Below are 56818 nucleotides of genomic sequence, written 5' to 3' on the forward strand. Positions count from 1 at the left end.
CAGACGGAGGCGAGCGGCGGCTCGGCGTGCGCGTTCTCCGCCGCGAGGAGCGCGAGGGCGCGGGCGACGCCGCGGGTCACGTCGGCGGGCTGGACGTCGTAGTCGTTGGTACCGGGCCGGGGCACGGCCACCGCCACGTGGTAGATCCGCCGGATGCCCTGCTCGGCGAGCGCCCCCGCCGAGGTGGCGGCGACCGTGCCGGGCAGGGCCTCCCGCCCCGGCGCCGCGTGCCGGGCGGCCCACCGCGCCAGTTCGTCGTGGACGCGGTCCTCGACGAGTCCGCCCGACGCGTCCCTGCGTGCCCCGGCCCGCCGCAGGGTCGCCGCCACGGACGACTTGTAGGCGGCGGGCAGCGAGAAGTAGGTGTTGGACGGCGAGAGGACGACGTCGACGTCCCGCAGGAGGTCCACCGAGTGGACGTGCACGGTGACGGGGACGGTGCGGTGGGCGAGGCGGACGGGGACGGTGCGGTGGGCGGGCGGGAGGGCGAGGGGGGTCGGTCGCTGCCCCGGGGAGGGGATGGCGGTGGCCGTCGACGCGTGCCCGGGGGCCGGGCCGCCGCCCTCCAGAGGTGCCTCGCCGAAGGGCCGCCGTGGCTGCCCCTCCGCCACCGGGGGCGCGGGCTGCGGGCCGCGCGCCGCGATGTCGACGATCCGCTCGGCTATCTGCCCGAGCACCATCAGCTCGTGGTGTTTGCGGAAGCGTTCGACGCTGACCCCGTACACCTGCGCGGCGCGCCTGCGGCGGGAGGACGCGGGCCAGTCCCGGGTGCCCTGGGCGAGCCCGAGGGTGAACTCGGCGGCCTCCTGGAGCGTGCCTCCGCCGACCGCGGCGACGGCGGTCCGCAACAGCCGTTCCACGGCCCCGCTGTCCGTCGGCTGCGCCGCCGCCGAGGGTAACTCGCGGCCGACGCGGACCAGTTCGGGTACGTCGAGTTCGCGCAGCCTGAGGAGTCCGGCACGCCGCACTCTCCTCACCTCCGCGAGAACCGATCCGTGATCGGGTGGACGGGGAGTGACCGGCATGGCGGCAAGGATCGCACCGCCCCACACCCACCACAAGCCCCGCCCACCCGGCTCCCCCCTGCTTCTCCATTGCACATGAGGGGCCGGTCGGGGACGGGGCGCGGCGGGGCGGTTCGGGGGCGGATCCGGGGCGAAGGCGGGGCGGTTCGCCCGCGACCGCCCTTGCTACGTCGCCGGGTACTTGCGGGCCGAGGTCACCTGGCACGAGTAGACGAGGCGGTCGTTGGTGCTGTAGGGCGCGTGCATCTTGACGGTCCGGTCGCCGCCCGAGGAAACGGTCGCCGTGTCGCTCCGGTAGGCGATGGTCCTGGTCGCGACCGCGGAGCTGGCGGACTGGCCGACCTTGAACACCACCGAGAAGGAGTACCGGAAGGCCTGGTCGGTGGAGGAGTTCTGGATGTCGACGTCGTAGTTGATCCGCCCGGTGCTGCGCTCGTAGCTGCAGTTCTGGCCGATCACCTCGCCGATGGCGTTCGGGTCGTACGTCGGCTGGCCGCTGCTGCCGCCGGAGCTGAGCCCGCCCGAGCCGCTGCTGCCGCCGGAAGTGAGCCCGCCCGAGCCGCTGGACCCGCCGGAGCTGAGCCCGCCGGACTCGCTGGAGCCGCCCGACGACGTGCCCGGGGTGTCGGGCAGTCCGCTGGGCCTCGGCGACAGCGAGGGATTCGGCATGGTCGGCATGGTCGGTGGCGCGGGCGCGTCGCCGCCGCCGAAGGCCTTGTCCTCCGGGTCGTCGGTGCAACCGGAGAGCACGGCGACGGCGGTGAGAGCGAGAGCGGCGGCGCCGACGGTGCGTCGAACACGCATGTACTGATCCCCCGAGTACTGAATTTCCGACAGTTCGCACAGAGCGGACGGTGCGAACAAGTGATTGAAAGGCGAAGAGCCCCGGGCAGGTTACCCGGTCGCTCCCGGAAATCCGTGGGAGGCCGCACCCGTAGCACTCCCGTTGCGCTCCCGTGCCCATCCTGTAGCTCACCCCGGCGGACTCGCCGGCCGTACGGCACCGCCCCGCGTCTCGGGCTCCATGGCCACGCGGACCCCTTGGTACCTTGACCGCTCCCGCACCCATGTGCAGCGAACACATCCACCATCGGGGGACTCATGAGCCAGTCCTGGCAGCCACAGCCGCCGCAGTACGGCCAGCCACCGCAGTACGGCCAGCCACCACAGCAACCGGGATACGGCTATCCGGGCCCGGGCCAGAACATGGCCCCCTACCCTCCCCAGCAGCCGATGCCGCACGGCTACCCCTACGCCCCCGGCTTCCCGCCCCCCGGCGGCGCGCAGCCGGGCAGGGCCTTCTTCCTCGGCCTGCTCATCTCGACAGGCCTCGGCCTTGCCTACGCGGGCATTCTGTTCGCCGGCCACGAGGACCTCTCCAGGGTGGGGCTCCAGGCCAGCTACCTGGCCTGTGCCGCGGTGCTCGCGGTGGTCGTGGGCGTGGTGACCGGCCGCACGGGCGGCCGCGGCGCCGGACCGCACGTCTGGGCCGCCGTCCTGGCCGCGCTGGGCGCGTACCTCGGCGTCGCCAACGGCTATGTGTTCACCCTGCTGGACATCGGCGGCACCGACCTGCTGGAGACGATGCTGGACAACGAGCCCATGGCTCCGCACAAGTTCTGGTGGAAGCGCCTCGACGCCGGCATCGCCCTCGCGGGCCTGGCCGTGGCCATGGTCGGTGCCTACACCGTGGCCCACGCGGTCAGCAAGAAGCAGCCGCACTGAGCATGCGAAGGGGGATGCGCGACCGGGTCGCCGCGCATCCCCCTTCAGGTACCGCCGGACAGCCGGTCACGTACCGCCGGACACCGGAGTCACGGCTACACGAACAGGCTCACCACCGCCGCCACCACGAATCCCGCGACCGAGAGCACCGACTCCAGGACCGTCCAGGTCTTCAGGGTGTCGCGCTCGGAGATGCCGAAGTACTTCGCCACGATCCAGAAGCCGCCGTCGTTGACGTGCGAGGCGAAGATCGAGCCCGCGGAGATGGCCATGATGACCAGGGCGGTGAAGGCGTTGGAGTAGTCGCCCTCGGCGAGCAGCGGCGCGACGATGCCCGCCGTGGTGACGATCGCGACCGTCGCCGAACCCTGGGCCACCCGCAGGACCAGGGAGATGAGGTACGCGAGGACGATGACCGGCAGGCCCACGTCGTTGAAGGTGTCGGCGAGGGCGCCCGCGACGCCGCTGCCCTTGAGCACGGCGCCGAAGACCCCGCCCGCACCGACGACGAGAAGGATGTTGCCGACCGGCTTCAGGGACGCCGTGGACACCGTCTCCAGGGACTTGCGCGACCAGCCGCGGCGGATGCCGAGCAGGTAGTACGCCATCAGGAGCGCGATCGTCAGGGCGACGAAGGGGTGGCCGAAGAACTCGATCACGCTGCGGAGGGTGGAGGGGTCGAAGGCAATGGAGGAGAACGTCGCCAGGAGGATGAGCAGCAGCGGCGTGCCGATGATCAGGAAGACGGTGCTCAGCGCGACCGGCTCCTCCGTCGGGGTCAGGCCCTGCGCGCGCTGCTCCTCGGCGACGGCCGCCTTCGCCTCCTCGGAGGCCTCCAGCATGTCCTGCGGTACGGGGACGAAGATCCGCTTGCCGATCCAGGCGGCGAAGACCCAGGCCGCGAGCACGGCCGGGACGCCGCAGACGACGCCCATGAGGATGACCCAGCCGAGGTCCACGTTCAGCAGTCCCGCGGCGGCCACGGGCCCGGGGTGCGGGGGCAGGAAGGCGTGGGTCATGGACAGGCCCGCGAGCAGCGGCAGGCAGTAGAGCAGGATCGACTTGCCGCTGCGCTTGGCGGCGGCGTAGACGATCGGCGCGAGGACGAAGATGCCGACGTCGAAGAAGACCGGGATGCCGAAGATGAGGCCGGTCAGGCCCATGGCCACGGGGGCGCGCTTCTCGCCGAAGAGGTCGAGGAGGCGCCTGGACAACACCTCGGCGCCGCCGGAGACCTCCAGGATCGCGCCGAGCATCGTGCCCAGGCCGATGATGATCGCGACATGGCCGAGGATGCCGCCCATGCCGGTCTCGATGAGGGAGACCGCGTCCGACTTCTGGACCGTGCCGAAGAGTTCGGTGACCGAGAGGCCCGCTGCCAGGCCGACGGCTATGGAGACGGCCAGGAGGGCCACGAACGGCTGGAGCCGGACTTTGATGATCAGGAAGAGGAGCAGCAGGATGCCGAGGGCCGCGACGGTCAGCAGGCCTGCCGTGCCGTCGATCAGGACCATCAGGCCACCGGTGTGCGGTGGGGTCTCTTGTGCGGGGGCGGTGGCCGCGAGCGTCGCGGACAGGGGGGAGGACGGGGACATCGTGGACCTCGTAAGTGCATGGGGCTTTCTTGGGCAGGGGGGATCGCGGCGCGGCGCCCCGGATGGGGGTCCCCCCTGCTCGAGCGAAGCCGAGAGCTTGGGGGAGTGGGGCGCGGCGCCGTGACGACGTGCGGCTTGCGTGGGGTGGGGGGTGCGGCGGGAGACGGGGAGGCCGGGTGCGGCCTCCCCCTCTCAGGCGCCGAAGGCGACTGCGGTCAGCCGAGTACGGCCAGCGCGTCGATCTCGATGAGCAGGCCCTTGGGCAGGCCGACGTAGACCGTGGTGCGGGCGGACGCCGGGGCCTTGAGGCCCTGCTCCTCGAAGTACTGGTTGTAGATCGCGTTCATCTCCGCGAAGTGGTCGACGTCCGTGAGGTAGACGCGCATCATCATCACGTCGTCCCAGGTGGCGCCGCCCTCTTCGAGGATCGCCTTGACGTTGGCGAACGTCTGGAGGGTCTGCTCGCGCAGGGTCGGGCCCGCGGGGGTGGGGGCCTTGCCCTCCTCGGCGGGCAGGAAGCCGACCTGCCCTGCGACCTGGAGGATGTTGCCCTTCTTGACGCCGTGCGAGAACTTCGCGGGCGGGGCGGTGTGGGTGGCGGGGGTGATGGCGGTCTTCTCGCTCATGGACTTGCTCTCTTCGTAGGGGTGTTACGGGGGTGCTTGACGCCGCCAGCCGACGGGTGCCGACGGTGCTGCCGAGTACTACTTCTCCGGGGCGTGGCCCGAGTACTCCCTGCTGATCGCCTCCGCCGTACGCCGTACCAGCGGCAGCAGCCGCAGGAGTTCCTCGGCGGTGACGACGACGTTCGGCGCGGACACCGACATGGCGGCGACGACCCGGCCGTCGGCGCCGCGGATGGGGGCGCCGACGCAGTTGATGGACTCCTCGTGGCCGCCGAGGTCGGTGGCCCAGCCCTGTTCGCGGACCTGCGCCAGCTCCTTGAGGAAGGCGGCGGCGTTGGGGGTGGAACGGGACGTGTACGCGGGATAGTCGAGCTTCTCCGCGAGGGCACGGCGCTCGGCCTCGGGGAAGTCGGACAGGAGCAGCTTGGCGACGGCGGCGACGGTGAGCGCGACGGGCTTGCCGATGCGCGAGTACATCCGGACCGGGTAGCGGCTCTCCACCTTGTCGATGTAGAGGACCTCCTGCTCCTCGTACACGGCGAGGTGGACGGTATGGCCGCACTTCTCGTTCAGGGCGAGGAGGTGGGGGTGCGCGATCTCGCGGACGTCGAGGTTCTCCACGGCCTCCTGGGCGAGGGCGAAGAGCCGGGCGCCGAGGCGGTAGCGCTGGTCGGACTGGCGGAAGACCAGGCCGTGTTCGTGCAGGGTGCGCAGCAGGCGCAGGGCCGTGGACTTGTGCACGCCGAGGCGGTCGGCGACCTGGCCGAGGTCGGCGGGGCCCTCGGCGAGCAGCGGCAGGATGGACAGGGCGCGGTCGACGGTCTGGCTCATGACGTACGTACCTCCTCGTCGGCCACGGCGGTGGCCCGGGTCGGGTCGGCCGCCGTCCAGCCGGGGCGAAGACGCAGTGTCTCCCAGGCGGCGGGGTCGAGGGCGGCGAGCGCGTCGGCGCGGTCGCGGGACGGCGGGGTCGCGAGGTCGCCGGGGACGGTGAGGGCGGCGGCGGCCATCAGGTGGCCGTGGCGCAGGCGGCGCTCGGCGGGCAGGCCGCGCAGGGTCGCGGAGAGGAATCCGGCGGCGAAGGCGTCCCCGGCGCCGACGGGTGCGACGACGTCGACGCGCAGGGCGGGGACGAAGGTGATGGTGTCGCAGCCCGTGGCGTGGTCGGTGGCGAAGACGGTCGCGCCGCGTGCGCCCTGCTTGACGACGAGCACGGCGGGTTCGGGCAGCGCGGCGCGGATCGCGGCCGGGCCGCCGGTGACGTCCCAGGCCGCGGCGGCCTCGTCCTCGCCGACGAAGACGAGGTCGGCGCCGCGGGCGAGGTCGAGCAGCACGTCCGCGCCGTCGTGCGCGCGCCACAGGCCGGGGCGGTGGTTGACGTCGAAGGAGACCAGGGAGCGGCGGCCGGGCTTGCGGTCGCACAGGTCGCGGACGAGGGCGAGGCAGTCGGCGGAGAGGGCGGCGGTGATGCCGGACAGATGGAGCACGCGGCCCGACCAGAGGGCGTCGTACGGCATGGTCGCGGGCGACATCGCGGAGGCGGCGGAGCCCGCGCGGTAGTAGACGACCTCGTGGGCGTCGGTGCCTCGGTCGTCGGCGGTGCGGAAGTAGATGCCGGTGGGGCGGTGCGGGTCGCGGCCGACGGCGGAGGTGTCGACGCCGTACCGGCCGATGGCCTCCACCAGGTGGTCGCCGAAGCCGTCGGCGCCGACCCGGCCGACCCAGCGGGTGCGGTGGCCGGCGGCGGCCAGGGCGCAGGCGACGTTCGACTCGGCGCCGCCGATGCCGCGCTCGAACGACGGTACGTCGGCGAGGCGGCCCGGGCGCGACGGCAGGAACGTCACCATGGACTCGCCCACCGCCACCACGTCGGTGTCCAGGGAGTTCGTGTCTCCGGCGGCGCCTGCTCGGGTCACGTCGGTGTCAGCCTCTCGCTCGCTTCACTCGCCCGCCGGATCCGTTGACCCGGCGTTGGCTCGGATGTTAGACAGCAGTAAGCGACATACGCAATGAACGTTGCATATTGTGCAACGCCCTCGCGGGAGGGTGTTGCGGAGCCACACTGAAGAGCCCGAAGAGCCGAGGAGGCGCCCCATGGCCGCCGACAAGCCCGCCCCCGCCGACCGCCGCGCGCACGCCCTCGCGCGCCTCGCCGAGGAGCGCGTCGACCACCGCTTCAAGGCGTTGCCGCCGGACGCCGACGGGCTGACCGTCGGCGAGCTGGCCGCCGAGCGCCGCAACCTCTTCACCGGCGGCTTCACCACCCCCGTCCTCGCCCTCTCCGCCGAGCGCCTCGAACACAACCTCGCGCTCATGGAGGAGTACGCCACCCGCCACTCCCTCGCCTTCGCACCGCACGGCAAGACGTCCATGGCCCCCCAGCTCTTCCAGCGCCAACTCGACCACGGCGCCTGGGGCATCACCCTCGCCGTCCCCCACCAGGTGCGGGTGGCCCGCGAGTTCGGCATCGGCCGGATCTTCCTCGCCAACGAACTCGTCGACGCGGCCGCGCTGCGCTGGCTCGCCGGAGAGCTCGACTCCGACCCCGGCTTCCGCTTCATCTGCTACGTCGACTCGGTGCCCGGCGTCGCGCTCATGGACGCCGCCCTGCGCGCCGCGGGCGCCCGCCGCCCCGTCGACGTCGTCGTCGAACTCGCCGCCGGCGACGGGGCCCGCACCGGCGCCCGCACCGAGGCCGACTGCGCGGACGTCGCCGACGCCGTCGCCGCCACCCGGACGCTGCGGCTCGTCGGGGTCGCCGGGTACGAGGGCGAGGTGCCGGACGCCACGCCCGAGCGGGTGCACGCGTGGCTGCGGCGGTTGGTGGCGCTGGCCGAGGAGTTCGATGTGGCGGGGCGGTTCAAGGGTCCGGACGGCGCCGGTGGGCACGGTCTGGACGAGATCGTCGTCAGCGCCGGGGGGTCGGCGTGGTTCGACGCGGTGGCCGACGAGTTCGCCTCCCTCCCCGCGCTCTCCCTGCCCGTCCTCAAGCTCCTTCGCTCCGGGGCGTACGTCTCCCACGACGACGGTCACTACAAGCACCTCACCCCCTTCAACCGCGTGCCCGAGGAAGGCGCCCTCCACCCCGCCTTCCGGCTGTGGGCGCAGGTCGTGTCCCGGCCGACGCCGGAGCAGGCCTTCGTCAACGCCGGCAAGCGGGACGCGGCGTACGACCTCGATCTGCCCGCCGCGCAGGTCGTCCGGCGTGCCGACGGGACGGAGGAGGACGCCGCGGGGGTCACGCTGACCGGGCTCTCCGACCAGCACGGGTGGCTGCGGACCGCCGCGGGCGCCGTGCAGGTCGGGGACTGGGTCGGGCTCGGGCTCTCCCACCCCTGCACGTCCTTCGACAAGTGGCAGCTGATCCCCCTCGTCGAGGCGGACGGAACGGTCACGGACTACATCCGCACCTACTTCTGACCGCGGCGGCATCCCGTGCGGGCGGGCCGGGGCACCCCCGAATCGGCGCTCCGCGCCTCGTCCTCAATCGCCGGACAGGCTCTCTCCCACCCACCCGCCCAACCTTGCACCTGCTGACCAACAGCCCGGCACATTGAGCCTGTCCGGCGATTGAGGACGAGGCCGCAGGCCGATCGGGGGCGGACCGTCCCACCCGCACCAGAAAGGCACCCCACCATGGACCTGGTCATCCGCGGAGCCCGCCTCATCGACGGCACCGGCGACGCCTCGTACACAGCCGACGTAGGCATAGCGGCCGGCCGCATCGCCGAGATCCGCAGAGAGGGCGAGGGCCCCCGCCCGACGGGCGCGCGGACCGTCGAGGCCGACGGCCTCGCCCTGAGCCCCGGCTTCATCGACATGCACGCCCACAGCGACCTCGCCCTGCTCCGCGACCCCGACCACAGCGCGAAGGCGGCCCAGGGCGTCACCCTGGAGGTCATCGGCCAGGACGGCCTGTCCTACGCCCCGGTGGACGACCGCACCCTCGCCCAGGTCCGCCAGGCCATCACGGGCTGGAACGGCGGTGCGCCCGGGGACACGTCCGTCGACTTCGACTGGCGCACGGTCGGCGAGTACCTGGACCGCCTGGACCGGGCGCACGGCGGCGCGGGCATCGCGGTGAACGCGGCGTACCTGATCCCGCAGGGCACGGTCCGGATGTACGCGGTGGGCTGGGACGACCGCGAGGCGACAGCGGCGGAGCTGGACCGGATGAAGGACCTGGTGGCGCAGGGCCTGCGGGAGGGCGCGGTCGGCATGTCGTCGGGCCTTACGTACACGCCGGGCATGTACGCGAAGGACGCCGAGCTGACGGAGCTGTGCCGGGTGGTGGCGGCGCACGGCGGCTACTACTGCCCGCACCACCGCAGTTACGGCGCGGGCGCCCTGGAGGCATACGCGGAGATGGTGGAGCTGACGCGGTCCGCGGACTGCCCGCTGCACCTGGCGCACGCCACGATGAACTTCGGCGTGAACAAGGGCCGGGCGCCGGACCTGCTCGCGCTCCTGGACGACGCGCTGGCCGCCGGGGCCGACATCACCCTGGACACGTACCCCTACACCCCCGGCTGCACGACCCTCGTGGCGATGCTGCCGAGCTGGGCCGGCGAGGGCGGCCCCGACGCGATCCTCGCCCGGCTGCGGGACGACGGGACGGCCGCGCGGATCCGGCACCACATGGAGGTCATCGGCGCGGACGGCTGTCACGGCGTGCCCATCGAGTGGGACACCATCGAGATCTCCGGCGTCTCCGACCCGGGCCTCGCCTCCTGCGTGGGCAAGACGATCAAGCAGTCGGCCGACATGCGCGGCGAGGAGCCGTGGGTCACGGCCCGGCGGCTGCTGATCAACGACCGCCTGGGCTCGACGATCCTCCAGCACGTGGGCCACGAGGAGAACGTCCGGGCGATCATGCGCCACCCGGTGCACACTGGCGGCAGCGACGGCATCCTGCAGGGCTTCAAGCCGCACCCGCGGGCGTACGGCACGTTCCCGCAGTATCTGGGCAAGTACGTACGGGAGTTGGGGGTGCTGCCCCTGGAGGAGTGCGTCGCGCACCTCACGTCACGCCCGGCGGCGCGGCTCCGGCTGCCCGACCGGGGCCTGGTGCGCAAGGGCTACCGCGCCGACCTCGTCCTCTTCGACCCGGACACGGTCGCGGCGGGCTCGACGTTCGAGGCGCCGCGCACACTGCCCGTGGGCATCCCGCACGTCCTCATCGACGGGAAGTTCGTGATCGAGGACGGCCGGCGCACGGACGTCCTCGCGGGACGTGCCGTGCGCCGGACCGAAACCTGATCCCCGAGAGGGTCAGGGCTTGGGCAGCGTGCAGCCCGGGCGGTTCAGGTCGATCTTGTTACCGGCCCCGACGCAGGGGACGATGGTGTAGCTCTGCTGGCCGTAGTTGATGCCCTGGCGGACGGTGACCTTGCCGTTCTCGTCGACCTCGCACGGGTTGTTGTCCGTGCAGCGCTCGCCGTTCTCATTGCCGGTGTTGTTGACGGCGACGACCTTGCCGGTCGCGTCGTCGACCACCGGCGAGCCCGACGTACCGCCGATCGTCTGGCACGCGGAGGTGTAGCGGACCGAGTCCTTCCAGGTCCACTGGCCCTCCTTGAGCCGGTACGCGAAGCCGTCGACGTTGCACTTGTACATCCGCTTCCAGTAGCCGGACACGACCGTGATGGCCTTGCCCTGCGTCGGACGCGCGGAGTCCAGTTCCAGCGCCTTGATGCCGTACCGGCTCTCGATGTCCTTGTACGTGCTGGTGAGCTGGTACAGCGAGACGTCCGTGTCGGTCATGGTGCCGTACGCGATCTTGCTGGCCCGCACGGTCCCCGCGTTCCCGCCACTGGCGTTCAGGAGCGTGAAGCTGCGGGACGACGCGCGGTCGACGATGACCTGGCCGGGGCCCGGGAATCCGGTCTCCAGGCAGTGGCCGTTGGACATCACGAGCGCGGGGTCGGTGGGCTGCGAGGACGGTACGCGGACGACGGAGCCGGAACAGTTGCTGAGCGCCACGGTGCCGGCGAAGCTCACGGCCTTCGCCTTGGCCTTGGCGGCCGCGGGCTGCGCCGTGGCGACGGGCACCGTCGCCGTCCGCTTGTCGGGCGACGGCGCGTCATTGCTGACGGCCGCCGCGGGCACGCTCGCCACGCCGAGGAGTACGGCGGTGAGTGCGGCTCCGACGAGAGGCTTGTTCATGTGGGGGTCCCCTCTGATGACTGTGTGACCGAAGGTCCTTCGGTTTTGTCATGCGCATTGTTGGGGTGTCCCGGCGCCGGGACAAGACCGCGTACGGCCAAGAAACAAGCCCCGCAGGGGCGGACGGCACAGGTGACCGAGCTCTCCCGCACAAGGCGCCCCCGCCCGAGTACGCTCGGCGACATGCAGGTGATCCAGTCGACCAAGCTCGCCAACGTCTGTTACGAGATCCGCGGCCCGGTGCTCGAGGAGGCGATGCGGCTGGAGGCCGCGGGCCACCGCATCCTCAAGCTCAACACCGGCAACCCCGCGGCCTTCGGCTTCGAGTGCCCGCCGGAGATCCTGGAGGACATCCTCCGCAACGTCGGCGACGCGCACGGGTACGGCGACGCGAAGGGCCTGCTCGCGGCGCGGCGCGCCGTCGTGATGCACAACCAGACCCTCGGCATCGAGACCGACGTCGAGCACGTCTTCATCGGCAACGGCGTCTCCGAGCTGATCGTGATGGCCATGCAGGGCCTGCTCGACGACGGCGACGAGGTCCTCGTCCCGGCGCCCGACTACCCCCTGTGGACCGCCGCGGTCTGCCTCTCCGGCGGCACCGCCGTGCACTACCGCTGCGACGAGCAGGCGGACTGGATGCCGGACCTCGCCGACATCGAGCGCAAGATCACCGACCGCACCAAGGCGATCGTGATCATCAACCCGAACAACCCGACCGGCGCGGTCTACGACGAGGCGATGGTGCGCGCCCTCACCGACATCGCGCGCCGCCACAACCTCCTGGTCTGCTCGGACGAGATCTACGACAAGATCCTGTACGACGGCGCGACGCACACGCCGACCGCCGCGGTCGCCCCGGATCTGCTGACGCTGACCTTCAACGGCATGTCGAAGGCGTACCGCGTGGCCGGGTACCGCGTCGGGTGGATGTCGGTCTCCGGGCCGAAGGCCCACGCCGCCTCGTACATCGAGGGCCTGACGATCCTGGCGAACATGCGCCTGTGCGCGAACATGCCGGGCCAGCACGGCGTGGTCGCCGCGCTCGGCGGGCGGCAGACCATCGACGATCTCGTGCTGCCGGGCGGGCGGCTGCTCGAACAGCGCGACACCGCGTACGAGCTGCTGACCCAGATCCCCGGCGTGACCTGCGTGAAGCCGAAGGGGTCCCTCTACCTCTTCCCGCGGCTCGACCCGAAGGTCTTCAAGGTCAAGGACGACCGGCAGCTCGTCCTCGACCTGCTCCGCGCCGAGAAGATCATGGTCGTCCACGGCACCGGCTTCAACTGGCCCGAGCCCGACCACTTCCGCGTGGTGACGCTGCCGACGGCGCCGGACCTGGCCGACGCGGTGACCCGGATCGGGACCTTCCTGGACGGCTACGGCCAGCCGTAGCCCCGCTTTCCAGGATCCAGTCAACTTTAGACAGAATCTAAGCTAGGATGGCTTTCAAGTAACCCGCTTGGAGGCCATCTCATGTACGAGCCGATCCGCACCAAGTCGGTCCATGCCATGGCCGACCCGGGCGACTTCCCGCACCGCACCCGCGAGGAGGAGCTGGACATCCAGCTCGCCGGACACCTCGCCGCGCTGCTCGCGGTCACGGACGAACTGCGCGGGCTCACCCCGTCGGCGGGGCTCGATGCCGCCGCGGAGCAGCTCGCGTCCCAGGTGACGCGGCTGCGGGGCGGGCTGCCGCCCGTCCGCGCGGGGGTGGTCGCCGCCATCCACGAGCCGCATGTGTCCGGCCTGCACCAGCGCGCCCACGCCCTCGCGGGCCGGGCCCTGGTCGTGGCCGCGTCCCGCGCCGACACGGCCGCGGCGATCCTGGCCGCCGAGCGCATGGACGCGCACGCGGCCGCCGCCCACCTCGTGGGCGCCGCCTGAACGACCCCGGGCCGCGCGCCTCAGCGGCGCGCGGCCCGGGTGTCATGAGGCTCGGCCTCGCTCCCGCTCAGCCGAGGCGGGCGACCAGCTCGCGGTACTCGTCCCACAGCTCCTTGGGGGTGTGGTCCCCGAAGGTGTTGAGGTGCTCGGGCACCAGCGCGGCCTCCTCGCGCCAGACCTCCTTGTCGACCGTGAGCAGGAACTCCAGGTCGGCGGCGGGGAGTTCGAGGCCGTTCGTGTCCAGCGAGTCGGCCGTCGGCAGGATGCCGATGGGGGTCTCGACGCCCTCGGCCCTGCCGTCGAGGCGGTCCACGATCCACTTCAGGACACGGGAGTTCTCGCCGAAGCCGGGCCAGACGAACTTGCCGTCCGCGTTCTTCCGGAACCAGTTGACGTAGTAGATCTTGGGCAGCTTCGCCTGGTCCCCCTTAGCTGTCGCAGTGGCACCGACCTTGACCCAGTGGGCCATGTAGTCGCCCATGTTGTAGCCGCAGAACGGCAGCATGGCGAACGGGTCGCGGCGCAGCTCGCCGACCTTGCCCTCGGCGGCGGCGGTCTTCTCGGAGGCGACGTTCGCACCGAGGAAGACACCGTGGTTCCAGTCGAAGGACTCGGTCACCAGCGGTACGGCGCTCGCGCGGCGGCCGCCGAAGAGGATCGCCGAGATCGGCACGCCCTTGGGGTCCTCCCACTCGGGCGCGATGATCGGGCACTGCGCGGCCGGGGTGGTGAAGCGGGCATTGGGGTGCGCGGCCGGGACGCCTGAGTCCGGCGTCCAGTCGTTGCCCTTCCAGTCGGTGAGGTGCTTCGGAGTCTCCTCCGTCATGCCCTCCCACCAGACGTCACCGTCGTCCGTCAGCGCGACGTTGGTGAAGACGGAGTTGCCCCACAGCGTCTTCATGGCGTTGGCGTTGGTGTGCTCGCCGGTGCCGGGCGCGACGCCGAAGAAACCGGCCTCGGGGTTGATCGCGTACAGGCGGCCGTCCGCGCCGAACCGCATCCAGGCGATGTCGTCGCCGATGGTCTCGACGGTCCAGCCGGAGATCGTGGGCTCCAGCATGGCGAGGTTGGTCTTGCCGCAGGCCGACGGGAACGCGGCGGCGACGTACTTGGACTCACCGGTGGGCGGCGTGAGCTTCAGGATCAGCATGTGCTCGGCGAGCCAACCCTCGTCGCGCGCCATGACGGACGCGATGCGCAGGGCGTAGCACTTCTTGCCGAGCAGCGCGTTGCCGCCGTAGCCGGAGCCGTACGACCAGATCTCGCGGGACTCCGGGAAGTGCGAGATGTACTTCGTGGAGTTGCAGGGCCACGGCACGTCCGCCTGGCCGGACTCCAGCGGGGCGCCGAGGGTGTGCACGGCCTTCACGAAGAAGCCGTCGGAGCCCAGCTCGTCCAGGACCGGCTGCCCCATGCGGGTCATGGTGCGCATGGAGACGGCGACGTACGCGGAGTCGGTGATCTCGACGCCGATCGCGGACAGCGGCGAGCCGAGCGGGCCCATGCAGAACGGCACGACGTACATCGTGCGACCGCGCATGGAGCCCCGGAAGACGCCGCCCTCGCCGCCCGCGCCGGAGAAGATCTCCCGCATCTCCGCGGGGGCCTTCCAGTGGTTGGTGGGCCCGGCGTCCGCCTCTTTCTCGGAGCAGATGAAGGTGCGGTCCTCGACGCGCGCGACGTCGGTCGGGTCGGAGGCCGCGTAGTAGGAGTTGGGCCGCTTGATCGGGTCCAGCTTCTTGAAGGTGCCCTTGGCCACGAGCTCCTCGCACAGGCGCTCGTACTCGGCCTCGGAGCCGTCACACCAGACCACGCTGTCCGGCTGGGTCAGTTCGGCGATCTCGTTCACCCAGGACACGAGTGCCTGGTGGTCGGTGGGGACGGTGCCCACGGACGTCACTGACAGGGGAGCCGCGATATCGCGCGCCACGATTGCTCCTATACGAGGGTTTTGTGGTTGGGGCCCCGTGGGGGCTGCGACCCGGATGCTTCACTGCTTCGATCTTCCTGGCGCTCATCCGGTGCCGACCGCACTCATTTGATCATCCGACGCATATGCGCATCTGTCCAGAGTGCCTCACAACTGAGCGGCGTGAGCATTGCCACTCCCGGCCGCCCCGCTTCTCCCCGCCCCTCCCAGACTCTGCCCGCCCCTCCCCACCCCGCCCCGCTCCCCCGGCCCCTCCCGCCTCTCCCAGCTCCCCCAGCAGGGCACCCCCGCCCCCCGTGACCGTGAGTCCCGCCACTAGTACCCTCTTGATGCGTCACTTTTGATACCTAACTTACGGTTCCGTAGGTACGATGCCGCCCATGACTTCACCCGTCCCCGACGCGCTCGTGAACTCCCCCGCCGGCGACGCCGACCCGGCCGCGGCCGACACGTCCGCGCCCGACCGTCCGGTGAAGCCCAAGCTGCGCGGCTGGCTGCACGCCGGGATGTTCCCCGCGGTGCTGGTCTCCGGCCTCTTCCTGACCGCACTCGCCGACTCCACGCGCGGCCGCATAGCCTGCGGGATCTACGCCCTCACGGCCTGCCTGCTGTTCGGCGTCAGCGCGCTCTACCACCGCGGCGACTGGAGCCCCCGCGCGGACGGCGTCCTGCGCAGGCTCGACCACGCCAACATCTTCCTGATCATCGCGGGCACGTACACGCCGCTGACCCTGCTGCTCCTGCCCGACGCCAAGGGCCAGTGGCTGATGTGGGGCATCTGGGCGGCGGCCGCGGCGGGCATAGTGTTCCGGGTGTTCTGGGTCGGCGCCCCGCGCTGGCTCTACACCCCCTGCTACCTGGCCATGGGCTGGGCGGCGGTCTTCTTCCTCCCCGACTTCCTCCGCACCGGCGGCATCGCCGTCCTGGTCCTGGTGATCGTCGGCGGCCTGCTCTACAGCGTCGGCGGGGTGGTCTACGGCTTCAAGCGCCCCAACCCCTCCCCCCGTTGGTTCGGCTTCCACGAGGTCTTCCACTCGTTCACGCTGGCCGCGTTCGCCGTGCACTACGTGGGCATCTCGATGGTGGCGTACCAGCACGCCTGAGGTGACGCGGGCCATATCCTGACCGGATGAACGGTCCGGAGATCCTCATCGACTTCGCCCCCGACCTCGCCCTGTTCGTCCCGCACGAGCGGCGCGGACGCACCACCACCGCCGTCACCGACGGGGCGTCCTCGCTGGGGCACGTCGTGGAGTCGCTCGGCGTCCCCCTCACCGAGGTCGGCGCGCTGGTCGTGGACGGGCACGAGGTGCCGGTGGGGCACGTGCCCGCGGACGGGCAGCGCGTCGAGGTGCGGTGCGTGCCGCGGCCGCAGCGGGTGCGGCCCGACGAGCAGCCGCCCGAGGAACCCCTGCGCTTCCTCCTGGACGTCCACCTGGGCACGCTCGCCCGGCGCCTGCGGCTGCTCGGCGTCGACGCCGCGTACGAGAGCACGGACATCGGCGACCCCGCCCTCGCCGCCCGCTCCGCCGCCGAGCGCCGGGTCCTGCTCAGCCGGGACCGGGGGCTGCTGCGCCGCCGTGAGCTGTGGGCGGGCGCGTACGTCTACAGCGACCGGCCCGAGGACCAGCTCAGCGACATCCTGGAGCGGTTCGCGCCGCCACTGCGGCCGTGGACGCGCTGCACGGCCTGCAACGGGGGGCTGCGGCCCGCCACCAAGGAGGACGTGGCGGAGCGGCTTGAGGGCGGGACCCGGGGGACGTACGACGTGTTCGCGGAGTGCGGTGACTGCGCCCGCGTGTACTGGCGGGGCGCCCACCACGAGCGCCTGCAGTCCATCGTCCGGCAGGCCGTCGCCGCGTCGGAGGGAACGGTCGCGCTGCCCCCGGGCTGACCCGGCCGCGCCCTAGCGGGACGCCCCCAGCGCCGCCGCCAGCTCCGCCGCCCGAGTCGTCGGGCGGTCGCAGACGAAGCCCCGGCACACGTACGCCGTCTCCTTGCCGTCCACCAGGGAACGGCCCGCGAGCAACGGCAGTTCGCCGTCCGGCGCCCCGGCGGCGACGACGGCCCCGGGCGCGGTCGCGAGCAGCGCCACCCGGTGCAGCGCGCCGCCGACCTCACCGGCGACGGCCACCTCCCGCGGCCCGTCGAGGGCGGCCTCGGCGACGGCGAGCCCGTGCCCGATGAACCGCGGCGCGCGCGGGGCGAGGGCGGTGACGACGCCGAGGGCCCGCTCGGCCGCCTCCCGGTGGGGCGTCGCCCCGGTCTGCGCCGCGTACGACAGGAGCGCGCCCGCCGCCGCGGTCCACCCCGAGGGCGCCGCGTTGTCCGTGGGGTCCTGCGGGCGCCGGATGAGCCGCTCGCCGTCCGCCGCCGTGTCGTACAGCGCGCCGGACTCCGCGTCGACGAACTGGGCGAGGACGTGGTCGAGCAGGAACCCGGCGAACTCCAGCCACACGCCCTCGCCGGTCACGGAGGCGAGCGCGAGGAAGCCCTCGGCCACGTCGGCGTAGTCCTCCAGGACCCCGGCGTTGGCGCCGACGTGCCCGTCCTTGGAGGTGCGGGCGAGGCGCGCCCGGTCGTCGAGGTGGAGGCGGACGAGCAGGTCGCCCGCGGCGACGGCCGCCGCGACCAGGTCGGGGCGGTCGAAGAGGGCGCCCGTCTCGGCGAGCGCGGCGATCGCGAGGCCGTTCCAGGCGGCGACCACCTTGTCGTCACGGGCGGGCGCGGGCCGCTCGGCGCGGGCGGCGAGGAGGCGTTCGCGGACGGCGGCGATCCGGTCGGCGTCGACGACCGCGCCGTCCTCCCCGCGCGGGAGCTGCAGCACGGAGGCGCCCTCTTCGAAGGTGCCCTCCTCGGTCACGCCGAAGTACGCGGCGGCGAGGTCGCCGTCGGCCTCGCCCAGGACCTCGCGGAGCTGCGCGGGCGTCCAGACGTAGTACGCGCCCTCGACGAGCCTGCCCGTGGCGTCCTCGCTGTCGGCGTCCAGGGCGGAGGCGAACCCGCCCTCGTTGGTGCGCAGTTCCCGCACCATGAAGTCGGCCGTCTCCAGGGCCACGCGGCGAGCCAGGTCCGATCCGGTGGTCCGCCACAGGTGGGCGTACGCGCGGCACAGCAGCGCGTTGTCGTACAGCATCTTCTCGAAGTGCGGCACGACCCACTCACGGTCGACGGAGTAGCGGGCGAAGCCGCCGCCGAGCTGGTCGTAGATGCCGCCGCGGGCCATCTGCTCGCAGGTGTCGGCGGCCATCTGCAGGGCGCCCTCGGAGCCGGTGCGGGCGTGGCTGCGCAGCAGGAACTCGACGACCATGGACGGCGGGAACTTGGGGGCGCCGCCGAAGCCGCCGTGCGTCGCGTCGTAGTCCCGGGTCAGGCCGAGCAGCGCCTGGGCCAGCACCTCCTCGCCGGGGCGGGCGCCGTCGCCGACGGCCAGTTGACGCTCTGACAGGTCTTGGGTGATCTTCCCGGCGACCTCGCCGACCTCGTCGCGCCGGTCCGTCCAGGCCCGGTGCACCCCGTCGAGGACCTGCGGGAAGGACGGCATGCCGTGCCGGGGCTCCGGCGGGAAGTAGGTGCCGAAGTAGAACGGTTCGGCGTCGGCGGTGAGGAAGACCGTCATGGGCCAGCCGCCCTGCCCGGTCGCGGCCTGCACGGCCTCCATGTAGACGGCGTCGACGTCGGGGCGCTCCTCGCGGTCGACCTTGATGTTCACGAAGTGCTCGTTCATGAGGGCGGCCGTCGCCTCGTCCTCGAACGATTCGTGCGCCATCACATGACACCAGTGGCAGCTCGAATACCCGACGGAAAGGAGCACCGGCACCCCGCGCTCCCGGGCGGCGGCGAACGCTTCGGCCGACCAGGGCCACCAGTCGACGGGGTTGGCGGCGTGCTGGAGGAGGTAGGGGGACGTCTCATGGGCCAGTCGGTTCGGCATGGACCCATCCTCGCGCACACCGCCCCCTGATCCGCCGACTCCCTCGCGCCGACGCCACGTACGCAGGACACTGACACGTACATGTAGAGGTACGGGGCAGACGTACCCCTACATGGGGCACACGCACGGACACGTGTCGACGGCACGTGCCGCTCTCGGAGGGGGACCACATGCGGGACAGCCATCGGGCCGAAGCCGAGCGGCTGTTGGCACGGGCGGTCGAGGAGGAGGTCCGGCGCACCGGCGGGCGCACGGACGGCGGGGTGCTGCTGTCGCGGGCGCGCGGCGCGCTGGACGCCATGGCGCAGACGGCGGCGGAGGAGTACGAGGCGTACACGCGGGCCCTGGACGAGGCCGCGGCGGGCCAGCTGACGTTCGCTCAGCGGTACGCGAAGGAGGGCGCGGGCACCCCCCTGCTCGTCGTGGCCGTCGCCGCCATCGCCGCCACGACCGCCGACCTCGCACTCGGCACGGGCGGGGGCACGGCGCTCGGCGCGGGCGCGGCCGTCGCGGTGGCGGGTGCCGCCGCGACCGTGGTGAAGGTGACGGCGTCGCACGTCCCGGCGGCGCAGCGGCACGCGGGCGCGGTGAGCCAGCCGGGCGGGCCCGAGCAGCTGCGGCTGCAGTGGCTGACGGCGCTCGAAGTGCGCGGGATCCGGCCGTTCCTCGACCAGCAGCGGGTCCTCAACGCCGCGAGCGGCGGCGGGGTTTCCGGCGGATCCGGCGGGCAGAAGAAGGCGGCGCCGCAGCTGCGCCGCACCGACAAGAGCGCGGCGGCCCGGCGGCGTACCGTCCTCGAACAGTCCTTCGCCCAACTCCCGCAGCCCGACGGCACGTTCGCCGGGCGGCGGGCCGAGCTGGGCCGGATCGCGCAGTGGGTGCACGCGGCGCGCGCCAGCACCCAGACCAAGCCGACCGTGGTCGTGCTGCACGGCGCGCCCGGCGCGGGCCGCTCCTCGCTGGCCGTACGCGCGGCGCACGACGTGCAGGACCAGTTCCGCGGCGCCTGCCTGGTGGACCTGCGCGGCGAGAGCCCCGACACCCCGCCCCTGTCGACCCGCGACGCCCTCCTGCACCTCCTCAACCGCCTCGGCGCACCCCGCGAACAGCTCCTGTTTCGCGCACGGTCCACGCAGGAACAGCAGGTCAGACGGCTCAGCGAGGTCTACCACCAGCATCTGACGGGCCTTGAGGTGGTCGTCGTCCTCGACGACGCCTGCGACCCGGACCAGGTGCGCACCCTCATCCCCGAGCGCTCCGACAGCCTCGTCCTCGTCACCGCCCGCAAACCGCTCGACCTGCCCGAGGACCTGCCCGCGTGGGTGCACCACCTGCCGGTGGCGGAGCTGGACGCGGCGGGCGCCGAGCAGTTGCTGCGCACCGCGGCGGAGGAGCTGACCGGCCCCTACGACGCCGCGTCCCTGGAGACCGTGCGGGACCTCTGCGGCGGGCTGCCGCTCGCGCTCCGCGCCGCCGGTTCGTCGCTCGGTCCGCGCACCCCGTTGGAGCTGGTCACCGACCTGTCCGCGTACGGGCCGCAGACCGCTGTCGCCCCCGTCGAGCGGGCCCTGTCGCTGCGCTACGCCGACCAGGCCGAGCCCGCGCGGCGGCTGCTGCGACGGCTGGCGCTCGCCGGGCGGGCCTCGCTCGGCACGGCCGCGGCCGCCGCGCTGCTCGCCACCGACGAGGCCGAGGGGGGCCGCCAGCTCACCGCGCTGTCCCGGGCGGGCCTCGTCGACCACGTCCGCGGCGACCGCTACCGACTGCACGACCTGGTGCGCTCCTTCGCCCAGGCCCGTCTCGCCGACGAGGAGGAGCCCGGTGAGCGCACCGCCGCGCAGGAACGTCTCATCGTCAGCTACGGCGAGCTCGCCGACTCCGTGATCCGCCTCGTCGACGGCAAGACCTCCACCCGCGCCGATCATTTCGGCCAGCACGGCTTCACGTCCCTGGACTCCGCGCTGCGCTGGCTCGACGACGAGTCGAGCTTCATCACGGCGGCGCTGCGGCACGCCGAGGGCGTCGACCCGCAGGCCGTCCTCAATCTCCTCGGCGCCCTGTGCGACTACTGCCTGCTGCGCGGCGACCTCTACCGCCTCGGCGAGATCAGCGAGTTCGCGCAGTCCCTGGAGAAGCTGGAGCAGGGCGCGGCGCCCGCCGGGGGCCCGGCGGGGCGGGGCCGGATGGAGCGCAGCGTGCAGTGGCGCACCGGCATAGCGGCCCGCCAGATCGGCGACCTCGACCAGGCCCGCTCCACCCTGTCGTCCGTCGTCGACCTGTACTTCGAGGCCCACCAGGACGCGGCCGCGGCCCGCGCGCTCGGCTCGCTCGGCATCACCCTGCACCACCAGGGCAACCTGTCCGAGGCCGCGGCCCGCCTGCGCGAGGCCCTCGACCTGCAGGTGTCCGAGGGGCTCGCGGGCGACCGCGCCTGGACCCTGCACGCCCTCGCCGCCGTCGAACGCGACCGCTCCCGCCTCGGCGAGGCCGAGGAGATGCTGCGCACCGCCCTGGTCCTGCACCGCGAGAGCGAGTCCGTGCACGGCGAGGCCTGGGCGCACTTCCAGCTCGGCCAGGTGTGCCTGCGCCGGGGCGACGTGCCGCGCGCCGAGAAGGAGTTGGGGCGCGCCCTCGACCTGTACGGCAGCACGCGCGACTCCCGCGGTGAGGCGTGGGCCCTCACCCAGCTCTCCCGCGCCCGGCTCGTCGCGGGCGACCCGGCGCCCGCCGTCGACGGCCTGCGCCAGGCGGTCTCCCGGCACCGCGACAACGAGGACGCCCGCGGCGAGGCCTGGTCCCTGTACTACCTCGGCCAGGCCCTGGAGGAGACCGGCAACCTCGAACAGGCCGTCCGCGACCTGGAGCGGGCCCGCACCATGTTCTCCCGCATGCGCGACGTCTACGGCCTCGCCTGCGCCCGCCACCACTCGGCCCGCGTCACCCGCGACCAGCGCGCCGCGCAGACCGGCTCGCTGCGCAACTCCGGCTTCGCCCGCCAGCTCCTCATGGACGCCCGCGCCGACTTCCAGCGCATCGGCGTCGCCCACGGCGAGGCCTGGACGTGCCTGGAACTCGCCGTCGTCGACGCGGGGAACGCCCGTACGCAGGCCGCGCTCTCCCTCTGCGACGAGGCCATCGCCCTCTTCGCCTCCTACGGCGACCGGCGCGGCGAGGACTGGGCGCACTTCCTGCGCGCCACGCTCCTGCCCTACGCCTCCCCCGGCGGCTGGGAGATCGGCACGGCGGTCGCCCAGGAGGAACTGGTCCAACTCGCCCGCGCGGTCCATCCGTTGCGGGACGGGAAGCTCGATCAGTACGTCGAGGCGTATCTGCTGCTCCTGGAGCGGGGGGCCGAGCTGGACGCGGGGTGGCAGGCGTGGCGGCTGGGGATGACGCCGGACCGGCACGCCCGGGAGATCATGGGGGTTTCGGTGACGACGCATTAACGGGGCCGCCATAGTGGGGAGTTGACTGACCCAAGGGCCGGGGGGTGGGGTACGTGGAGGGGTGGCTGCCGGACGATCTGTCGCCGTACGACGGGCCTCGCGAGGTGGCGGAGCTGCCGCCCGCGCTGCGTGCGTTCCTCCGGCCCGGGCCCGACGACGAGGGCCCCGCGATCCTGGAGCTGTACGGGACGCCGGGCGCCGGGACGTACCCGCTGGCGGTCCGGCTGGCCCACCTGGCCCGGGACACGGCGGCGGAGGCGGCGCGGTTCACCACCTGCTGGGTGCCGCTCGGCGCCGCCGACGCCACGCCCGACCACGTCCTGCTGACCCTCCTTGAACAGCTGCTCGACGGCCGCCCCCCGCAGTCCCTGTACGACCTGGTGCCGGCCGAGCCCGACGGGCTGGACGAGGCGCTGGCCTGGCCGTGCCGTGACGTGCTGCTGCAAGGGCGCTGTCTGGTGGTGCTCGACGGGCTGCCCGCCGGAGCGCCCGGAGTGGAACTCCTGCGCCTGGCCCACTGGCTCGTCGAGGGCACGGACTCCCGGGTCCTGGCCGTCTCCGAGGTCGCGCACGAGGTGCCCGAGGCGCCGCTGGCCGCCTACGAGGTGGCGGACGGCACCGACGCCGGGGACGCCCCCCGTCACCACGGGCTCCGCACGCGGGCCACGCGGCTGCTGAAGGTGCTCGCGCGCTGGGCGGGCGACGAGGTCAACACGTCGGTGGCGGCCGTTCTGGAGACGCCGCAGGCCGAGCCGCAGCCCGTCGAACAGGTCCGGCGGGCGCTGCGGGACCTGTACGCGAGCGGGCTGCTCCAGGCCACGCGGCACGAGTGGTACCGGCTGCCCCCGGCCCTGCGCACGGAAGCCTCCCCGCGCCTGGACCTCGACCTCGCCAGGGCGGTACTCGACGGCACCGCCGACCCGCGCGAAGGCGCGGACGCGTACGTCGACCTCGTGGCGCGCCTCGCCCGCGCCGGGGCCGAGGGAACCGCCGCCGCCTTGCTCGACCGGCTCGAACCCCAACTGGTGGGACGTCAGGGCCTGTTCCGGCTGCTGCGGCTGAAGCAGGCCCACTGGCACGCGACCGGCGGCTGGGAACCGCTGAAGCTCACGGCGGCCGTCTCGGCCAGGGAGACCGGCAGCCCCCTGCCCGCCCTGGAGGCCCTGACAGCCCTGGCCGCGCACGGCTCCGTGCGCGCCGCCGTCCACAAGGCGATCGCCCAGCACCACACGGGCCAGCTGCGCGAGGCCGCGGCCACGCTCGACGCCCTCCCCGACGCCGTACCGCCGGACGGCTGGGTGCTGCACACCCGCGCCGCCGTCCAGTGCGACACCGGAGAACTCCGCGGCACCGAACGGATGTTGCGCAGCGCCGTGGAAGCCCACCAGGTGCGGGGGGACGCGCGCGGCGAGGCCTGGGCCATGCACCACTACGGGCGGCTGCGGATGGTGCGCGGCGACCTGGAGGAGGCGCAGAAGCGCCTGGAGGCCGCCCGGCACCTGTTCATGGAGCTCGGCGACCGCCAGGGCCAGGCCTGGACGGAGACCGAACTCGGCCGGAACCACGTGCTGTTCGGGAGCCACGCGGAGGCCCGCCACCAGCTGCACAAGGCGCTCGGGCTGCACCTGTCGAACGGCGACGTACGCGGGAAGGGGTGGACGTATCTGTATCTCGCGCTGGCCCACGAGGCTTGTGGCGACCCGGAGGGGGCCACGCCCCTGGCCCGCACGGCGGAACGCGAGCTGCGCGACGTCCCCGACCAACTGGGCCACGCCTGGGCACAGCACTGTCGCGCGCTCCTGCCGTTCGCAGGCCGCACGACCTCACCGAAGGCGGAGGCGCAGCTCCAGTCGGCGATGAGCCTCTTCCAACGGTCCGGCTGCCCGCACGGCCAGGCCTGGAACACCCTGGAGCTGGCGCGGCTGTGGCGGCGGGAGGGGGCGAGTTCGCTGGCCAAGGCCGAGGTGGGGCTGTACCGGGACGCCGAGCGCCGGTTCGAGGCCATCGGTGACTCCTTCGGCCGGGGGTGGGCCATGGCGCTGCGCGCCAGTGCCTTCGACCTGAGCCGCCGCCCGGAGCACATCCCCCTGACCGCCCGCCACCTCGTCCCCGAGCCGGGCGCCCGCACCCACCAGGCCGCCTTCCCCACCACCCTCTCCCACATCCGCCTCACCCTCCTCGACGACGAGTCCACCGCCGGTACCGCGTCCCGCATCGCCCTGCGCGTCGAACCGGGCCCCGAGCACCCCTGGTCGGCCCCGGCTCCCGACCTCCCGTGGCTGACCGCCCGGGCCACGCCCCTCACCGCCGCCGACGTCGAGCCCGTGCACGCGGTGACCATCAGGCCCTCGCCCCGGGACCAGGACGGCGCCGAGTTCCTGTTCACACCGCGCCGGGCGGGCCGCCACCGGCTGCTGTTCACCGTGGAGGACTCCGCGACGGCCACCGTCCTGCAACAGGTCGAGACGTTCATCGACGTCACCGACGGCGAGGGCGGCCCGCGGGACGCCCTGTCGCCCGAAGCACTGCGGAGGGCCTAGGACCCATGGCCCACGAGCTCCCCACCCGCGTCACGCACGACCCGAGCCTCGGCTTCACCCGGCTCCCCCGGCACGTCATCCGCCACCCCGATCTCGTCGTCGGGCTCGACGCGCGCCGCGAGGACGAGCCCGTGCAGGCGCGCATGTACGGGCCCGAGGTCCCCTCGCTCAGCGGCTCCGAGCACACGGTGACGCTCAACGTCCGCCCCCGCGAGGTCCGTTCGGTGGCCGCGCGGCTGCGGCAAGTGTGGAAGGACGAGTTCGTCGCGCTCCAGCCGCTGGACGCGTCCGGCCGCCCCGCCCTCGGCCGCACCCCGCTCCCGTACGCCTCCCTCGTCGATCTGACCGCCGAACCCGAGGCCGAACTGCGCGCCGCGCTCGCCCGGCTCGCCCGCTACGGCGCCCAGTTGCTCTACGACGTCCTCCTCGGCGGCGACTCCGAGGAGCTCAAGCTCTTCCGCGGCTTCCTCACGGACGTCCTCGGCGCCGACCGGCCCCTGCGCGTCCGCTTCCACTCCGACCTCCACCTGCCCTGGCCGATGCTGTGCCTGCCCGCCGCCCCGGACGAGGGCCCCGAGCCGGACCTGGACGGCCTGTTCGGCCGCTTCCTCGGCTACCGCCACCAGCTCGAACACACCGGCGGCAACGCGTACGCCCGCGTCGCCGACGACCGCGACCCGCCGCCCCGCTCGGCCCCGGCCGTCAGCCTCAACCACGACACCGGCGTCGACGCGGAGGGCCTGACCCGCGCCGCCGACGTCGCCACCGCCCTCGCCGACGGCGGCGACCTCGTCGAACGCACCACCCGCGACGAACTGGAACGCGCCCTCGGGGACACCCTCCTCGACGAGCAGCTCATGTACTTCTGGTGCCACGGCCACTTCACCGCCTCCGGCGACGAACCCCCGTACCTGGTCCTGAAGTTGACCGACCAGCGGGCCATCGACGCGCACAGCCTGCGCGCCCACCGCCCGCCCCCGCGCGCCTGCGTGCCGTTCCGCCCCTTCGTCCTGCTCAACGCCTGCTACGCGGGGCTCCCCGGCAACGCCGACCTGGCCTACCTCGGCAAGGCCCTGTTCGACGCGGGCGCCTGCGGGGTCCTCGGGCCGCAGATCGAGATGCCCCAGCGTTTCGCCGCCGAGTACGCCCTCGCCTTCGTCACCCGCTATCTGACCGGGCGGGAGACCGCGGGCGACATCGCCCACGCCCTGTCCCGGCACTTCGCCGACACCTGCCACAACCCGCTGGCCTTCGCGTACGCGCTGCACAGCGGCATGGACAGCCGCCTGGAGCGCACGGCGTGAACGAACCACTTGGGTAAAACGAACGCTCTATTCAGACGTGCGAGGAGTACGGGGATGCCTGAGGAGTACGGGGACGACCGCGTCGCCGTCGTCGATCTCGACAGGACCGGGTGGCCCCTGCGGCCCACCCGCGACGGGCCGCGCCCCGTGCCGCCGCCCGGCCTCGACGCGTACCTCGCACAGCGGCTGACCCCGCCGCCTTGGGCGACGGACATCGTCGTGTACGTCCACGGGTGGCAGACGTCGGAGGCGTCGGCGCTGGGGGCGCTGCGGACGTTGATGGGGCTGGTGGAGCGGCAGCGGGGCGCGGGGGCGGAGCTGTATCCGCGGCTCGGACGGGATGCCCCCGGGCGGCGGGGCTTCGCTCCGTGGCCCGTCCTCGTCCGGTGGCCCTCCCGCTCCCTGCCCTCCCTCGGCGGCTACCGCCGCATCCGCGACCGCGCGCACGCCATGGGCACCGAGGGGCACGCCGCCCGCGTCATCGCGCAACTCCTGGGCTATCTGGACGCCCACCGGGGCGACCCGTACGCCGCGCCCGTCCTCGCCAACCGCGGCGGCCAGTACCTGCACCTCGTGGGGCATTCGTTCGGCTGCCGGTTGCTGTGCGAGGCGGTGCAGTGGGCCGCGGCGGCGCCGCCGGGCGGGACGCTGGGGTGGAGCATGCCCGCGCCGCCGGGGCGGCCGTTCACCGTCGACTCGATGCTGCTGTTGCAGATGGCGGCGGCGCGTGACGCCTTCGCCGCGACGTTCACCGCGCTCGCGGGGGCGCCGCTGCACGGGCCGGTCGTGGCCACGTACTCCCAGCACGACCGCGCCACGGGCTTCTGGCACCTGCGGGCCGAGAAGCGGGCGGGCATCGGGTACGCCGGGATCGGCACGGCGCCCGCGCCCGTGTCGGGGATACGGATGCGGGGCACCGGCGAGGCGTACCCGCACGATGCCCTCGACCACCGCTTCGTCAGCGTCGACGCGGGCGGCGTCTTCGTCCGGGGACGCGGCCCCGCGGGCGCGCACTCCGACCACCTGCGGCCGGAGTCCGCGCACCTGCTGCTGTCCCTGGCGGACCACTCACGGTGAGCTGCTGACCGCTCACGGTGAGCTGCCGACGGTCAGGCTTCCTTGGAGCCCTTGGCCGCCGCACCGGACTTGCCCGGGGCACCCGCCGCACCCGCCGACGCCGGCTCGGTGTTCTCGGCGGCGCCCGAGGCGTCCGCGCCGGTCGAGTCGGTCGAGTCCGTCGAGTCGGGGGACTCCTTGAAGTCCACCTTCCCCATGTGCCGGTTCATTGACTTCATCAGTCGCCACACCGCGAGCGCCATCACCGCGAACACGATGAACCCCAGGACCCCGGGGGTCACCTTGTTCTCGTCGACCTCCTTGGCGAGGGGGACGAGGTGCGTCACTGCCAGGCTTGCGCTTCCGCTCATGTCAGGCATTGTCGCGGATGCCCGCGAAGAGGTCGTCCTCGGGGAGGGAGGTATCGACGAGAGACTTCGCCAGCTCGTACTCCTCGGTCGGCCAGACCTCCCGCTGGACGTCCATCGGGACCCGGAACCAGCCGCCGTCGGGGTCGATCTGCGTGGCGTGCGCGATCAGCGCCTTGTCGCGGATCTCATAGAAGTCGCCGCACGGAACGTGCGTGGTCAGCGTGCGCTCGACCCGCTCGAACTCGTCCCAGCGCTTCAGCCACTCCCCGTAGGGCGACTCCAGGCCCCGGTCCAGCATGGCCTGGTGCAGCGCCTCGGTGCGCGGCCGGTTGAAGCCCTGGTTGTAGTACAGCTTCTGCGGCGTGAAGACCGGCCCGAACTCGCTCTCCGGGTACTTCTCCGCGTCCGCCGCGCCCTCGAAGGCCACCATCGAGATCTTGTGGGTCATGATGTGGTCCGGGTGCGGATACCCGCCGTTCTCGTCGTACGTCGTGATCACCTGCGGGCGGAACGTACGGATCTGCTTCACCAGCTCCCCCGCCGCCTTGTCGACGTCCTCAAGGGCGAAGCAGCCCTCCGGCAGCGGCGGCAGCGGGTCGCCCTCGGGCAGGCCGGAGTCGACGAAGCCGAGCCACTCCTGCTTGACGCCGAGGATCTCGCGGGCCTCGTCCATCTCCTTCTTGCGCACCTCGTGAATGTGCTCCTGGATGTACGTGTCGCCCTGGAGCTTGGGGTTGAGGATGTCGCCGCGCTCTCCGCCCGTGCAGGTCACGACGAGCACGTCCACCCCTTCGGACACGTACTTGGCCATCGTGGCCGCGCCCTTGCTCGACTCGTCGTCGGGGTGGGCGTGAACGGCCATCAGTCGAAGCTGCTCAGTCAAGACTCGATCCTCAGGTGTCCGGCGCCGGTGCGTGCTAGTGGCGCCCTCGGTCATCAGGCGTTGTGCGGGGCTTCTATAGTGACGGAACCGGGGGGCGGAAAATTCCGGCATTCCTTGCCCGTCTGTGCGGGCTTTCCTTGCCCGTCTGGAGGACGATCATGACCGCGGTGAGCGGCGGCGACAGCGGCGGCCTGGCCACGCGGGTCCCCGAGGACCGCTACGGCAGGTCGGCGGACGAGCGCGCCGACCGCAAGCTCAAGATCGTCGGCTCCGTCCTCGGTGTGCTGCTGCTCGGCGTGGTCGGCTGGTTCGGGTACGACTCCGTCGCCGGGGCCAAGCTCAGCGGCGAGATGATCAAGTTCGACGTGGTCTCGGACACGGCCGTCGAGGTGCACCTCGAGGTGCGCAAGGACGCGGATGCGAACGGCTACTGCACGCTCCGCTCCCAGGCCGAGAACGGCGCCGAGGTGGGCCGCGCCGACTTCCGCTTCGACCAGGACAAGGGCCGCGTCGACAAGACCGTCACGCTGCGCACGACCGAACGCGCCACCAGCGCGGAGCTCGTCGGCTGCCACGCCGACTGACGCCGCACCGGCTCGGAGCCGCCCCGGGAGTCACTCCGGTTCACCGGCACCCCCGGCACCCCGCACGGGGTCGGCGACACGCCACGTTGCTCCGGGCACCCTCGCCTTCACCTGCGCTAACACTTTTCTGATGGCTTATGTCCTCCCCCTCCGGCACCGAAATTGTTAGGCTCGTGGTTTCGCCCACCCGTTAGGGAACATCCTTCTGGGTAGGGCGATGCTTTGTATTCCCAGTACCTACGAGGAGCACCTGTGACCCAGACCAGCGACAACGTCACCTGGCTGACCCAGGAGGCGTACAACCAGCTCAAGGCCGAGCTGGAGTACCTGTCTGGTCCTGCGCGCACCGAGATCGCATCCAAGATCGCGGCGGCGCGTGAGGAGGGCGACCTGCGCGAGAACGGCGGGTACCACGCGGCCAAGGAGGAGCAGGGCAAGCAGGAGCTCCGCGTCCGCCAGCTGACCCAGCTCCTGGAGCATGCCAAGGTCGGTGAGGCGCCCGCTGCGGACGGCATGGTCGCTCCCGGCATGGTCGTCACCATCGCCTTCGACGGCGACCCGGACGACACGCTGACCTTCCTGCTCGCCTCCCGCGAGTACGCGAGCAGCGACATCGAGACGTACTCCCCTCAGTCGCCGCTCGGCACCGGCGTCAACGGCAAGAAGATCGGCGCGGACGCCCAGTACGAACTGCCGAACGGCAAGCTGGCCTCCGTCAAGGTCCTCGAGGCCAAGCCGTACCAGGGCTGAGTCCCCGCCTCGGGACCGGCCAGTCCTCCCTGGACGGCTGAGTCCCCTCGGGACGCACGAGACCCCCGGCGCTCTGCGCGCCGGGGGTCTCGTGCGTGCGGGCGGCTCCGGGGCACTTAGCGGCACTGAGCGGCTACGGGTGCGGGACCGAGTCCTTGAGCCCTTGAGTCCTTGAGCCCTTAGCCCTTAGCCCTTGAGCCCTCGGTGGCGTGTCAGGCGGCCGCCGAGCGGTACTTGCGCACCGAGAGCGTGCGGAAGACGACCAGGATCAGGACCGACCAGAGCACCGAGGCCAGCACCGGGTGCTGCATCGGCCAGGCGTCCGGGGTCTTGAAGCCGGGCGGCAGGTTGCCGAACAGCTCGCGGCACGCCTGCACGGTGGTGCTGAACGGGTTCCACTCGGCGATGTGCCGGAAGAACGTCGGCAGGTTGTTGGAGTCCACGAAGGCGTTCGAGATGAACGTCAGCGGGAACAGCCAGATCAGCCCGCCCGAGGTCGCCGCCTCCGGCGTCCGCACCGACAGGCCGATCAGGGCCCCGATCCACGAGAAGGCGTACCCGAGCAGGAGCAGCAGGCCGAAGCCCGCGAGGATCTTGCCGACGTTCTCGTGGGTGCGCCAGCCGATGAGGAGCGCGACCAGGGCGAGCACGACCAGGGTCAGCGCGGTCTGCACCAGGTCCGCCACGGTGCGGCCGGTGAGGACGGCGCCGCGCGCCATGGGCAGGGAGCGGAAGCGGTCGATGAGGCCCTTGTGCATGTCGTCGGCGATACCGGCGCCCGCACCGGCCGTGGCGAACGTGACCGTCTGGGCGAAGATGCCCGCCATCAGGAACTCGCGGTAGTCCTGCGACGAGAGCGAGCCGCCGACCTGGATGGACCCGCCGAAGACATACGTGAACAGGACCACGAACATCACTGGCTGCACGAGGCCGAAGAGGACCATCTCAGGAATCCGGGACATGCGAAGTAGGTTGCGACGTGCAATGACCAGAGAGTCCCGAACGGACTTGCTGATGCCCCACCCTGCGGGAGGGGGCGCGGGCTTCCTTGCGTCGGTTACAGCGCCCATGTCACCTGCTCCTTACAAGGGGAGTCCCGCCGCACGCCGCCGCCATCGAGCTTGGGGAGGAGTGCGGCGAGTCGCAACTTAGCGAAGCTGCGCCAACAGGATTCGGGATCCGGCTCATGCGAATCAGATTCCGGCGGGCGATGACAAGGGAGTCGCGGACGGACTTGCCGATGCCGCCCGCGGGTCCGGGCGCGGGAGCGGTGCGCGTGACAGCACTCACGGGGCGGCCTCCTTCTTGTGCTTGTCCTTGGCGGCTCTGTGCTTGTCCTTGGCTACCTCGTGCTTGTCCTTGGCAGCGGCCGCGCCCTTCGCGCCCCTGCCGCCGTTCGTGCCGTCCGCGCCGTTCTCTTCGTCCTTGACCTCGGCCAGGTGGCCCGTCAGGGAGATGAACACGTCGTCGAGGGTGGGGCGGCGCAGGCCGATGTCGTCGATCTCGATGCCGCGGACGTCGAGTTCACGGATGACCTCGGCGAGCAGCTTCGCGCCGCCGGCGACGGGGACGGTCAGCTTGCGGGTGTGCCGGGCGACGGTCGCCTCGCCCTTGCCGAAGCCGGCGAGCACCTGGGCGGCGGTCGTGATGTGGTCCGGCTCGTGCACCACGACCTCGACGCGCTCGCCGCCGATCTGGGCCTTGAGCTGGTCGGCGGTGCCGCGCGCGATGACGCGGCCGTGGTCGACGACGCAGATGTCGTGCGCCAGATGGTCGGCCTCCTCCAGATACTGCGTGGTGAGGAGGAGGGTGGTGCCGCCGGCGACGAGTTCCTGGATCACTTCCCAGAGCCCCTGGCGGTTCCGGGGGTCCAGTCCGGTCGTGGGCTCGTCCATGAACATCACCGGCGGCGAGACGACCAGGGCGGCGGCGAGGTCGAGGCGGCGCCGCATGCCGCCCGAGTACGTCTTGGAGGGGCGGTCCGCCGCGTCCGCGAGATTGAAGCGCTCGAGCAGCTCGCCCGCCCGCTCCTTGGCCCGCTTGGCCCGCATCTCATAGAGCCGGCCGACCATCTGGAGGTTCTCGCGGCCCGTCAAGTACTCGTCCACGGCGGCGAACTGGCCGGACAGGCCGATCGAGCGGCGCACTTCGTTCGGATGCTTCAGTACGTCGAACCCGGCGACGAATGCGGTGCCGCTGTCCGGGGTCAGCAGCGTGGTCAGACAGCGCACCACCGTCGTCTTTCCCGCGCCGTTCGGCCCGAGGAGGCCAAGGACGGTGCCTTCAGGGACATCGAGATCGACGCCGTCCAGAGCCCTTACGTCACCGAAGGTCTTCACCAGACCTTCGGCGTAGATGGCACCTGGCATAGGGGGTCTCCCATGTTTTGGGCGGTTTCCTAGCGAAAAGCTTAGGATCGTCGCCTTCCGATCGCCCGACTCTCAGCGACGCGAATCACCACGCTAACGCGATACATCGCGTCACTCAATGGAATCGGGGAACCACGCGACAGCCGGCGAGGCGCGGGAGTCGTCGCGCGCCCCCCGCGTCGCCCGCGCGCCCTCACCCGCCGTGCGGGGGCGGCGCCCCGAGCCGACGACCGGCGTACGCGACGTACCCCGCGTCAGCCGATGCGCGTGCCCGGCATCAGCCGATGATCGTGTCCCGACATCGGCCAACGACCGTGTCCCGACGTCAGCCGATCACCGTGTGCCTGACGTCAGCCGATGGCTGTGTGCCCGACGTCAGCCGATCACCGTGTGCCCGACGTCAGCCGATGACTGTGTACCCGGCGTCCCGCAACGCCGTCGCGACCTCCGCGCAGTGCTCGGGCCCCTTGGTCTCCAGCTGCAGCTCCACCTCCGCCTCCGTGAGCCCGAGCCGGGGGTCCGTCCGCACGTGGCTCACGTCGAGGACGTTGGCGTCCACCGCCGACAGCACCCCGAGCAGCGTGGCCAGGGCGCCCGGCCGGTCCGTCAGACGCAGCCGCAGCGACAGGTAGCGGCCCGCCGCCGCCATGCCGTGGCGCAGGATGCGCTGCATCAGCAGCGGGTCGACGTTGCCGCCGGAGAGGAGCGCGACCACGGGGCCCTCGAAGGCGCGCGGATCGCTCAGGAGCGCCGCCACCGGGCTCGCTCCCGCAGGTTCGACGACCATCTTGGCCCGCTCCAGACAGAGCAGCAGCGCACTCGACAAATGGTCCTCGGAGACCGTGACGATGTCGTCCACGAGGTCCTCGACGAGGCGGAACGGCACGTCCCCGGGGCGGCCCACCTTGATGCCGTCCGCCATGGTCACGGGGTTGTCGATCGACACCGGTCGCCCGGCGGCCAGCGAGGGCGGGTACGCCGCCGCGCCCGCCGCCTGCACCCCCACCACGCGTACGTCCGGGCGCAGCGACTTGACCGCGACCGCGATGCCCGCCGCCAGGCCGCCGCCGCCCACGCCGACGACGAGCGTGCGCACCTCCGGGCACTGCTCCAGGATCTCCAGGCCGACGGTGCCCTGACCGGCGACGACGTCCGGGTGGTCGAAGGGGTGGATGAAGACCGCGCCCGTCTCGCGCGCGTAGTCCTGCGCGGCGGCCAGGGTCTCGTCGACGACGTTGCCCCGGAGGCGGACCTCCGCTCCGTAGTCGCGGGTCGCCGCGACCTTCGGCAGCGGGGCACCGGCCGGCATGAACACCGTGGCGCGTACGCCGAGCAGGGCGGAGGCGAGGGCCACGCCCTGCGCGTGGTTCCCGGCGCTGGCGGCGACGACACCGGCGGCGCGCTCCTCGGGGAGCAGCCCGGAGATGCGTACGTAGGCGCCGCGGAGCTTGAAGGAGCCGGTCCGCTGGAGGTTCTCGCACTTGAGGTGCACCGGCGCGCCGACGAGGTGCGACAGGTGCCTGCTGCCTTCCATGGCGGTGACCCGGGAGACGCCGACGAGCATCTTCTGGGCCCCCCGTACGTCGTCGAGCGTGACGGCCGGAAAGGAGCGAGTCGTGCGGTAGCTCATGACTGCAGTCTCGCAGTTCACGCCCGTCCCCTCCTCGGGTGACCAAGCGGCGAGACGGGTTTGCGCAGCGCCGGTACGGGTAGCGCCCGGGCCGCGTACCCTGTCCCCCAACCCACCACCCTTCCCATGAAGTGAGCCCCCGGCCATGCCCACATCTCCGGACATGACGACCGCCAGCGATCCCGGTCTCCTCGATACGCTGCAGCACCAGGTTGCGGTGTTCGCACGGCGTGCGGAGCAGACCCGCCTCGGCGGCGTCGGACAGGTCCGCAACTCCATGGACCGCGCTGCGTACCTGCTGCTCAACCGCCTCGACAAGGAAGGTCCCATGGGCGTCAAGGCGCTCGCGGCGAGCATGGGCATCGACTCGTCGACCGTCACCCGGCAGGTCGCGCCCCTGGTCGACACCGGCCTGGTCAAGCGCACCTCCCACCCCGAGGACGGCCGTGCCGTCGTCCTGCAGCTGTCCCCGCGCGGGCAGGCCCGCCTGGACGAGGTCCGCTCCTCGCGGCGCGAACTGATGGCGGAGCTCACCCAGGACTGGGCTCCGGCGGAACGCGAGAGCTTCACCGCGCTCCTCACCCGCTTCAACACGGCGCTCTCGGCGCGGCAGTCCTCCCAGGCGGTACCGGACTCCGTCGCTCCGACCGACTCCTGAGCCACCGGCCGCGGTACGCCGACCACCGCGGCCGGGCGCCGGGCGGAACTGTCCGCTCGCGCAGGGCTCTTGACCTGGGCGCCGTGCCTGGCCTCAGATGAAACCGAGTCCCCCTACGCCGGACGGCGGGAGGCACGGTGCGAGAGCGGCAGGCCGCCCAACAGGCCCGCCGCGCCCGGGAGTTCCAATCGTTCGTCGCGGGCGCGGCAGGGCGCCTCCTGCATGCCGCCACGCTGCTCACCGGCGAGCGGTCCGACGCCAACCCGCGCGCGCGGGCGCTGCTCACGGCCGCTCTCGCGGCCACGTACGCCTCCTGGGACAAGCTGCGCGGCGAGGATCCCTACGACCGCACCCGCACCGTCCTCGTCGTCCGCTTCGCCCGCGGCGCCTGGCGGCGGCCCCGGGGGCGCGCGGGGCTGCTCGCCCGGCTCTCCCCGCAGGAGCGGCTCGTCCTGGTCCTCCGGCTGTACGAGGGCGTCGCCGAGGAGCAGACGGCGGCGCTGCTCGGGCTGCCCGTCGAGCGGGTACGCGTCCTCTGCGCGCGGGCCGTCGCCTCGGTCCTCCATCCCCCTCGGGGGCCGGCGCCCGCCGCGCCCGGCATGCCGCCGGGCACCCTCGGGAAGGCGGCCTCCTCATGAGCCAGCAGGAACGCCGGGAGGCCGTGGTCCGGGGGATGCTCGACGCCGAGGGCCCCGCCTCCGTACCCCCCGACCTGCACGGCGAAGCCGTGCGCCGGGGCACCCGGATGCTCCGCCGCCGTACCGTCCTGCGCCGCGTCCTGTGGCTGCTCCTGCTCGCCGCGGCCGTGGCCTTCACGATCTGGGCCGCGGAAACCCAGCCCTGGGTGGAGCCCCCGTCGAGCCGGACGCCACCCCTGACGAGCTGGTAGCGCTGCCGTGGGCGCAGGGGACCGTCGGGCACCGCCGGGGGCGGCCGAGCCGCCAGGAGCGGCCGGGGTCACCCCCGGCCGCCCCGCACCGCCGAGCGCCCGCGCGCCCGGACCCGCGCCTAGCCCAGCGCCTGCTGCAAGTCCGCCAGCAGGTCATCCGCCGACTCGATGCCCACGGAGAGGCGGACCAGGTCGGCCGGGACCTCCAGGGCGGAGCCCGCGACGGAGGCGTGGGTCATGCGGCCGGGGTGTTCGATGAGGGACTCGACGCCGCCGAGGGACTCGCCGAGGGTGAACAGCCTGGCCCGGTCGCAGACGGCGACGGCCGCCTCCTCGCCGCCCTCGACCTGGAAGGACACCATGCCGCCGAAGGACTTCATCTGCTTGGCGGCGATCTCGTGGCCGGGGTGCGAGGCGAGCCCCGGGTAGAGGACGTTGGTCACGCGCGCGTGCCGCGTGAGCATGTCGACGACGCGCGCGGCGTTCTCGCTGTGCCGGTCCATGCGGACGGCCAGCGTCTTGATGCCGCGCAGGACGAGCCAGGAGTCGAAGGGCCCGGCGACGGCACCCATCGCGTTCTGGTGGAACGCCAACTCCTCGCCGAGCTCGGCGTCGTTGACGACGAGCGCGCCGCCGACGACGTCGGAGTGCCCGCCCATGTACTTCGTCATGGAGTGCACGACGACGTCCGCGCCGAGGGCGAGCGGCTGCTGCAGGTAGGGGCTGGCGAAGGTGTTGTCGACGACGAGCCGCGCGCCCGCCTCCCGGGCGATCTGGGCGGTGGCCTCGATGTCGGTGATGCCGAGCAGCGGGTTGGAGGGGGTCTCCACCCACACGGCCTTGGTACGCGGCGTGATCGCGGCCCGCACCGACGCCGGGTCGGAGGTGTCGGCGACCGACCACTCCACGCCCCACCGCGAGACGACCTTGGCGAACAGGCGGAACGTACCGCCGTACGCGTCATTGGGGATGACCACGTGGTCGCCGGGACCGAGCAGCGTACGCAGCAGGCAGTCCTCGGCGGCGAGGCCGGAGGCGAAGGCGAGGCCGCGGCGGCCGCCTTCGAGGGCGGCGAGGTTCTCCTCCAGGGCGGTGCGCGTGGGGTTGGCGCTGCGGCTGTACTCGTAGCCGCCGCGGAGTCCGCCGACTCCGTCCTGCTTGTACGTGGACACCTGGTAGATGGGCGGGACGACGGCGCCGGTGAGCGGGTCGGCGGTGTTGCCCGCGTGAATGGCGACGGTCTCGAAGTTCTGGCTGCTGTGCGAGTCACTCATGCGGCCTGAGCGTAATGCGGCGGGGCGCCGCGGGCCGGGCGGGGCGGCTGCCCGCGGCGGTGCGGGGGCCCAGGTTGACCGGCGGGGACGGTCAGGTTGGCCAATTGTCACAGGCGTCTGGTTCGCTTGTACGTATGGAGATTCTCTGGGTCCTGATGGCAGTGGTCATGATCGGGGCGGTGCTGGGGCCGGTCCTGCTGCGCAGGCGCGGCGGAATCCGCCAGGTGCACCCGGGCGCCCCGGACGCGGCGGACCCGGCGAACTACGGCTTCGCGCGCCAGGAGGAGCTGGACATCCGCATGCCCGGCCCCGACGCGGACCTCCTCGAGGTCCTGGACCTGGTGCAGCGCACGCAGGACTGGCGTGCCGCGTCGCAGTTGCTCGCCAGGACGGAGGTGCACGGTGAGCAGCGGTGGCAGCGTGTGCAGGCCTTCGCGGGCGCGGCGTCCCTGGAGCTGCAGCAGCGGCCCGGCGGGGTCAGCGATGCCCCGGGCGGGCAGTGGCTGCGGGTGTGGCGGGCGGAGGCCCCGAAGGACGCGGGCGGCGCGGCCGTGCACGCCGAGTTCCTGGTGCAGCAGGCCTGGCGCTCCTCGACGGCCGGGACGGACGAGTTCCGCATCATCCTGGAGGAGGCGAAGGAGGCCTGCGGCCAGGCGGCGCTCCTCTCCCCCGGCGACCCGATCCCGTACATCGTCGAGCTGTCGATCGCCCGCGGCATGGCCTACCCGCGCGCGGACTTCGACCAGCTCTGGCTGAAGATCCTGGACCGCGCCCCGGCGCACATGGGCGCGCACCTGGCGGCGCTGCACTACTGGTGCGAGAAGTGGCACGGCACCCGCGAGGAGGCGTACGCCTTCGCGGAGGCCGCCGCGGCCCGCGCCCCCAAGGGCTCCCTGCTCTCCGCGCTCCCCCTCTTCGCGGTGTACGAGCACCTGCCCGAGGTGAACCTGGTGCGCGGGTTCTACCAGAGCGAGGTCGTCACCAAGGCGATCGAGGGCGCCAAGTTCGCGGTCCACTCCGCCCGCCCGGACGACCCGATGCTGGCCCACGTCCGCCACCTCCTGGTCTTCTTCCTGGTCCGCTGCGAGCGCTGGGGCGAGGCCATGGACCAGCTCGTCCACGTCGACGGCCACGTGGGCGCCCTCCCCTGGACCCTGTCCCCCGACCCGGCCGCGGACTACGCGGTCTACCGCGCCCTGGCCGTAGCGGGCTACGAGGCCAACGGCGGCAGCCCGGCGACGCTGCCGCACTGACCGGCAGGAATGCCGGTCAGTGCGGAGACGTTGGACCTACACGCCGCGCACCCCGCCCACGAGGAGTGAAACCCCATGATCTTCGGCCGCACGCCCGTCCTCCCCACCCCCGAGGAGGCCCTCAAGGGCCGCGAGACGCCCGAGTTCGAGGTTCCCTCGCGGCACACGGTGCTCGGGAACGCCCTGCTCGGCCCCTATCCCGAGGGCCTGGAGGTGGCGGACTTCGGTCTCGGCTGCTTCTGGGGCGCGGAGCGCAAGTTCTGGCAGACCGAGGGCGTCTGGACGACCCTCGTCGGCTACCAGGGCGGCTTCACGCGCAACCCCTCCTACGAAGAGGTCTGCTCCGGCCGCACCGGCCACACCGAGGTCGTACGCGTCGTCTTCGACCCGGCCAAGGTCACGTACGCCGAGCTCCTGAAGCTCTTCTGGGAGTCCCACAACCCGACCCAGGGTTTCCGCCAGGGCAACGACGTGGGCACCCAGTACCGCTCCGCGATCTACACCCACACCCCCGCCCAGGAAGCCACCGCCGCGGCCTCCCGCGACGCCTACCAGCAGGTCCTCACGGCAGCGGGCCACGCCACCATCACCACCACGGTCCTCCCCGCCGCCGACCGCGCCTTCTGGCCCGCCGAGCCCTACCACCAGCAGTACCTGGACAAGAACCCCGACGGCTACTGCGGCATCGGCGGCACGGGCGTCAAGCTGGGCGACCCCTTCGAGACCAACTGGGGCGTGTCCTGCCCGACGGGCATCGCGCCGGCGCCCGAGGCAGCGGACAAGTAACCGAGAACCCCCGCCGCCAAGGACCTCCATGCCCCACGCCTACGCCCCCGACGGCACCGCCCTGCACTATGAACTCCGTGGCTCCGGCGAGCCGTTGGTGTTGTTGAGCGGGCAGTCCAACAACCGGCACTGGTGGGATCCGGTCGTCGAGGACTTCGCCGCCGCGTTCACCACCGTCACGCTGGACTGGCGCGGGACGGGGGACAGTGATCGGCCCGACAGCGACACGTACAGCACGCGTGGGTTCGCCGATGATGTGGGCGTCGTGCTCGATGACGCGGGGATCGGGCGGGCCCATGTGTACGGGACGTCCATGGGCGGGCGAGTCGCGCAGTGGTTCGCCGCCGAGTTCCCGGAGCGGGTGGAGCGGCTCGTGCTCGGGTGTACGTCGCCGGGGGCTCCGCACGGTGTCGAGCGGGGGGCCGAGGTGCGGCGGGCGCTCGCGCAGGGCGATGCCGTCGCCGCGCGCCGGGTGCTCCTTGAGCTGATGTACACGCCCGCGTGGATCGCCGCCCAGGAGGCGGGCGGGCGGCGGGAGTTCGGCACCCTCGGTGATCCGGCCATGCCCGCCCACGCCCGCCGCCGCCATCTGCGCGCCAGCGCCCGGCACGACGCCTGGGACGCCCTCGTCCGGGTCAAGGCGCCGACCCTCGTCGTGCACGGCGACGACGACACCTTCAACCCCACCGCCAACGCGCCGCTGCTCGCCGGGCGCCTGCCGGACGCCCGGATGCGGCTCGTCCCGGGCGCGCGGCACGCCTACTTCGAGGAGTTCGCGGAGGTGGCCACCCCTCTGGTCCTCGGGTTCCTGCGCGACGGCGAGGCCTGAAGCCCCCCGTCGCGCCGCCCCGGAGGGCTACGCCCCGGACCCGTACTCCCGCGTGATGATCTCCAGCTTGTGCCCGTCCGGGTCGTCCCAGTACACCCCGCGGCCGCCGTCGTTCGTGTTGATCTGGTTCTCCTGCTTGTGGTACGGGTCCGCCCAGTAGGTCAGGCCCCGCTCCTTGATGCGGCCGAAGATCGCGTCGAACTCGCCCTCGGAGACCAGGAACGCGTAGTGCTGCGGCACCAACGGGCCGCCGTCGCCCTCGTAGTAGTCGAGGGTGACGCCGTTGGGGATGGTCACGGGGATGAACGGGCCGTACTGCGGGCTGACTTCGAGCCCCAGGATGTCGGCGAGGAACTGCGCGGACGCCTTCTTGTCCGTGGCCGCGACAATCGTGTGGTTCAGCTCGATGGTCATCGTGCGGACCTCCTCGTAGTCCGGCCGTCGCATCCGATCCGGCACCGATATGGACGGCCTTGCGGTGTATGACCTCTGTACCTGACACCGACCACGGTACGTACGGCTGCCCGGGCCCGGCATCCGTCAGCGGGCCGTCCCGCGCTGCGCATTGCGGCCTAGGCCGCTGGTCCCAGGCGAAATCCGGTCATGGGGCGACGGTGGTGCGTACGGCTAGCATCTCGTGGATGAGCGACCAGCAGAGCACAGGAGCCGTTGTCCTCACCGGCGCCGCCGGGAAGATCGGGGCGGTGCTGCGGGACCGACTGCGTGACCGGAAGGGCGGGCTGATCCTCGTCGACCGGGTCGCCCCACCCGGCCCCTTCGCGCCCCACGAGCACCCCCGCACCGTCGACCTCACCGACTTCGCCGCCACCGTCGCGGCGTTCGAGGGCGCCGGAGCCGTCGTCCACATGGCCGGGATCCCGGACGAGGCCCCGTTCGCGGACCTCCTGGAGGCCAACGTCCTGTGCACGCACCACGTCCTGGAGGCCGCCCGCCGCCACGGGATCACGCGCGTGGTCCTGGCGAGCAGCAACCGCGCGGCCGGTTACTACCCGAACTCGCACGTCACGGGCCCGCTCGACCCGGTACGGCCCGACGGCCTGTACGGGGTCAGCAAGGCCGCCGTCGAGGCCCTCGGCCGGATGTACGCCGACAAGTTCGGCCTTGACGTGACCTGTCTGCGGATCGGCAGCTTCGAGGAAGTGCCGAGCGAGGCGCGGCACTTGGCGACGTGGCTCAGTCACCGCGACGCGGGCGGGTACGTCCTGGCGGCGCTCGACGGGGCTCCGGAGCCCGGCCGGTTCGAGATCGTGTACGCCGTCTCCGGGAACGCGCGCCGCTTCTGGGAGCTGACGGGTGCGTACTCCCCGGTGGACGACGCGGCGGCGTACGCCGGGGAGATCCCCGACGCCGCCGCCGCGTTCGACCCGGACGCGCCCCAGTCGGGCGGCTTCGCGGCGCCGGAGTTCACGCTGCCGCACCTGCCGTGACGGGGCTGCCCGGTCGGGTCAGATCGTGTCCGCGTCGATCACGAAGCGGTACCGCACATCGCTGGCGAGCACCCGCTCGTACGCCTCGTTGATCTGCTCCGCCCGGATCACCTCGATCTCCGCGCCCAGGCCGTGCTCGGCGCAGAAGTCCAGCATCTCCTGGGTCTCCTGGATGCCGCCGATGCCGGAGCCCGCGAGGCTCCTGCGGCCCAGGATCAGGGAGAAGAGGTTGAGGGACACGGGCTCCTCGGGGGCGCCGACGTTCACGAACGCGCCGTCCGTCTTCAGCAGGCCGAGGTACTTGTCGAGGGGCAGCGGCGCCGACACGGTGGAGACGATCAGGTCGAGGCTGCCCGCGAGCTGCTCGAAGGTGGCGTCGTCGCTGGTCGCGTAGTAGTGGTCGGCGCCCAGGCGCAGGCCGTCGTCCTTCTTGCGCAGGGACTGCGACAGGACGGTCACCTCCGCGCCCATGGCGTGCGCGATCTTGACGGCCATGTGGCCGAGCCCGCCGAGGCCGACGACGGCGACCTTCTTGCCGGGGCCGGCGTTCCAGTGGGCCAGCGGGGAGTACGTGGTGATGCCCGCGCACAGCAGCGGCGCGGCCACGTCGAGGGCGAGGCCGTCGGGGATGCGCAGGGTGAAGGCCTCGTCGACGACGATGTGCTTGGAGTAGCCGCCGTAGGTGGGCTCGCCGTTCTTGTCGAGGGCGTTGTACGTCTGGATGTTGCCCTTGGCGCAGTACTGCTCCAGGCCCGCCCTGCAGTTCTCGCACTCGCGGCAGGAGTCGACCATGCAGCCGACGCCGACGCGGTCGCCGACCTTGAACTTGGTGACGTCGGCGCCGACCGCCGCCACCACACCGGCGATCTCGTGGCCGGGCACCATCGGGAAGATGCCCTCGCCCCAGCCGTCGCGGGCCTGGTGGATGTCGGAGTGGCAGATACCGGCGTACTTGACGTCGATCAGGACGTCGGAGGCGCCGACGGCGCGGCGCTCGATGGTGGTGCGCTCCAGCGGGGCCTTGGCCGAGGGGGCGGCGTAAGCGGGGACGATCATGGTCTGTGCGGTCATGTCCACAACGCTGTCACCTGCGGAAAGGACCACCCAGCCCTCCGTTGTGCCTACGCCGGGCGGTCCTACCACCACTGGTATCAGGCTCAGTGGCGTACGACCCTGAATACTGGAACGTATGGATGAGAACGCCCCGCAGGGCCCGCCGCCCCCGGTGCCGCCCCCGGAGGGCCTGGACCGCCGTGCCGAGCTGAGCGAGTTCCTGCGCACCCGCAGGGCCCGCCTCCAGCCGCACGACGTGGGACTGCCCAGCTACGGCAGGCACCGCAGGGTGCCCGGCCTGCGCCGCGAGGAGCTGGCACAGCTCGCCGGGGTGTCCGTGGCGTACTACACCCGGCTCGAACAGGGCAACGGGCGGAACGTGTCCGCGGAGGTCCTGGACGCCATCGCGCGCGCCCTGCGCCTGACCGACGCCGAGCACGCGCACCTCACGCACCTCGCCAAGCCCGCCGCGCACAAGAAGAAGCGGGTACCGCGCACGCAGGCGATGCGGCCCGCGGTGGGGCAGCTGATGGACGTGATGGACGGCGTGCCCGCGTACGTGGTGGGGCGGCGCTCCGACATCCTCGGCTGGAACCGGATGGCGGCCGCGCTGTTCGGCGACTGGGGGCGGCTTCCCGCCGAGGAGCGGAACTGGGCGCGGCTCGTCTTCCTCGACGAGCACATGCGGGAGCTGTTCTCCGACACCTGGGCCCAGAAGGCGTCGGACATCGTCAGCTTCCTGCGCATGGACGCGGGCTGCTACCCAAACGACCCGCTCCTGTCCGCCCTGGTCGGCGAACTCTCCGTGAAGAGCGAGGAGTTCAGACGCCTGTGGGCCACGCACGACGTCCGGGAGAAGGGCCACGGCGTGAAGCACCTCCGGCATCCCCTGGTCGGGGAGCTGACCCTCTCCTTCGAGACGATGCGCCTCCCGGACGACACGGAACAGTCCTTGGTGACGTACCACGCGGAGCCGGGCTCCCCCTCGGCGGAGAGCCTGCGGCTCCTGGCGAGCTGGGGTGTGGACGCCGTGAGCTCCTCACGGCACGGGGTGTCCTAGCGGTACCGGGGGAATTCGGCCGTGTCGATGGCCCACGCGCCCATGGGGACGGTGTCGCCGAACTTGTACTGGCGGGGGGTGTCGGCGTACCTGGGCTCGCCACTGGCCGTGTCCGGACCGGAGTGCACGGTGATCGTGCCGTCCCGGGGGTCGACGATCACGTACTCAGGGACACCCATGCGTGCCCGGCCGCGCGACCGGGTCCCGTCTTCACGGTACCCGCCGCGCGTCCGCGCCCGCCCGCTTCCTCCCCGAACGAGAGATCAGGGCTGGTAAGGCGGCGCCGCCCCCCAGTTCCACAGCGGCACCGGCTGCCCGGCGGGACGCGCCGCGTCCGGCCCCGAGAAGTACACCGCGAGGCGCGTACCCCACTCGATGTACGCCACGAACGCCGAGCGGAACTCCGCGTCCGTCGGCAGCCCCGCCTCGTCCGCCGCGTCCTGGATGAGGTTCACCCAGCGGCGCCGCTGGGGCTCCGTGATGCCCTTGCCGAAGTGCTTGCCGACCATGTGGGCGTGGGCACCGGAGCCGCCCTCCCCGCCGTGCTCCTTGGAGTACACCGCCGGGCCGCCGAAGACCTCGCCGAGCCACTGCGCGACGTGCGCGGCGTGCTCGGGCGCGAGGCCCGCGAAGACCGGGGCGAGCAGGTCGTCGGCGAGGACCTTCTCGTAGAAGGCCTCGGTGAGGCGGTCGAAGCGCTCCGTGCCGCCCGCCCACGCGTACAGCGTCGGCGTGGAGGCGCCCGATCCGCGCACGGACGTCGGGGTGTAGTGCCGCATCTCCTCGATGTTCTCGACGTACGGACGGATGTGCGCGAAGAAGTCCCTGAACTGCTGGGAGGATCTGAAGCCCTCCAGGTGGTCTTTCGTGGACGTCCAGGTGATGCGCAGGATGAAGTGCTCGAAATCCTCTTCGCAGCGCGTGAGTTCGTAGTCCACGCACTGCGGCGCGGCGGCCAGCGGCACGGCCGCGAGGGTGTACGCGGACAGGAACTCGGCGGCGCGGTCCTCGGGGACGCGGTAGCGGATGTACTCGACGGTGTGGGTGCTCATGGGGTGACGGTTTCCTCTTCCCTGGGAGCCGGGTGCTGGGCGCCCCAGTCCCAGAGAGCCTGCAGGACTGGACCCAGATCCCGGCCGTGCGACGTCAGTTCATAGGTGACGGTGGGCGGCCATCCGGGAGTCCGGGTGCGCCGGACGACTCCGGCGGCGGTCAGCTGCGCCAGCCGCTCCGCAAGTACTTTGTCGGACAACTGCGGGAGCGCGGCTGCCAGTTCGCTGTACGCGTACACGTCACCCGCGAGCAACTCGCGCACCAAAAGCGTCGTCCAGCGCCCACGAAGCGCCGCGAGGGTGACCTCGACGGGGCAGTCGGGGCTCGGTGCGGGGACGCGGGCGCGGGGGTCGTCGGGCAGGCCGGGGCGCGGCTCCCGGGTGGCCGGGGGTGCCTGCCTTACCGTTCGGTGAGCCACGGACGCGCCTCCTACTGTGCCGGTCATGAGCACTTTCATCCTGCCCCAGCGCCCCGAGGACGTCCCGTCGGCGTTCGCCGAACGCTTCAACAGCGGCGACCCGGACGCCGTGCGCGAGCTGTACGAACCCGGTGCCTGCTTCGTCCCCGAGTCGGGTACCCCCGTCCACGGCGCCGACGCGATCGCCGCGCAGAACGCCCCGTTCCTCGCCCTCGGCCTGCCCGTCTCGGTGACGCCCCGGCATGTGCACGTCGCGGGTGACACCGCGCTCCTCCTCGTCGACTGGGAGATCGACGGCACGGTGCGGGCCACCGCCACGGACGTGGCGCGCCGGGGTGCCGACGGGTACTGGCGATATCTGATCGACAGCCCGTTCGGTGCCGGGCGCCGGGACGCCTGAACGCGACGGGACGCGTGCCCCACCCCCGTGGAGGCACGCGTCCCTCGTATCGCGCCGTGCGGATCCCTCAGCTCGCGCCGTGCGGATCCCTCAGCTCGCGCCGTACGGATCCTTCAGCTCGCGCCGTACGCGGCGCCCCTCACTTCCCGTAGTACGCGTCGCGGATCGCCACCGTCGCCTTGTTCCCCTTCTTGTCCTCGACCTCGGCGCGGAAGGAGACCGACTTGCCCGCGGCCGGGTTCCGTACGGAGATCCGGCCGTCGCGCACCGTCGCCTTCTTCCAGGTGCGGCCCCGGTCGCGGGAGACGTACACGGCAAGGGACTTGAGGTTGTCGCCCGCGGCGGAGCCCTGGACCGTCACCGGCACGGACTGGGTCACCCCGGCGGGCACCCGGCTGTCCAGTCCCACCTTCGGTGTGAAGCGGACCGTCGACGCGGGCAGCCGTACCTCCCCGGCGACCTTCTTGGAGCGGAACGTCCAGCTCGCGTCGACGCGCGAGGAGACGGGCGCCACGCGCGGGTCCCGCCGCACGGACGTGACGAGGCGGTACCCGGCGTCCGCCGCGGGAACCTTGAAGGCCTCGCTGCCGGAGAGCGGGTCCTTGTTCTCGCCGATCTTGCGGCCGTCGCGGTACAGGGTCGTCCGCACCGAAGAGAAGAGCGAATCGCCCTCGTTCCCCTCGCCGTCGGCGACCACCGGCACGAAGCCGGAGATCTCGTTGCCCTCGCGGTAGATCCCCAGGTCACCGCCGAGGCGCGGCCCGAACACGGCCGTGTTGAACGTCCTCGTGTAGGTCCTGCCCGGCTGGTACGTCGCCGGCGAGTGGACCCCGTAGCTCGCCTCGGAGATCACGTCGCCGTTCTGATCCGTCGCCAACTGGTCGAAGAACGTGTCCCACTCCACCTTGTCCGCCGTGGACACGTGGAACGTCCGCGTGGTGTGGGCGTCCTGCGGGGCCATCCAGCCGGTGCCGATACCGCTGCCCCCGGGCAGCCACCCCGTGGCGCCGACCACCCCCCTCTTGCCCTTGGCCGACGCTCCGAAGCGGGTCTTCAGGGTGGCGAGTTCGCTGTCCTCGAAGTGCCTGGTGTAGCCGGTCGCGAGCCGGTCGACCTTGCCGCCGACGAGGATGTCGTACTGCTCGTCGCCGCCCTTGACCCACGACCCGGCCCACTGCTGGTGCAGCGAGCCGTCCGTGACCTCGGGGCCGAGGTGCGCGGTGCGCAGCTGGGCGTAGGAATCGACTCCCACTCCCGCGCGGATGTCGTCCGGCAGCTCGAACTGGGGATAGGCGGTCACCTGCTCGGCGCCCTGGTCGGGCACCGTGACGTCGACCGGCTTCGCCGCCCGCGCGTCCACCTTCAGTGTCATGTCCCTGGTGACGTCCAGCTTCGGCCGGGCGAGCCAGTCGATGCCCTTGGCGGCGTCCTCCGGGTCCTCGTAGATCTTGGCGTCGAGGAGGTAACCGCCCCTGGGCACCCGGAGCTTGACCGTTCCGGAGACGTCGTGGACCTCGAAGTCCGCATCGGCTGCGGGCCCGCTCAGACCGATGAGGCCGGACGAGTAGAACCTGGCGGGCCGGCCGTCCCGCCCGACGTACTTCAGCGTCAGGTCGTACGCCTCCCCTTCGCGCTGGACCACGGCGGCCGTGCGGACGGACTGGCCGCCGCCCTTCGCCACGACGTACGCGGAGTAGGTGCCGCGCCCCGAGCCGCCGAGCTCGGTGTGCGCCGTCAGGTCGACGGCCGCGCGTCCGCCCGCGGGCACCGTCACCTTCTTCGCGCCGAGCGTGTAGAAGCCGTCCGGAGCCGGTCGCCCCTTCGGGTCGGTGGCGGTCACCGTGAGGTCGAGGGTGACGTCCTTCGTACCGAGGTTGCTGTACGTCACCTTCTTGGTGACCGGCTTGTCGTCGGCGTGCGGCCACTTCGGCGCGCCGAGGTTCAGCGACACCGGGTCGGCGACCACGGTCTGCTTCATGGCCTTGTCGACGGCGATACGGCCCGAACCCTGCTGGTACGGCGTGTAGGTGCCGCCCTTCGTGGACGACGTCAGGGCCCGCTTGAGGTCGGCCGCCTGCCAGTCGGGGTGCCGCTGCTTGAGGAGGGCGGCGGCGCCCGCGGCGTGCGGGGTGGCCATCGACGTGCCGGAGATCGTCAGATAGCCCTCGGGCTTCTGGCCGACCTCCTTCTCGATCCCACTGCCGGGGGCCGCGGCGGCCGTGATGTCGACACCGGGCGCCGTCACGTCCGGCTTGACCGCGGCGTCACCGGCGCGCGGCCCCTCGCTGGAGAAGCCCGCCGGCTTGTCGTGGCCGTCGACCGCGCCGACGGTCAGCGCCGCGTCCGCGCTGCCCGGCGAGTCGATGGAGCCGCGATAGCCCTCGTTGCCCGCCGCGACGGCGAACAGGACGCCCCGGTCGGCGGAGAGCCTGTTGACCGCCTCCTCCAGCGGGTCGACGCCGATGTCGTCGGCGCCGCCCAGGCTGAGGTTGACGACGTCGGCACCCTGCGCGGCCGCCCACTCCATGCCCGCGATGATCCCGGAGTCGCTGCCCCTGCCGTCGTCGCCGAGGACCTTGCCGTTCAGGACCTTGGCCCCGGGCGCGACGCCCTTGAACCTGCCGCCCGACTTGGCCCCGGTACCGGCCGCTGTGGACGCGACGTGCGTGCCGTGGCCGACGCGGTCCTTGGTGTCGGGTGACGGCGTGAAGTTCTTCGCCCCGACGACCTGTTCCTTCAGGTCCGGGTGGGTGGCGTCGACACCGGTGTCCAGAACGGCGATCTTGACGCCCTTGCCGTCGTACCCGGCCTGCCAGGCCTTCGGCGCGCCGATCTGCCGGACGGACTTGTCGAGGCTCGCCCGCCGCGTCCCGTCCAGCCAGACGCGGCTGACGCCGGACGCGGTGCCGCGCTCGCCCGTCAGGCTCTTCCAGAGAGCGGACGCGTCCCGCGCGGGGGTGGTCACGGCGTCCGCGTTCAGGGACGTCAGTCCCCGGCGGACCGTCGTGTCACCGGCCGCGCGGACACCGGCCCTGGCGGCGCGCGCGGTGCCCCGGTAGCCGACGATCAGCCGCAGGCCCTGCCGCTGGGCCTTGCGGTTCACCTTGCTGGTCAGCTCGGTGATGTCGAAGAGCCGCCGGTCGACCTTGCCCTCTGCGATGAGCCGCTCGGCGTCGTAGGGCAGGACCAGCGCGTGCCCGCGCACGGTCCGGGTGCTCACGGGTATGCGCTCGCGCCCCTTGGCCGGGGTGAAGCGGAGCAGGCGGCCCTTGGGCCCGACGGTGACACGGTCGCCGGTGACGAGGGTGAGGTGCTGTGCGGGGCCGGCCTGCGCGCGGTGCGGGGGCCCGGCCTGCGCGGGCGCCCGCCCGGAGCCCCGGGAGTCCGCCCCGGCACCCGCGGGCCCGACCACCCCCGCCCCCAGCGCCACGGCGATCACCACCGCGCACGCCTTCTTCCTGTGCTGATTCCTGTGCTGCCGCACACCAACCCCCTGCCGTCGAAGTGTGTTCCGTGGACAGGAAGCGGCTCCCGGGGCCCGTCGGGCCCCGGGAGCCGCTCCTCACACTCCTTCAACTGTCCGCGGGAACCAGGTGGGTTCCCGCCGGACGCGGGTCAGTTTCCGCGCTGCGCGAGCAGTACGGGAAGGGTCACTTCCCGTAGTACGCGTTGTAGATCGAGATCGTGGACTTGTTGCCCTTCTTGTCCGTGATCTTGGCGTGGAACGAGATCGCCTTGCCCTTCTCCGGGTTCTTGACCTCGACCTTGCCGTTCTTGACCTCCAGCCGCTCCCACTGCTGGCCGTAGTCGTAACTGGCGTAGAAGTACAGCGACTTGAGGTTGGCACCCGCGCCCGCACCCGTCACCGACACCGGCACGGACTGCTTGGCGCCCGCGGGGGCCCGGCTGTCGAGGCCGACGGCCGCGTCGACGCGCACGCCGGAGACCGGCAGCTTCGTGGCGGCGGTCGTCTTCTTGGAGCGGAACACCCAGCTCGCGTCGATCCGCGTGGAGGCCGCGGCGACGGCCACCGAGCGCTTCACCGACGTCGACAGCTTGTACTCGGCGTCAGCGGCGGGGACCGTGAACGGCTTCTCACCGGTCAGCGGGTCGTCGTTGGTGCCGATCTGGGTGCCGTTGCGGGCCAGCGTCGTCTTCACCGAGGTGACGCGCGAGCCGCCCGCGTGGGTCTTGCCGTCGGCGAACACCGGCAGGAAGCCCGCGAGCTTGTCGCCGTTGCGCACCACGCCGTAGTCACCGCCGACGCGCGGCCCGATCACGGCCGTGTTGAACGTCTTCGTGTACGTCTTGCCCGCGCCGAACGCCTGCGGCTTGCCCAGCGTGTACGACGCGTCGACGATCGGCCAGCCGTCCGGGTCGACGCCGCCCTGCTGCTCGTACTCCAGGCTCCAGGTGACCTTGTCGTCCGTGGAGACGTACAGGGTGCGGGTGCCCGGCGCCTTCTGCGGCACGCTGAGGCCGGTGGCGCTGAAGCTGCCGGGGAGCCTGCCGAACGCGGTGGCGGTGGCCTTCTTGCCGCTGGAGGACGCGCCGAGGCCCGCCTTCACGGTGGCGAGCTCGGACTCCTTGTACTCGCGGGTGTAGCCGGTCGCGAGCTTCTTCACGGGGCCGCCGGCGACGGTGCTGTACTGCGCCTTCTCGCCCTTCGTCCAGTGGCCCTCCCACTTCTGCAGGAGCGAGCCGTCGGTGACCTGCGGGCCGAGGTGCGCGCTGCGCAGCCCGTCGTAGCGGTCCAGCCACCAGCCGAAGCCGTACCCGTCGCCGCCCGCGGTGATCTCGTACGAGGGCGAGGCGAACTCGGACTTCGCGGCGGACGACGGCACGCTGATGTCGACCGGCTTGGCGGTGCGCGCGTCCACCGTCACCGTCGCGTCCTTGCCGACGTCCAGCTTCGGCTGCGCGATCCAGTCGGCGCCCTTGGTGATGTCCTCCGGGTCGACGAAGATCCCGGCGTCCAGGACGTAACCGCCCTTGGGCACGCGGACCTTGGCGGTCCCGGAGTCGTCGTGCACCTGGAGGAACTGCTCCTTGCCGAGCCCGGAGAGGCCGACGAGGGAGGTGTTGTAGTACTTCGCGGCCTGCCCGTCACGGCCGATGTGCTTGACGGTGAGGTCGTACGACTCCACCTCGCGGTCGACCGCGGCGGCCGTGCGGACGCTCTGCCCGCCGCCGCTCGCCACGACGTACGCGGAGTAGGCGCCGTCGACCGCGCCGCCCAGGCGCGTGTCGGCCGTGAGGTCGACCGAGGCCGTACCGCCCGCGGGGACGGTGACCTTCTTGGCGCCGAGGGTGAAGAACCCGTCCGGCGCGGGCTTGCCCGTCGGGTCACTGGCCTCGGCGGTGAGGTCGAGGGTGACCTCCTCCTTGCCGAGGTTCCTGTAGGTGACCTTCTTGGTGACCGGCTTGTCGTCGGTGTGCGGCCACAGCTGGGTGCCGAAGCTGACCGACACCGGGTCGGCGATCACCGACTGCTTGATGGCCTGGTCCACGGCGATGCGGCCCGAACCCTGCTGGAACGCCGTGTACTTGCCGCCCTTGGTGGACGCGGTCAGGGCGCCCTTCAGCTCCGGCTGCTTCCAGTCCGGGTGCTGCTGCTTGAGGAGGGCGGCGGCGCCCGCGGCGTGCGGGGTCGCCATCGACGTGCCGGAGATCGTCAGATAGCCCTCGGGCTTCTGGCCGACCTCCTTCTCGATCTCGCTGCCGGGCGCGGCGGCCGCGGTGATGTCGACACCGGGCGCGGTCACGTCGGGCTTGATGGCGCCGTCGCCGATCCGCGGGCCCTGGCTGGAGAACTGGGCCAGCTTGTCGTTGTCGTCGACCGCGCCGACGGTCAGCGCCGCGTCCGCGCTGCCCGGCGAGCCGACCGAGCGGGGCGAGCCGTCGTTCCCGGCGGCGATCGCGAAGAGGATGCCCTTGTCCGCGGAGACCTTGTCGACCGCCGCCTCCAGCGGGTCCACGCCGGGCGTGTCGCCGCCGCCGAGGCTCAGGTTCACCACGTCGGCGCCCTCGGCCGCGGCCCAGTCGATGCCCGCGATGATGCCGGAGTCGTCGCCGGAGCCGGTGTCCCCCAGGACCTTGCCCGCAAGCACCTTGGCGCCGGGCGCGACGCCCTTGTACAGGGCGTTCTTGGTGCCGGTGCCCGCCGCGATGGACGCGACGTGCGTGCCGTGGCCGACGCGGTCCTTGGTGTCGGGTGACGGCGTGAAGTTCTTCGCCCCGACGACCTGTTCCTTCAGGTCCGGGTGGGTGGCGTCGACACCGGTGTCCAGGACGGCGATCTTGACGCCCTTGCCGTCGTACCCGGCCTCCCACGCCTTCGGCGCGCCGATCTGCCGGACGGACTTGTCGAGGTTGGTGCGGCGCACCCCGTCCAGCCAGACGCGGCTGATGCCGGCGGCAGTCGTGCGCGCCCCGTCCCGCTCGGCCGTCAGGGACTGCCAGAGCCGGGCGGCGTCCTGCTTCGGGGTGAGGACCGCGTCGGCGTTGAGGGTCTTCAGGGTGCGGCGGAGCTTGGTGCCGCCCGCGTCGCGCACATCGGCCTTGGCCGCGGCGGCCGCGCCCTTGTAGGCCACGATGACCTTCAGGCCCTGCTGCTGGGCGGTGCGGTTGGCCTTCTTGCTCAGCTCGGTGACGTCGAAAAGGCGCTGGTCGAGCGTGCCGTCGGCGATCAGGCGCTGGGCGTCCGCCGGTATGACCAGGGTGTGTCCGTCCCGCTGGACGGTGCGCACGGGTATCCGCTCACGGCCCTTGGCGGGGTCGAACGCGGTGACGCGCCCGGAGGTGTCGACGGTGACGCGGTCGCCGGTGAGCAACGTGATGTGGTGGCGTACCGGCACCCTGACCTCGTCCGCCGACGTACCGGCGGGGCGGGTCGGGTCCGGGTCGGCCTGCGCCGGGCTGGTCATGCCCGCCGCGAGTGCCACGGCCGCCGCGGTGGCGACGGCGGCCGCGGCCGCACGCCGTGCGGTGACCGGTCTCTTCGCTTTCTGGACTTGTCTGAGCAAGTTTCCCCCTCAAGGTGAAAGCACTGAGTCACGCAGTATGTCGAGGGGGACGATATCTGCTCAACTATGAGGCAGAAGTGATTAGTTGAAGTTGTTGGCCGGTTCAACATGGTGCCGCAACACGACCGACACGACGCGGCACGCACGGCACGCCGGGCACGGACGGAGGCGGCCCGCACCCCCGCACACACGGAAGTGGCCCGCACCCCGGCGGGGTGCGGGCCACTTCACGTGGGCCGAGGGCGGGCGCCGGTCAGAGGGCGGAGCCCGCCTTCCACTGCGACCAGCTCATGTTCCAGCCGTTGAGGCCGTTGTCCGGCGCGATCGTCTTGTCGCCGGTGTTGCGGACGTCCACGACGTCACCGGTGATCGAGTTCTCGAAGAACCAGGCGCCGGGCTTCGACTTGTCGCCCGCGCCCTTCGCGTCCTGCAGGCCGATGCAGCCGTGGCTGGTGTTCGCGTTGCCGAAGATCGACGGCGAGCCCCAGTAGTTGCCGTGGATGAAGGTGCCGGAGCTGGACAGGCGCATGGCGTGCGGCACGTCCTTGATGTCGTACTCGCCCTTGCCGTCGTTGTCCGTGAAGCCGACGGTGGCGCCGTTCATCCGGGTCTCCTTGAACTTCTCGGAGATCACCATCTTGCCGTTGTACGTCTTGTTGTCCGGCGAGCCCGCGGAGATCGGGATGGTCTTGACGACCTTGCCGTCCCGCATGATCTTCATCTGCTTGGTCTTGGCGTCGACGACCGAGACCTGGTTGCGGCCGATCTTGAAGGTGACGGTCTTCTGCTGGACGCCGTAGACCCCGTCGGCACCCTCGACGCCGTCCAGGTTCAGCTTCAGCGTGACCGTGGAGTTGCCCTTCCAGTAGTCCTGCGGGCGGAAGTCGAGGCGGTTCGCCCCGAACCAGTGCCCGACGATCTCCTGACCGCTGCTGGACGACACCTTCACCCGCGACTGCACGGACTTCCTGTTCGTGATCGCCTTGTCGAAGTTGATCGACACCGGCATGCCCACGCCGACCGTCGAGCCGTCCTCCGGCGTGAAGCTGCCGATGAAGCTGTTGGCCTTCGAGACGGTCGTGAACGAGGAGTTCTCGTGCGCCTTGCGGCCCTCGGAGTCCTTCGCCGTCACCGCGATCTTGTACGTGGTGGCGCGCTCCAGCTGGGCGCTGGGCCGCCAGGACTTCTTGTCCGCGGATATGTCACCCGCGACGGCGGCGCCGCCCTCCGCCTTCATGACCACGTTCGTGAGCGTGCCCTCACTCACGGTGACCTTTGCGTCCTTGTTGATGCCGGTATTGTCGGAGCCGTTCTTCGGCGCGATGTCGATCTTGGCTTCGGAGGTCTTCTCGGCCGCCGCCTCGTCGACCTGGTTCTGCGACTTCTTGCCGCTGCCCGAGCTGTCCTTGCCGCCGCCGTCGTCGCTACAGGCGGAGAGCACAAGCACCCCGCCGACCAGGGCGGACACGGCCATCAGACCCCTGCGCCGCTTACTGTCCGTCATTACACGCTTCTCCATCGTCGCCGAATCCCCAAGACCCCGCGGGTCCCCCCGCAACCCCGCCTAACGCCTTGCCGGTTCATCCCGTTCCATTTCAGCCGAAGATGTGGTGAACGCCACGTCGGCGGGACGGCCGGGACAGTCGTGCGTCCAAGAGACGACTGAGCCCCGGGCGGCGGTTGCCGCCCGGGGCTCCCAGTTTCGGAAACGCTTCCCGGGGCGCTGTCCGCCCGCCGCGGCTACGGCTCGTCGCCGTCCTCGGCGTCATCATGCTCGTCCGGGTCCCATTCCGGCGAATCGGGGTCGTAGTCGATCACCTCGCTGCTCCACGAGGCCTGGGTCAGCTCCACGCCGGGGACGTTCCCGACCAGGTCGACCGGGTCCACGAGGTAGGCGAGGGCCTCCGCGTCGTCCTCCTTCACGGCGGCCTGGGCGTGCGCCCGCTCGTCCTCCGGCATGTACGTGTCCTGGGCGATGCGCCCGAGGGCGGTGGAGCGCAGGTCCTCGGGGCCGCCGACCTCGACCACCAATTCGACGCGCAGTCGCACAAAGCGTGATGTCTCGTCCGTACTCATACGCCGGAGCGTACGGCCCCCCACCGGCATGGCTTTCCCGCGACCCGCGCCTTTCACTAGCATCGCCCCAGACGGCCAATTCGCCAGCTCCACAAGGGGGATCCGTTTCCCGTGATCGCACGTCGACCGCTGCTGACCGCAGCCGCAGCCGGGGCCCTGCTCGGCGCCCTGTGGTTCGTCCCCTCCGCGAAGGCGACCGCGTCGCCGGGCGCGCCGGGTGACATCGCCCGCCACTCGGCGGCCTCGACGCACACCACAGCCCACGGCCACCTCGCCGACACCGGCGGCGTCGACACGACTCCGTACGTGGCCGGGGGCACGGCGTTCCTGGGGCTCGGGGCGGGGTTCGTCCTGTACTCGATACGGCGGGAGCGGGCGGAGGGCGTCTGACGGCGGCTGCCGGGGAACTGCTGACGGGAAACTGACGGAGAACTGAACTCCCCTTTACCGTCGGCCCTCTTGGGCGCGGTGGCGATCGTCCGTACCTTTGCCGATCAGCCGCACCGACCGCCCGCGCCCAGGAGGCTCCCGTGCCGGAACCGGGCTTTGCCCGCCGCGTCGGCCCGTTCCAGGCCACGGCCATCAACATGAGCCAGATGTGCGGCATCGGGCCGTTCGTGACGATCCCGCTGATGGTGGCGGCGTTCGGCGGGCCGCAGGCGGTCACCGGGTTCGTGGCGGGCGCGCTGCTCGCGCTGTGCGACGGTCTCGTGTGGGCCGAGCTGAGCGCGGCCATGCCGGGCTCGGGCGGCAGCTACGTCTATCTGCGGCAGGCGTTCCAGTACCGCACGGGCCGCCTGATGCCCTTCCTGTTCGTCTGGACGGCGATGCTGTTCATCCCGATCGGCATGTCCACGGGCATCGTCGGGTTCGTGCAGTACCTGGGCTATCTGGCGCCGGACATGGGGCAGACCACCGGCGACCTGATCGGGCTCGGCGTCATCGCGCTCGTCATCGCGCTGCTGTGGCGGGGCATCGAGCACATCGCGCGGATCACGGCCGTGATGTGGGTCGTGATGATCGTTTCGGTCGGGTGCGTGATCCTCGCGTCGCTCACGCACTTCGACGCCGACCTGGCGTTCACGTACCCCGCCGGCGCCTTCGAGGTGACGAGCAATCACTTCTGGGTGGGCTTCGCCGGGGGCCTGACCATCGGCATCTACGACTACCTCGGCTACAACACGGCCGCGTACATGGGCGCCGAGATCAAGGACCCGGGCCGCACCCTGCCCCGCGCCATCGTCTTCTCGATCCTCGGCATCATGACGATCTACCTGCTCCTGCAGATCGGCACGCTCGGTGTCATCGACTGGCACCGCATGACGGACCCGGGCGACGTGGCCTCGACGTCCGTCGCCTCGGCGGTCCTGGAGGAGACCTGGGGCAAGGGCGCGGCCGACACGGTGACCGTGCTGATCCTCGTCACGGCGTTCGCGTCGGTCTTCGCGGGGCTGCTGGGCGGCTCCCGGGTGCCGTACGACGCGGCCCGCGACCGGGTGTTCTTCCGCCCGTACGCGAAGCTGCACCCCCAGCACCGCTTCCCGGTGCTCGGCCTCGCGACGATGGGCGTGGTGACGTCCGGGGGCTTCCTGATCGGCCGCCACACCGACCTGGCCACGCTCATCCAACTGCTCACCGCGGTCATGGTCCTGGTGCAGGCGCTCGCCCAGATCCTGGCCCTGACCGTGCTGCGCCGCCGCAGGCCCCACCTCCGCCGCCCCTACCGCATGTGGCTCTACCCGCTGCCGAGCTTCGTCGCCCTCGCGGGCTGGCTGGTCATCTACGGGTACGCGGACGAGAACTCGCCGGGCCGCCGTCCCATCGAGTGGTCCCTGGCGTGGGTGGCGCTCGGGTGCGTGGCGTTCGTGGTGTGGGCGCGGTTCGAGAAGGTGTGGCCGTTCGGGCCGAAGGAGATCAGCGAGGAGTTCCGCACGGAGGCGGAGGAGGCAGAGGAGGCGGTGGCCAGGGCCGCCGCCGGTGCGGCGGGCGACGGCCCGGCTCCGGACGAGCCGGAGCCGGAGCCGCTGCCGAAGCCCTAGGGCCGGGGGGCGGCCTGCCGGGTCAGGCCAGCGGGCCGGTGACCGTCTCCGCGGCCGCGACGACCCCGCCCCGCCGTACGAAGTCGTCGGCCGCCGCGAGGTCCGGCGCCAGGTAGCGGTCGGGGCCCGGTCCCTCGACGCCCGCCTTGCGGACGGCCTCGATGACGGCGCGGCTCGCGGGCGCCGGGGTCAGGCCCGTGCGCAGCTCGACGGCGCGCGTGGCCGCGTACAGCTCCACCGCGATGATCCGCGCCAGATTGGCCACGGCCGTCCGCAGCTTGCGCGCGGCCGACCAGCCCATGGAGACGTGGTCCTCCTGCATCGCCGAGGACGGGATGGAGTCGGCGGAGGCGGGCACCGCGAGCCGCTTCATCTCGCTGACCAGGGCCGCCTGCGTGTACTGGGCGATCATCAGGCCCGAGTCGACGCCCGCGTCGTCCGCGAGGAACGGCGGCAGGCCGTGGCTGCGGTTCTTGTCGAGCAGCCGGTCGGTGCGGCGCTCGGCGATCGAGCCGAGGTCGGCGGCGGCGATGGCGAGGAAGTCGAGGACGTACGCCACGGGGGCGCCGTGGAAGTTGCCGTTGGACTCGACGCGGCCGTCGGGCAGCACGACGGGGTTGTCGACGGCGGCGGCCAGCTCGCGCTCGGCGACCAGGCGCGCGTGCGCGATCGTGTCCCGGCCCGCGCCCGCGACCTGCGGGGCGCAGCGCACCGAGTACGCGTCCTGCACGCGGGGC

49 protein-coding genes (2 of these 49 only partly in view) are annotated in these 56818 nt (G+C 72.1%); 24 read left to right on the forward strand and 25 right to left on the reverse strand.

Annotated elements, in window-relative coordinates:
- Window positions 1-1025, reverse strand: the 5' portion of a protein-coding gene (locus tag IE274_RS06570) for a macro domain-containing protein (RefSeq protein WP_229909276.1). 232 nt of this gene lie to the left of the window's left edge; the window shows 1025 of its 1257 coding nt (coding positions 1-1025); it begins with the start codon at window positions 1023-1025; the stop codon falls past the left edge of the window.
- 165 nt (window positions 1026-1190) lie between these two features.
- A complete protein-coding gene (locus IE274_RS06575; RefSeq protein ID WP_190114602.1) occupies window positions 1191-1829 on the reverse strand; it encodes a hypothetical protein in 639 nt (212 codons plus the stop codon).
- Window positions 1830-2126: 297 nt separating this feature from the next.
- On the opposite strand from IE274_RS06575, the gene IE274_RS06580 reads away from it, so the two are divergent.
- Window positions 2127-2750: a hypothetical protein gene (locus IE274_RS06580; protein WP_190114782.1), complete on the forward strand. Its 624-nt coding sequence runs from the start codon at window positions 2127-2129 to the stop codon at window positions 2748-2750.
- A gap of 95 nt (window positions 2751-2845) precedes the next feature.
- Here IE274_RS06580 and IE274_RS06585 read toward each other — a convergent pair whose 3' ends face one another.
- The 4 genes from IE274_RS06585 to IE274_RS06600 all read right to left on the reverse strand — a co-directional run bounded on the left by IE274_RS06585 (window position 2846) and on the right by IE274_RS06600 (window position 6887).
- Window positions 2846-4345, reverse strand: a complete 1500-nt coding sequence (locus IE274_RS06585) for a GntP family permease (RefSeq protein ID WP_190114603.1) — start codon at window positions 4343-4345, stop codon at window positions 2846-2848.
- A 215-nt stretch (window positions 4346-4560) separates the two neighbouring features.
- A complete protein-coding gene (locus IE274_RS06590; protein ID WP_190114604.1) occupies window positions 4561-4971 on the reverse strand; it encodes a RidA family protein in 411 nt (136 codons plus the stop codon).
- A gap of 78 nt (window positions 4972-5049) precedes the next feature.
- Complete coding sequence (locus IE274_RS06595) at window positions 5050-5802, reverse strand: IclR family transcriptional regulator (RefSeq protein WP_190114605.1); 753 nt, start codon at window positions 5800-5802, stop codon at window positions 5050-5052.
- Window positions 5799-6887: a sugar kinase gene (locus IE274_RS06600; RefSeq protein ID WP_190114606.1), complete on the reverse strand. Its 1089-nt coding sequence runs from the start codon at window positions 6885-6887 to the stop codon at window positions 5799-5801. Before IE274_RS06600 ends, IE274_RS06595 begins: the two co-directional genes overlap by 4 nt.
- 178 nt (window positions 6888-7065) lie before the next feature.
- Here IE274_RS06600 and IE274_RS06605 point away from each other — a divergent pair, with 178 nt between their 5' ends.
- Together IE274_RS06605 and IE274_RS06610 are read left to right on the forward strand one after the other, a co-directional pair.
- Window positions 7066-8391, forward strand: coding sequence for an alanine racemase (locus IE274_RS06605; protein ID WP_190114607.1), 1326 nt, complete (start codon window positions 7066-7068; stop codon window positions 8389-8391).
- Between the two features lie 216 nt (window positions 8392-8607).
- On the forward strand, window positions 8608-10230 hold the full coding sequence (locus tag IE274_RS06610) for an N-acyl-D-amino-acid deacylase family protein (RefSeq protein ID WP_190114608.1): 1623 nt from the start codon (window positions 8608-8610) through the stop codon (window positions 10228-10230).
- Window positions 10231-10242: 12 nt separating this feature from the next.
- Here the strand turns inward: IE274_RS06610 and IE274_RS06615 are convergent, their stop codons facing one another.
- A complete protein-coding gene (locus IE274_RS06615; protein WP_190114609.1) occupies window positions 10243-11136 on the reverse strand; it encodes a S1 family peptidase in 894 nt (297 codons plus the stop codon).
- A gap of 183 nt (window positions 11137-11319) precedes the next feature.
- On the opposite strand from IE274_RS06615, the gene IE274_RS06620 reads away from it, so the two are divergent.
- A complete protein-coding gene (locus tag IE274_RS06620; protein ID WP_190114610.1) occupies window positions 11320-12531 on the forward strand; it encodes a pyridoxal phosphate-dependent aminotransferase in 1212 nt (403 codons plus the stop codon).
- Between the two features lie 81 nt (window positions 12532-12612).
- Window positions 12613-13023 (forward strand): SCO4983 family protein, encoded by a 411-nt coding sequence (locus IE274_RS06625; RefSeq protein WP_190114611.1) that lies wholly within the window; start codon window positions 12613-12615, stop codon window positions 13021-13023.
- A 67-nt stretch (window positions 13024-13090) separates the two neighbouring features.
- Here the strand turns inward: IE274_RS06625 and IE274_RS06630 are convergent, their stop codons facing one another.
- Window positions 13091-14953, reverse strand: coding sequence for a phosphoenolpyruvate carboxykinase (GTP) (locus tag IE274_RS06630; protein ID WP_190114612.1), 1863 nt, complete (start codon window positions 14951-14953; stop codon window positions 13091-13093).
- A gap of 380 nt (window positions 14954-15333) precedes the next feature.
- Between IE274_RS06630 and trhA the strand changes: the two genes are divergently transcribed.
- Both trhA and IE274_RS06640 read left to right on the forward strand, forming a co-directional pair.
- On the forward strand, window positions 15334-16056 hold the full coding sequence (gene trhA, locus IE274_RS06635) for a PAQR family membrane homeostasis protein TrhA (RefSeq protein ID WP_190114613.1): 723 nt from the start codon (window positions 15334-15336) through the stop codon (window positions 16054-16056).
- A gap of 26 nt (window positions 16057-16082) precedes the next feature.
- The gene (locus IE274_RS06640; RefSeq protein WP_190114614.1) at window positions 16083-16847 is read left to right on the forward strand and encodes a Mut7-C RNAse domain-containing protein; all 765 of its coding nucleotides are present in this window, start codon (window positions 16083-16085) and stop codon (window positions 16845-16847) included.
- A gap of 12 nt (window positions 16848-16859) precedes the next feature.
- Here IE274_RS06640 and IE274_RS06645 read toward each other — a convergent pair whose 3' ends face one another.
- Window positions 16860-18887 (reverse strand): thioredoxin domain-containing protein, encoded by a 2028-nt coding sequence (locus IE274_RS06645; RefSeq protein ID WP_190114615.1) that lies wholly within the window; start codon window positions 18885-18887, stop codon window positions 16860-16862.
- Between the two features lie 170 nt (window positions 18888-19057).
- On the opposite strand from IE274_RS06645, the gene IE274_RS06650 reads away from it, so the two are divergent.
- The 4 genes from IE274_RS06650 to IE274_RS06665 are packed head-to-tail and all read left to right on the forward strand — an operon-like array spanning window position 19058 to window position 27254.
- Entirely contained in the window at window positions 19058-22333 is a 3276-nt protein-coding gene (locus IE274_RS06650; RefSeq protein WP_190114616.1) for a tetratricopeptide repeat protein, read from the forward strand.
- A gap of 44 nt (window positions 22334-22377) precedes the next feature.
- Complete coding sequence (locus IE274_RS06655; RefSeq protein ID WP_190114617.1) at window positions 22378-24873, forward strand: tetratricopeptide repeat protein; 2496 nt, start codon at window positions 22378-22380, stop codon at window positions 24871-24873.
- Window positions 24874-24878: 5 nt separating this feature from the next.
- Window positions 24879-26177, forward strand: coding sequence for a CHAT domain-containing protein (locus IE274_RS06660; RefSeq protein ID WP_190114618.1), 1299 nt, complete (start codon window positions 24879-24881; stop codon window positions 26175-26177).
- Between the two features lie 54 nt (window positions 26178-26231).
- Window positions 26232-27254 carry a hypothetical protein gene (locus tag IE274_RS06665; RefSeq protein ID WP_190114619.1) on the forward strand — a complete coding sequence of 341 codons (1023 nt, stop codon included), beginning with the start codon at window positions 26232-26234 and terminating at the stop codon, window positions 27252-27254.
- A 32-nt stretch (window positions 27255-27286) separates the two neighbouring features.
- Here the strand turns inward: IE274_RS06665 and IE274_RS06670 are convergent, their stop codons facing one another.
- Together IE274_RS06670 and mca are read right to left on the reverse strand one after the other, a co-directional pair.
- On the reverse strand, window positions 27287-27613 hold the full coding sequence (locus tag IE274_RS06670) for a hypothetical protein (protein WP_190114620.1): 327 nt from the start codon (window positions 27611-27613) through the stop codon (window positions 27287-27289).
- Window positions 27606-28487 (reverse strand): mycothiol conjugate amidase Mca, encoded by an 882-nt coding sequence (gene mca, locus IE274_RS06675; protein WP_190114621.1) that lies wholly within the window; start codon window positions 28485-28487, stop codon window positions 27606-27608. The genes IE274_RS06670 and mca overlap by 8 nt, the downstream gene beginning before the upstream one ends.
- Before the next feature lie 158 nt (window positions 28488-28645).
- Here mca and IE274_RS06680 point away from each other — a divergent pair, with 158 nt between their 5' ends.
- Both IE274_RS06680 and greA read left to right on the forward strand, forming a co-directional pair.
- Window positions 28646-29071 (forward strand): DUF4307 domain-containing protein, encoded by a 426-nt coding sequence (locus tag IE274_RS06680; RefSeq protein WP_190114622.1) that lies wholly within the window; start codon window positions 28646-28648, stop codon window positions 29069-29071.
- 252 nt (window positions 29072-29323) lie between these two features.
- A complete protein-coding gene (gene greA / locus IE274_RS06685; protein WP_190114623.1) occupies window positions 29324-29821 on the forward strand; it encodes a transcription elongation factor GreA in 498 nt (165 codons plus the stop codon).
- Between the two features lie 212 nt (window positions 29822-30033).
- Here the strand turns inward: greA and IE274_RS06690 are convergent, their stop codons facing one another.
- The 3 genes from IE274_RS06690 to ilvA all read right to left on the reverse strand — a co-directional run bounded on the left by IE274_RS06690 (window position 30034) and on the right by ilvA (window position 33820).
- Window positions 30034-30891, reverse strand: a complete 858-nt coding sequence (locus IE274_RS06690) for an ABC transporter permease (RefSeq protein WP_190114624.1) — start codon at window positions 30889-30891, stop codon at window positions 30034-30036.
- Window positions 30892-31107: 216 nt separating this feature from the next.
- On the reverse strand, window positions 31108-32190 hold the full coding sequence (locus tag IE274_RS06695; protein WP_229909277.1) for an ATP-binding cassette domain-containing protein: 1083 nt from the start codon (window positions 32188-32190) through the stop codon (window positions 31108-31110).
- 400 nt (window positions 32191-32590) lie between these two features.
- Window positions 32591-33820, reverse strand: coding sequence for a threonine ammonia-lyase (gene ilvA, locus IE274_RS06700; protein WP_190114625.1), 1230 nt, complete (start codon window positions 33818-33820; stop codon window positions 32591-32593).
- 145 nt (window positions 33821-33965) lie between these two features.
- On the opposite strand from ilvA, the gene IE274_RS06705 reads away from it, so the two are divergent.
- From IE274_RS06705 to IE274_RS06715, 3 genes are all read left to right on the forward strand, one after another.
- The gene (locus tag IE274_RS06705; RefSeq protein ID WP_190114626.1) at window positions 33966-34478 is read left to right on the forward strand and encodes a MarR family winged helix-turn-helix transcriptional regulator; all 513 of its coding nucleotides are present in this window, start codon (window positions 33966-33968) and stop codon (window positions 34476-34478) included.
- Between the two features lie 137 nt (window positions 34479-34615).
- Window positions 34616-35116 (forward strand): sigma factor-like helix-turn-helix DNA-binding protein, encoded by a 501-nt coding sequence (locus IE274_RS06710; protein ID WP_190114627.1) that lies wholly within the window; start codon window positions 34616-34618, stop codon window positions 35114-35116.
- Window positions 35113-35367 carry a hypothetical protein gene (locus tag IE274_RS06715; protein ID WP_190114628.1) on the forward strand — a complete coding sequence of 85 codons (255 nt, stop codon included), beginning with the start codon at window positions 35113-35115 and terminating at the stop codon, window positions 35365-35367. Before IE274_RS06710 ends, IE274_RS06715 begins: the two co-directional genes overlap by 4 nt.
- Window positions 35368-35486: 119 nt before the next feature.
- Here IE274_RS06715 and IE274_RS06720 read toward each other — a convergent pair whose 3' ends face one another.
- Window positions 35487-36641 carry a cystathionine gamma-synthase gene (locus IE274_RS06720; protein WP_190114629.1) on the reverse strand — a complete coding sequence of 385 codons (1155 nt, stop codon included), beginning with the start codon at window positions 36639-36641 and terminating at the stop codon, window positions 35487-35489.
- Window positions 36642-36775: 134 nt separating this feature from the next.
- Between IE274_RS06720 and IE274_RS06725 the strand changes: the two genes are divergently transcribed.
- The 3 genes from IE274_RS06725 (at window position 36776) to IE274_RS06735 (ending at window position 39509) form a co-directional block, all read left to right on the forward strand.
- Window positions 36776-37894 (forward strand): hypothetical protein, encoded by a 1119-nt coding sequence (locus IE274_RS06725; RefSeq protein ID WP_190114630.1) that lies wholly within the window; start codon window positions 36776-36778, stop codon window positions 37892-37894.
- Between the two features lie 75 nt (window positions 37895-37969).
- A complete protein-coding gene (gene msrA, locus IE274_RS06730) occupies window positions 37970-38680 on the forward strand; it encodes a peptide-methionine (S)-S-oxide reductase MsrA (protein ID WP_190114631.1) in 711 nt (236 codons plus the stop codon).
- 28 nt (window positions 38681-38708) lie between these two features.
- A complete protein-coding gene (locus tag IE274_RS06735) occupies window positions 38709-39509 on the forward strand; it encodes an alpha/beta fold hydrolase (protein ID WP_190114632.1) in 801 nt (266 codons plus the stop codon).
- A gap of 27 nt (window positions 39510-39536) precedes the next feature.
- Here the strand turns inward: IE274_RS06735 and IE274_RS06740 are convergent, their stop codons facing one another.
- A complete protein-coding gene (locus IE274_RS06740; RefSeq protein WP_190114633.1) occupies window positions 39537-39923 on the reverse strand; it encodes a VOC family protein in 387 nt (128 codons plus the stop codon).
- A gap of 227 nt (window positions 39924-40150) precedes the next feature.
- Between IE274_RS06740 and IE274_RS06745 the strand changes: the two genes are divergently transcribed.
- Window positions 40151-40957: an NAD-dependent epimerase/dehydratase family protein gene (locus tag IE274_RS06745; protein ID WP_190114634.1), complete on the forward strand. Its 807-nt coding sequence runs from the start codon at window positions 40151-40153 to the stop codon at window positions 40955-40957.
- Window positions 40958-40975: 18 nt separating this feature from the next.
- Here the strand turns inward: IE274_RS06745 and IE274_RS06750 are convergent, their stop codons facing one another.
- Complete coding sequence (locus IE274_RS06750; protein ID WP_269821317.1) at window positions 40976-42028, reverse strand: NAD(P)-dependent alcohol dehydrogenase; 1053 nt, start codon at window positions 42026-42028, stop codon at window positions 40976-40978.
- A gap of 118 nt (window positions 42029-42146) precedes the next feature.
- Between IE274_RS06750 and IE274_RS06755 the strand changes: the two genes are divergently transcribed.
- Complete coding sequence (locus IE274_RS06755; protein WP_190114635.1) at window positions 42147-43070, forward strand: helix-turn-helix domain-containing protein; 924 nt, start codon at window positions 42147-42149, stop codon at window positions 43068-43070.
- Here IE274_RS06755 and IE274_RS06760 read toward each other — a convergent pair.
- From IE274_RS06760 to IE274_RS06770, 3 genes are all read right to left on the reverse strand, one after another.
- Complete coding sequence (locus IE274_RS06760; protein ID WP_190114636.1) at window positions 43067-43231, reverse strand: hypothetical protein; 165 nt, start codon at window positions 43229-43231, stop codon at window positions 43067-43069. The two genes, IE274_RS06755 and IE274_RS06760, sit on opposite strands and share 4 nt — an antisense overlap.
- A gap of 102 nt (window positions 43232-43333) precedes the next feature.
- Window positions 43334-44122 carry a group II truncated hemoglobin gene (locus IE274_RS06765; RefSeq protein ID WP_190114637.1) on the reverse strand — a complete coding sequence of 263 codons (789 nt, stop codon included), beginning with the start codon at window positions 44120-44122 and terminating at the stop codon, window positions 43334-43336.
- A complete protein-coding gene (locus IE274_RS06770; protein ID WP_198897826.1) occupies window positions 44119-44541 on the reverse strand; it encodes a winged helix-turn-helix transcriptional regulator in 423 nt (140 codons plus the stop codon). The genes IE274_RS06765 and IE274_RS06770 overlap by 4 nt, the downstream gene beginning before the upstream one ends.
- Before the next feature lie 25 nt (window positions 44542-44566).
- Here IE274_RS06770 and IE274_RS06775 point away from each other — a divergent pair, with 25 nt between their 5' ends.
- Window positions 44567-44941: a YybH family protein gene (locus tag IE274_RS06775; protein ID WP_190114639.1), complete on the forward strand. Its 375-nt coding sequence runs from the start codon at window positions 44567-44569 to the stop codon at window positions 44939-44941.
- A gap of 139 nt (window positions 44942-45080) precedes the next feature.
- Here the strand turns inward: IE274_RS06775 and IE274_RS06780 are convergent, their stop codons facing one another.
- The 4 genes from IE274_RS06780 to IE274_RS06795 all read right to left on the reverse strand — a co-directional run bounded on the left by IE274_RS06780 (window position 45081) and on the right by IE274_RS06795 (window position 54042).
- Window positions 45081-48425, reverse strand: coding sequence for a S8 family peptidase (locus IE274_RS06780; protein ID WP_190114640.1), 3345 nt, complete (start codon window positions 48423-48425; stop codon window positions 45081-45083).
- 166 nt (window positions 48426-48591) lie between these two features.
- A complete protein-coding gene (locus IE274_RS06785; protein WP_190114763.1) occupies window positions 48592-51867 on the reverse strand; it encodes a S8 family peptidase in 3276 nt (1091 codons plus the stop codon).
- Between the two features lie 352 nt (window positions 51868-52219).
- Complete coding sequence (locus tag IE274_RS06790) at window positions 52220-53470, reverse strand: L,D-transpeptidase (RefSeq protein WP_229909279.1); 1251 nt, start codon at window positions 53468-53470, stop codon at window positions 52220-52222.
- 236 nt (window positions 53471-53706) lie between these two features.
- Entirely contained in the window at window positions 53707-54042 is a 336-nt protein-coding gene (locus tag IE274_RS06795; protein ID WP_190114642.1) for a hypothetical protein, read from the reverse strand.
- Window positions 54043-54153: 111 nt separating this feature from the next.
- Here IE274_RS06795 and IE274_RS06800 point away from each other — a divergent pair, with 111 nt between their 5' ends.
- Both IE274_RS06800 and IE274_RS06805 read left to right on the forward strand, forming a co-directional pair.
- The gene (locus IE274_RS06800; RefSeq protein WP_190114643.1) at window positions 54154-54432 is read left to right on the forward strand and encodes an LAETG motif-containing sortase-dependent surface protein; all 279 of its coding nucleotides are present in this window, start codon (window positions 54154-54156) and stop codon (window positions 54430-54432) included.
- Window positions 54433-54638: 206 nt separating this feature from the next.
- The gene (locus IE274_RS06805; RefSeq protein ID WP_229909314.1) at window positions 54639-56081 is read left to right on the forward strand and encodes an APC family permease; all 1443 of its coding nucleotides are present in this window, start codon (window positions 54639-54641) and stop codon (window positions 56079-56081) included.
- 22 nt (window positions 56082-56103) lie between these two features.
- On the opposite strand, the gene hutH is transcribed toward IE274_RS06805, so the two are convergent.
- On the reverse strand, window positions 56104-56818 hold the final stretch of the coding sequence (hutH, locus tag IE274_RS06810) for a histidine ammonia-lyase (RefSeq protein WP_190114764.1). The gene runs 824 nt beyond the window's last position; the window shows 715 of its 1539 coding nt (coding positions 825-1539); its start codon lies beyond the right edge, outside the window — the gene reads right to left on this strand; it ends in the stop codon at window positions 56104-56106.

The organism is Streptomyces flavofungini (genome assembly GCF_014650815.1).
GTDB lineage: Bacteria > Actinomycetota > Actinomycetes > Streptomycetales > Streptomycetaceae > Streptomyces > Streptomyces flavofungini.

What these genes read in the sequence shown, in the direction of transcription:
- IE274_RS06665 (WP_190114619.1), top strand. Translation starts at nt 26,232, where the DNA reads ATGCCTGAGGAGTACGGGGACGACCGCGTCGCCGTCGTCGATCTCGAC.
- IE274_RS06580 (WP_190114782.1), top strand. Translation starts at nt 2,127, where the DNA reads ATGAGCCAGTCCTGGCAGCCACAGCCGCCGCAGTACGGCCAGCCACCG.
- IE274_RS06605 (WP_190114607.1), top strand. Translation starts at nt 7,066, where the DNA reads ATGGCCGCCGACAAGCCCGCCCCCGCCGACCGCCGCGCGCACGCCCTC.
- IE274_RS06640 (WP_190114614.1), top strand. Translation starts at nt 16,083, where the DNA reads ATGAACGGTCCGGAGATCCTCATCGACTTCGCCCCCGACCTCGCCCTG.
- IE274_RS06650 (WP_190114616.1), top strand. Translation starts at nt 19,058, where the DNA reads ATGCGGGACAGCCATCGGGCCGAAGCCGAGCGGCTGTTGGCACGGGCG.
- ilvA (WP_190114625.1), bottom strand. Translation starts at nt 33,820, where the DNA reads ATGAGCTACCGCACGACTCGCTCCTTTCCGGCCGTCACGCTCGACGAC.
- IE274_RS06690 (WP_190114624.1), bottom strand. Translation starts at nt 30,891, where the DNA reads ATGGGCGCTGTAACCGACGCAAGGAAGCCCGCGCCCCCTCCCGCAGGG.
- IE274_RS06795 (WP_190114642.1), bottom strand. Translation starts at nt 54,042, where the DNA reads ATGAGTACGGACGAGACATCACGCTTTGTGCGACTGCGCGTCGAATTG.
- IE274_RS06775 (WP_190114639.1), top strand. Translation starts at nt 44,567, where the DNA reads ATGAGCACTTTCATCCTGCCCCAGCGCCCCGAGGACGTCCCGTCGGCG.
- IE274_RS06660 (WP_190114618.1), top strand. Translation starts at nt 24,879, where the DNA reads ATGGCCCACGAGCTCCCCACCCGCGTCACGCACGACCCGAGCCTCGGC.
- msrA (WP_190114631.1), top strand. Translation starts at nt 37,970, where the DNA reads ATGATCTTCGGCCGCACGCCCGTCCTCCCCACCCCCGAGGAGGCCCTC.
- trhA (WP_190114613.1), top strand. Translation starts at nt 15,334, where the DNA reads ATGACTTCACCCGTCCCCGACGCGCTCGTGAACTCCCCCGCCGGCGAC.
- IE274_RS06620 (WP_190114610.1), top strand. Translation starts at nt 11,320, where the DNA reads ATGCAGGTGATCCAGTCGACCAAGCTCGCCAACGTCTGTTACGAGATC.
- IE274_RS06785 (WP_190114763.1), bottom strand. Translation starts at nt 51,867, where the DNA reads ATGACCAGCCCGGCGCAGGCCGACCCGGACCCGACCCGCCCCGCCGGT.
- IE274_RS06625 (WP_190114611.1), top strand. Translation starts at nt 12,613, where the DNA reads ATGTACGAGCCGATCCGCACCAAGTCGGTCCATGCCATGGCCGACCCG.
- IE274_RS06585 (WP_190114603.1), bottom strand. Translation starts at nt 4,345, where the DNA reads ATGTCCCCGTCCTCCCCCCTGTCCGCGACGCTCGCGGCCACCGCCCCC.
- IE274_RS06670 (WP_190114620.1), bottom strand. Translation starts at nt 27,613, where the DNA reads ATGCCTGACATGAGCGGAAGCGCAAGCCTGGCAGTGACGCACCTCGTC.
- IE274_RS06615 (WP_190114609.1), bottom strand. Translation starts at nt 11,136, where the DNA reads ATGAACAAGCCTCTCGTCGGAGCCGCACTCACCGCCGTACTCCTCGGC.
- IE274_RS06745 (WP_190114634.1), top strand. Translation starts at nt 40,151, where the DNA reads ATGAGCGACCAGCAGAGCACAGGAGCCGTTGTCCTCACCGGCGCCGCC.
- IE274_RS06695 (WP_229909277.1), bottom strand. Translation starts at nt 32,190, where the DNA reads ATGCCAGGTGCCATCTACGCCGAAGGTCTGGTGAAGACCTTCGGTGAC.
- IE274_RS06740 (WP_190114633.1), bottom strand. Translation starts at nt 39,923, where the DNA reads ATGACCATCGAGCTGAACCACACGATTGTCGCGGCCACGGACAAGAAG.
- IE274_RS06575 (WP_190114602.1), bottom strand. Translation starts at nt 1,829, where the DNA reads ATGCGTGTTCGACGCACCGTCGGCGCCGCCGCTCTCGCTCTCACCGCC.
- IE274_RS06610 (WP_190114608.1), top strand. Translation starts at nt 8,608, where the DNA reads ATGGACCTGGTCATCCGCGGAGCCCGCCTCATCGACGGCACCGGCGAC.
- IE274_RS06645 (WP_190114615.1), bottom strand. Translation starts at nt 18,887, where the DNA reads ATGCCGAACCGACTGGCCCATGAGACGTCCCCCTACCTCCTCCAGCAC.
- IE274_RS06720 (WP_190114629.1), bottom strand. Translation starts at nt 36,641, where the DNA reads ATGAGTGACTCGCACAGCAGCCAGAACTTCGAGACCGTCGCCATTCAC.
- IE274_RS06595 (WP_190114605.1), bottom strand. Translation starts at nt 5,802, where the DNA reads ATGAGCCAGACCGTCGACCGCGCCCTGTCCATCCTGCCGCTGCTCGCC.
- IE274_RS06755 (WP_190114635.1), top strand. Translation starts at nt 42,147, where the DNA reads ATGGATGAGAACGCCCCGCAGGGCCCGCCGCCCCCGGTGCCGCCCCCG.
- IE274_RS06735 (WP_190114632.1), top strand. Translation starts at nt 38,709, where the DNA reads ATGCCCCACGCCTACGCCCCCGACGGCACCGCCCTGCACTATGAACTC.
- IE274_RS06790 (WP_229909279.1), bottom strand. Translation starts at nt 53,470, where the DNA reads ATGACGGACAGTAAGCGGCGCAGGGGTCTGATGGCCGTGTCCGCCCTG.
- IE274_RS06725 (WP_190114630.1), top strand. Translation starts at nt 36,776, where the DNA reads ATGGAGATTCTCTGGGTCCTGATGGCAGTGGTCATGATCGGGGCGGTG.
- IE274_RS06750 (WP_269821317.1), bottom strand. Translation starts at nt 42,028, where the DNA reads ATGACCGCACAGACCATGATCGTCCCCGCTTACGCCGCCCCCTCGGCC.
- IE274_RS06715 (WP_190114628.1), top strand. Translation starts at nt 35,113, where the DNA reads ATGAGCCAGCAGGAACGCCGGGAGGCCGTGGTCCGGGGGATGCTCGAC.
- IE274_RS06680 (WP_190114622.1), top strand. Translation starts at nt 28,646, where the DNA reads ATGACCGCGGTGAGCGGCGGCGACAGCGGCGGCCTGGCCACGCGGGTC.
- IE274_RS06590 (WP_190114604.1), bottom strand. Translation starts at nt 4,971, where the DNA reads ATGAGCGAGAAGACCGCCATCACCCCCGCCACCCACACCGCCCCGCCC.
- IE274_RS06705 (WP_190114626.1), top strand. Translation starts at nt 33,966, where the DNA reads ATGCCCACATCTCCGGACATGACGACCGCCAGCGATCCCGGTCTCCTC.
- IE274_RS06805 (WP_229909314.1), top strand. Translation starts at nt 54,639, where the DNA reads ATGTGCGGCATCGGGCCGTTCGTGACGATCCCGCTGATGGTGGCGGCG.
- IE274_RS06765 (WP_190114637.1), bottom strand. Translation starts at nt 44,122, where the DNA reads ATGAGCACCCACACCGTCGAGTACATCCGCTACCGCGTCCCCGAGGAC.